The sequence below is a fragment of the Streptomyces sp. ISL-1 genome (assembly GCF_018614585.1).
In the GTDB taxonomy this organism is placed as follows: Bacteria; Actinomycetota; Actinomycetes; order Streptomycetales; family Streptomycetaceae; genus Streptomyces; species Streptomyces maoxianensis.
This window is the reverse complement of sequence record NZ_JAGGOI010000014.1, coordinates 115344-170990: the sequence shown is the minus strand read 5'-3', so window position 1 is coordinate 170990 and position 55647 is coordinate 115344. Positions and strand designations below refer to the sequence as shown.

The window sequence follows — 55647 nt, the reverse complement described above, 5'->3', positions numbered from 1 at the left end:
ACCAGTCAGGCGCTGCCCTCGTGATCGACTCGCTTCTCCAACTCGGCCACCCGGGCGGCAAGTCTTCGGATCTCGGAGTGGATTGCGTTGATCTCGTCCCGCTCAACAGGGCCCGCCGCCCCCGCCGCGTTAGCAGGCGGCATCTGCACGAAGTACCCACGCGTCGGTACGGAAGTGACCAGCCCCTCGTCCATGAGGATCTGGAGCGCATTGCCGATCGTGACCGTCGTGACCTCGAACCTTTCGGCGAGATCTCGAAGCGATGCAAGGCGATGCCCTGAAGGCAGTGGGGCGGTCGTGATCTCCGTTCGCAAGGCGTCGGCGATCTGCACCTTCTTGGGCCTCGGATCGTGGGCAGCAACGGTCATGGATCGAGGGTATCGAGCGGTCCGAACTAGCGCACTGTATTGCGCACTACCCCTTGTGCTCTAGCTTGCTATAGAGCAGCATAGCTCATGGCATTCCAGTCGTGAGAAGCCGAGAGGGCGACGCCCAACCGCCAAGTAGTTCGCCGCCCTCCCAATCCCCTGAAAGGGAGTTCCATCATGCGCAAGATCCCCGTGAAAACCGAAGCCATGACGGTGATGCTCATCCAGGCCCCCGAGCCCAAGGTCAAGAACAGGGAGACCGGAGAGATCGCGAAGGACAAGCAGTCGGGCAAGGTTCTGTACAACGTGAACGTGGCCGTGATCGTGGACGGCCGCCCCGACGCGGAGACCGTCGTGGTCGCCGAGGACGGCATCCAGCCGGACCTGTTCCCCGGTTCCCCGGTGGCTCTGCCCGGCCTGGTGGCCACCCCGTGGGAGAACGAATACGGGCACGGCATCAGCTACCGCGCCACTGCCGTGATGGCCGCAGAGGTTCCGGCCGCCGCCAACGGCCAGGGCTGACCGCCATGTCCGGTGGAACGCTCTTAGTCCTGGTGGTGATAGTCACCGCCCTGCTCCTGGTGGCCCGCGTCAAAGCCCCGGCCGTGTACTGGACGCTGGTCGGTCTTCCGGCCGCGCTGTACCGGGTCCTGTCCTCCTACCGCCGGTCGATGGAAGCCTGCGAGCTGACCGTCGCCCCGCCCTGGTGGCGAGTGTTCGCCCACAAGCTCTCCGCCGGCGACACGATGGCCCGCCCCGGCATTCCGAAGGTTCGCGGGATACGCCCCACCGCCACAGGGCTCCGCCTCCGCCTGCGGCTGGCTGCGGGCCTGGCACCGGACGATGTGGTCAAGTCGGCCGAACGGCTGCGGCACGCCTGGGGCATCTACTCGGTCCACGTCGCCGAGATCAAACCCGGCGTGGTCGATCTGCGGCTGACGGGATTCGACATCCTCGCCCGGGTACGGATGCCGCGCCGGCTGCCCTCCGGTCCTCTGTCCGTCACTGTCGCCCTGCGGGAAGACGGCCTGCCCTACGTGCGGAACTACCAGGACATCCCGCACTCCCTCACGCTGGGTGCCAACCAGTCCGGCAAGTCGATGCACCAGCGCTGCCTGATCAAAGGGCTGGCGCCGCTGGATGTCGCCCTGGTCGGGATCGACTGCAAGCGCGGCGTGGAACAGGCCCCGTTCGCCCCGCGCCTGACCGCACTCGCCATCACCCCCGATCAGGCCGAGGGGCTGCTGGATGCGCTGGTCGCGGAGATGGAAGAGCGCTTCGACCTGCTGTGCCTGCACCAGGGCATTTCCCCAGGGACCCAGCTGGAGGACATCACCTCGGACATCTGGGGCCTGCCCAGGAAGCTGCGCCCGGTTCCCATCGTGGTGCTGATCGATGAGATCGCCGAACTGTTCCTGAGCACGTCCAGGGAGGACGGTGTCCGCAGGGATCGCATGGTGACCCAGCTGGTCCGCCTCGCGCAGCTGGCCCGTGCGGTGGGGATCTATCTGGAGGTGTGCGGGCAGCGCTTCGGCTCCGAACTCGGCAAGGGCGCAACGGCCTTGCGTGCTCAGCTCACCGGCCGTGTGGTGCATCGCTGCAACGACAAGCAGACCGCCGAAATGGGCCTGGGCGACATCAACGAACTCGCTGTCGTGGCCGCTACCGCCATCGCCGCCGAGCGTGCCGGTACCGCCATCGCGGGTGATTCCTCGGGCGGCTGGTCCCGCATCCGCACGCCGAAGACGACGTTGGGTGAAGTCGCCGCTGTGTGCCGCGAGTTCGCGCACCTAACCCCGCACATCCCGGCCCTGGACCCATTCCGCCCACAGCCTGCGATTCCTGCACCGGCGGCCGTGCCGATGGCTGCCCCGAGCGGCCCGTAGCACTTGGCTCCACCCCGGTCGGCGTGACCGCCTCGCGCCACGCCCCTACCTCTCCCATGCCCGAACACAGAAAGGAATGATTGCCTTGACCGCCTCGATGGCCTTCTACGCTGACGGCTCCACCACGATCCGGCTCGCCGACTACGGCGCCGAACGCACACCGATCCTCATGGTCGACGGCGTGGGCCACTCGCTGCACATCTCGGCCTTCAACTCCGTGCCGATCGCCGATCACCTGGCCTTCGCCCGAGAGTTGGCCACGGCCGCGACCGAGTATGTGGCGGCACTGGAGCGCTATGCCGCCAACTCCCCGACCGTGACGGCTGAGTGATCGCGATGGTCGCGCGCAAGGCACCGGCCCGTAAGACCGCGAAGCCCAAGCCGTGTCCGGACTGCCAGACCGGTCAGGTCTCCGAGTCCTTCCAGGTCGGTGGCCGGCGCAAGCGCGAAAGCAGCGACCGGCAAGAAGCCCTCTGCCTGACCTGCTTCGGCACCGGCCAAGCCCCCGACTAGATCCGCTGGGTGCCGGGCGGCCGGACCTGCGAGCCCCGCCCGGCCCCTGCCCAGCCCTAAGGAAGGAGAAGCTCGTCATGCCTGACCCGCTGACTGCCCTGGACGGCCTCGCTCCGGACGACTTCCTACGTCAGCTTGCTGCCTTGCGAGAGCAGCGTGACCAGATCGACCGACACATTCGCGCCTGCCTGGCATACGCGCGGGAGTTCACCAGCCCCCGGCCCTACACCTTGGCCTCGCTCGCGCAGGCGGCCGGACTGTCGATCTCTGGGGTACGTACCGCCTACACCCCGGCCGACTGTGCCGCCGTGGGCCGCGCCCTGGGCCGTGTCCCTCGGAGCCAGTCATGAAGACATCCACAGGGCGTCTGCGCCCGGATGCCGTGCTGGTGCAAGCCGTGATCGCCGGGGCCCTGTCCTTCGCCCACCTGCACGACATCGCCGCCGCAGCTGGCCAGGACGGCTGGAAAGCCTGGGCCTACCCCATCAGCGTCGACCTGCTCCTGGTCGCAGCGTGGCGACGCCTGCGCATCCTGCGCGCCGATGGCGGCCCGACCCGCGCCGCGTGGACCTGGTTCGCCGTCGCTCTCGCCGCGTCCCTCGGTGCGAACGTCGCGACCGCGGGCCTGCTCGACCTGACCAACGTGCCCGCCTGGCTGCGGATCCTGGTGGCCGGCTGGCCTGCGCTGGCCTTCCTCGGCGGCACCCTCCTCGTCCACACCCCCGAGCGTCCCCGCCCCGAGACGGTCCCGGCTGTCGAACCGGCACCGGACATCGACGTCACCCGCGACGAACCCACCCCGGTCCCGGCACCCGAGACCCCTTCGGCTCCGGCCCTGCCGCCCGCCATCCCGGTGCCCGCTGCGCTCCTGGAACACGCACGCAAGACCGCCGACACGCACCGAACCGTGACAGGGGCCCCGATCGACCCCGACACCTTGCGCGCTCGCCTCGGTGTCCCCCCGCAGCTTGCCGACGCCATCGCCGCCCAACTCGCTGGAAAGGACTGACCAGTCGTGAATGTCGAACTGCCGCTGATCGTCGTGGTCGCCCTCGTCGGCTACTTCGGGATCAAGCTCACCCGCCCGCCGACCTGGATGGTCGTCGTGCTCCTTCTCGGCGGCTTCCTCCTCGCCGACACCTACCTCGCCCCGGCCATCGAGTCCGGCACCAAGACCGGTGTCGACGTCGTCAACGGCACCACTAAGTAACCAGCCCCGGAAGGAGAAGCACTCGTGATACGTCCCGACGCACAGCTCCGCAGTGGCCACATCCCGGCTGACCTGATCCCCCCGGGTACCGACCCCCGCCAGGTGGTCATCGTCCACACGCAACCGCGTTCCTGGGCCGGACCGGTGCTCCTGGTCCTGGTCGCCACGGTCGGGCTGTGCGGCCTGGTCTACATCACCACCGTGGCCGTGCTGTCCCTGATCAAGGTGGCCGCAACTACCGCTGTCGCGGTCAAGACAGCAGTTCCGACCCTTGTCGGCGGGGGCGGGCTCATCACTCTCGCCCTCAAGACGCCCAAAGCAGGGCGCACGCGCACCAAACGCTGACCGGCCCCCGGGCGGCTCCGATACCGCCAAGCATCCGCCGCCCGGACGGCCCAGCCCCTACCCGACTTCATCAACCGGAAGGAATCTCCATGATGCCCGACCTCGCGGTTCGTGCTGCGCGGATCTGCCCCGACTGCGACGGCTTCCCCGTCGTCGCTATCACCACCGGCACTCGCAACCAGGACGGCACCCGCACCACCCTGCGTGTTGTGTGCCCGGCCTGCCACGGCACCGGCCACGCCCCCCGCTGGCTCGTCACCACCCGCCGCCCCGCTGTCTCGTCCGGGCAGGAGGCACGCCGGTGATGCGCCGCTTCGCCACTTCCCGGCCGACTTCGATCCATCTGTTCTGCGGCGCTGGTGGGGACTCCGACGGGTTCCGCCGGGCCGGCTTCGACGTGGTGCTCGGGGCCAACCACTGGGCACGCGCTGTGGAGACGCATGCGGCCAACTTCCCCGAGGCGGAACACCTCTGCGTGGATCTGGACCACTACGACATGCGGCGACTGCCCAAGGCCCGGGTCCTGGTCGGTTCCCCGATCTGCACAGAGGGCAGCCCTGCCGACGGCATCAGCCGACCCAAGCCGCCGCCCACCCCCGGCCAACTCGATCTCCTGGAGGAAGGACCCATCCAGGACGCCGCATGGGAGCGGACCCGGGCCACCGCCTACGACATCCTGCGCGCCGCCGAAGTCCACAACTTCGACGCCGTCGTCTGCGAGAACGTATCCCGCTTCGCCACCGCCTGGCCGCTGTTCTCCTGGTGGCTGCACGCCTGGGAAATCCTCGGCTTCCGCCACCAGATCGTCTCCGTCACCGCCGCCCACATCGGCGCGGACGACAACCCGCACGCCCCGCAATGGCGCGACCGCATCTTCATCGTCTTCACCCGCCTCGAACTGCGGGCGCCCAACCTCGATGTCCGCCCGCCCGCGTGGTGCACGGTCTGCGAGCAAGACGTGCTGGCCGTCCAGTCCTGGCGCAACGGCCGGAAGATCGGCAAGTACCGTCAGCAGTACGACTTCCGCTGCCCCAACACCGCCTGCCGCCATCAGATCATCGAGCCCTACGTACGGCCCGCCGCCAGCGCGATCAACTGGGCCGACCCCGGCATCCGGATCGGCGACCGGCCCACCCGGGGCATGAAACCGCTGGCAGCCTCCACCCTCCGCAAGATCCGGCTCGGGCTGGACAAGCACCGGGTGCCGTCCGTGGTCACCGTCAACCACGCCGACCAGGGCGACGGCCGCGCGTTCCCCGCATTGGCCGCTCCGCTGCCCACCCGCACGGTCCGGATCGGCGACGGAATCGCCATCCCGCCCTTGCTCGTCCCGGTCGGAGGCAGCTGGAACACCGACGCCGCCGCTGTCACCGGGCCCATGCGGACCCGCACCACCCGCGAAAGCGAAGCCCTGCTGCAGCCCGCCCCGTTCATCACCGAGCACCGCGGCGGCGGCTCCACCACCCGGGGAGTCAACGATCCGCTGGCCGCGATCACCGCTGGCGGCAACCACCACGGCTTGGTCATCCCCTACCGCAGGGGCGGACCGACCACGACCAGGACGCCGCTGCACACCATCGCCACCCGCGAGTCAGCCGGCTTAGTCCTTGGTGCAGACAGCGCCCCCGAACAGATCGATCCGCAGGACTGCTACTTCCGGATGCTGTCCGCCCGCGAGCACCTGCGCGCCCAGCGCTTCACCGACGACTACACCGTCCTGGGCCACGGGGGAGAGCAGACCAAGCAGGCCGGAAACGCGGTGCCCGCCAACGTCGCCCAGTGGATCGCCTCCGCCCTCCTGGAGGTGCTCTGATGCCCGCACCCGAACTCGACGCCGCCCCTGTGCTGGCGCTGACCGTGTGGCAGCCCTGGGCGAGCGCGATCGCCTACGGCACGAAGCGGATTGAGAACCGCACTTGGCCGACTGATCACCGTGGCCTGGTCCTGATCCATGCCGGACGCACTACCGACCCGAACGCTCATGACGCGCCGCTGGCCCGGCCGTTCCTGCGCCGTCCCTTCCCGCGGGGCGCGATCGTCGCCGTGGCCCGCCTGGAGAGCTGCCACACGGATGACGGCTGGTGCACGCTCTGGTCCGCACGCGGCCGCTACCACTGGCGACTGACCGACGTGACCCCGCTCGCCGCGCCGCTGTTCTGGCCCGGTGACCGTGGTCTGTGGACCCCGCCCCCTGGCCTGCTCGCCGCGCCGCTCCTCGCCGACGCGCTGGAGGCAGCCCGTGGCTGACACGCTCGATCCCACCCTGGGCGACCTGCTCAGGGTGGCTTCGGCCCCCGACTTCGACCGCTGGCAAGACCAGATCAAGAGGACCGGCGGCTGCGCCCAGCCCATCCACCTCACCGGCTGGAGCCTGACCCGCGACAAGACCACCGGCCAGGTCCTGCACACCTACTCCACTCAGGATGAGCCCGGTGGCCGGCTGCGCATCGCCTGCGGCAACCGCCGCGCCTCCCGCTGCCAGCCCTGCGCCTACCTCTACGCCGGCGATGCCTACCGCCTGGTGCGAGCGGGCCTGTCCGGCGACGAAGCCATGAACATCCCGACCGCCGTCCGTGAGCGGCCCCGCGTCTTCGCCACCCTGACCGCCCCGTCCTTCGGCCGCGTGCACAACATTCCCGACACCGGCCGCTGCCGCTGCGGCGTGCGCCACCGTGAGGACGATCCCGCGCTCGGCACTCCGCTTGACCCGGCGACGTACGACTACGCGGGCGCAGTGCTGTTCAACAACCACGCAGGAGAGCTGTGGCACCGGTTCATCAACCGACTCCGCCGCGAACTCGCCGCCGCCGCAGGACTCACACAGAAAGCCTTCAAAGAGGCTGCCCGGCTGTCATTCAACAAGGTCGCGGAGTTCCAAAAGCGCGGTGCCATCCACTTCCACGCCGTGATCCGCATCGACGGACCCGACGGCCCCGGCACCTTGCCACCGCGGTGGGCCACGCTCGACCTGCTCACCCAAGCGATCCGCGCAGCCAGGAAGCACCCCTACACCACGGTTACCGTGCCCGTTGTCGACGGGCAGCCCGCGCGCACGCTGTGCTGGGGCAAGAAGCTCGACGTCCGGCCCATCACGGCGTTCGACAGCGACGACATCACCGAGCAGAAGGTGGCCGCCTACGTCGCTAAGTACGCCACCAAAGCAGCCGAGACCACCGGCACACTCGACCGCCGCATCGGCGAACTCGCCGAACTCGACCAGCACCACGTACCCGACCACGCACGGCGGCTCATTCGCGCCTGCTGGGACCTCGATCCGCTCTACCCGGACCGCAAGCTCTGGGCCTGGGCACACATGCTCGGCTTCCGCGGCCACTTCCTGACCAAGTCCCGCCGCTACTCATCGACGTTCGGCGAACGCCGCCAGCTCCGCGCCGACTACCGCGCCGCCGAGCAACGCCAAGCCCTCGGCCTGCCCGAACCCGAGACCACGCTCGTGCTCGCCGACTGGCGCTACGCCGGCCACGGCCACACCCCCGGCGAATCCGCCCTCGCCGCATCCATCGCCGAAGACATCCGACTCAACCGAGAAACCGCACGCGAAGCCATGCAAGACCAACGCACACCGGAAGGAGCGATGACGTGAAAGACGAGCTGATGACAGTTCCACAGATCCTGGCCGAACTCGGTGACGTATCTCGACGGACCTTCTACCGGTGGCGCGAGCTCGGGCAGGGGCCGGCTGCTTTCAAGCTGCCCAACGGGGAACTTCGAGTTTGGCGGAGTGATTTTCTGACCTGGCTGCGGCAGTTGGAGGCTGCGGCGTGAAGTCTCTCGACGTGAAAGTCTGGAGCGTCCGTAAGCGAGACACCAAGACACCCTCGTACGGTGTCCGCTGGTCTGTGGCGGGCAATGTCTTCTCGGAGTCCTTTCGCACCAAGGCACTTGCCGACCATTACCGCACGAAGCTAATGCGTGCGATGCGCGACGGCGAGGAGTTCGACACAGAGTCGGGCTACCCGGCCTCGATGGAAGAGAAGAAGTCGGCCGTGTCGTGGTACGCCTTCGCTCTCAGGTACCTCGCCATGAAGTGGCCCCATGCCGCCCCCAATACGCGAGACGGCATCAACGAATCCCTCACCAGCGTGACGCTGGAACTCCTCGACGAGCGTGCCGGGCGGCCGTACGACGAGGCAATCCGCAAAGCACTGCGCAACTGGGCCTTCGTGCTACCGGGGCCTGACGATCGGGCAGTGCCGGACGACGTGCGGAACGTTCTTCACTGGGTATCCAAGGCGTCCCGACCGCTCGCCGATCTCGCTGAGCCCGCCTTGGCTCGCGCGGTCCTCGACTCACTGAAACTCAAGCTCGACGGCACGGCAGCAGCGGCAGAGACCGTGAGGCGTAAGCGCCGGACGCTCGTCAACGCCGCGAATTACGCCGTCGACCTGGGGGAGCTGCGCGAGAACCCCATCACGGCTGTCCGCTGGCAGAAGCCGAAGGTGTCCAACCAGGTTGACCTCCGGGTTGTCGCCAACCCGGAGCAGGCGCGGAATCTCCTGGCGGCCGTTTCCTACGTGGGCGGTTACCGGCGTGCCCGTGGTCGTCGCCTTGTGGGTCTGTTTGCCGCCATGTACTTCGGTGGTCTTCGGCCGGCGGAAGGGGTCGGCCTCGTCGAGACGGACCTGAACCTTCCCGAACAAGGCTGGGGCTCGGCGCTGCTCCACCGGACCCGTCCGTCGGTCGGCAAGCAGTGGACCGACTCGGGGGAGACCCACGACGACCGCGGGCTGAAGAACCGTCCGACCGAGGACGTCAGGCGGGTGCCTATCCCGCCACACCTTGTCGCCGTGCTCCGCGAGCACCTGGTCACCTTCGGCACGGCGGACGACGGGCGGCTGTTCTTCAGCGAGAAGGGCTCGGTCGTCCCGTCCTCGACCTACTACCGCGTGTGGCAGGAGGCCCGGCTCCTCGCGCTTCCGCCTGCCGTCGCGGCCTCGCCGCTTGCGGGTCGGCCGTACGACCTCCGGCACTCGGCGCTGTCGACGTGGCTGAACGCGGGCGTCGACCCTACTGAGGTCGCCGAGCGTGCCGGCAACAGCGTTGAGGTCCTGCTGACTCGCTACGCGAAGTGCCTCGACGGACGGCAGGAGATCGCCAACCGCAAGATCGAAGAGTTGTTGCGCGAATACGAGTGATCACGCACGTAGGCCGTTAGCCCCCAGCCACAGGCCGGGGGCTTCGTCTCTCGGCCGTGTGCCATCGGTTGTTTGTCCGCGGCTTCCCGTATGAGCTCACCGAGCGGGGAAGGTGAGCCGCAGAACGATCTCGCCGTCGTCGATCTCCCCGGTGGGCTCGAACCCGAACTTCTGGTAGAAGGGCCACGGTTCGCCGTCGCCGGGCTCGTAGCTGGTCAGCAGCTCGGTGGCGCCGTCCGCGCGAACCAGGGCGGCGATCTGCGTGAGCGCCTCTCGGCCGATCCCTCGCCTCTGGTACCGCTTGTCGATGAGGAGGCGCCAGAGGAAGTGCCGCCCTTTGAAAGGACCAGCCGGCGGTTTCCACGACAGCATCACGAAGCCGACTGGCTCGTCGCCACGGTACAGGGCGCGGTACCAGGGGTTGGCCTCCGGCGTCTTCGCCGCCTTCTTGAGCGACTTGGACACGGAGGCGACGAACTGCTTCTGGTCACGTCGGACGCGGAGGGCACGAACGGCATCCCGGTTGTCGTCGGTGATCTCCCGTAGGTGCACGCCTGGGGACCTCATGCCACACCCCTTCATGCATCCGGCAGCTGCGCCATCCGGGCCGACGTGAAGAGTCGCCACCGGGCCGCATTCCCTTGTGTGTACGCGTTATCCAGGACGCCAGGCTGGACGTCTTCGCAGCGTATTCGACACAGACGATCTAGAGCGGCACTGGCACGCCAGCCTGTGACCGCATCCGAGGCAGCTCCTGGTGAAGAGCAACTCGGCTTGACGTTGCTATGCTCGGCTGACCTGGGCAGATGCTCGAAGATCCCGTCCACGCCTCGTCCACGGACCCCGACATACGGCCGCTCCGAGCCGCATACAGCTGCACATACGCCAAGACCCCGTCCTCAGCGAAAGCGCTGATGGCGGGGTCTTTGGGCACCTCATACAGGGTGCCCCCGGCAGGATTCGAACCTGCGCACACGGCTCCGGAGGCCGTTGCTCTATCCCCTGAGCTACGGGGGCGTTCCGCCGCCCTGCTGTGCGGCGACGGGTAGAACCCTACCAGCTCCCACGCGGTCCCCGTGAACAGGTATTTCCGCCTCCCCGAGCACCCATCCGAGCGCCAACCGAGCCCCCACCCAAGCGCCTCCCCGAGCCCGACCGACCCCCGCCCCAAGCGCCTCCCCCACCCTCGCCCAGAGCGCCCCCAAGCCCCACCCCCGCACCCCCACCCCCAGCTCAGCTCGCCCCCACAGGGTGGAAGTGGGCAAAACCCGGACGCAGGCCTGTCCGCCGACCTACTCTCGAGTTGTGTCAGGCGCGTCCGGCCGAGTGCTCGTTGTCGACGACAACCGGGTCATCCGGCAGTTGATCAGGGTCAACCTTGAGCTGGAGGGCTTCGAGGTCGTGACCGCGGCTGATGGTGCCGAGTGCCTGGAGGTCGTGCATCGGGTCTGCCCCGATGTCGTCACCCTCGATGTCGTGATGCCCCGCCTCGACGGGCTCCGGACCGCCGCGCTGCTGCGGGACGACCCGCGGACCAGCCATCTGCCGGTCGCGATCATCAGTGCCTGTACGCAGTACGAGGTGGAGACCGGCCTCGGCGCCGGGGTGGAAGCCTTTCTCGCCAAGCCCTTCGAGCCGGCCGAGCTGGTCCGTCTCGTACGGCAGTTGATGCACCGGGAGGGCCCGCCGTCCGTCGACGGCAGGCATGGTGCCGGGCGGGCGGGTAGCGCACGGGGCTGACCGCATCGCGAAACCGGTTCGCGAAGGGCCCCCCTCCCTCCCATACGCTTATCCCGTGACCCCCGCTGAGCTCTCCCGTACCGTGCTGCACGCCGTGTGCCGCGCGGTGGAGGATGGTGCCCTGCGCGCGCCCGTGCCCGAGAGCGTCAGCGTCGAGCGGCCGCGGCCCGGTGGATGCGGGGACTACGCCACCAATGTCGCCCTGCGGCTGGCGGGGCCCGCCGGGCAGCAGCCCCGTGCCGTCGCCGAAATGCTGCGGCCCCGCATCGCCGAGGCCCCCGGGATCGCCGCGATCGAGATCACCGGGCCCGGCTTCCTCAACATCACCCTGGACGACGGCGCGCAGCAGGCGCTCGTACGGCAGGTCCTGGAGCGGGGGAGCAAGTACGGGTGGACCGAGCTCACCGGGGAGCTCGCCCAGCCCAGCTGCCGCTCCGACGTACGAGCGGCCGTCACCGCTGACGCCCTTCGCCGGATCCTTCTCTCGCAGGGCACCCTCACTCGTATCTACTGCGAAGACGCCGCCGATCCCGTCTGGGCCGATCTGGGAGTACGCATCGGGGCCGAGGGGGCCCGTCCCCATCTGCGTACCGATGTGATGCCCGTGCCCGCCGATGATGAAGCGGCCACCCTGCTGCGACGCCTCGGGGTCGATGCCGCGCGCTGGGGGCTGCTGTCCGCCGCCTCGCACGACCGGCCGCGAACCGGGGACGACCTTCTCGTACAGCAGGAGAGCAACCCGCTGTTCCGTATCCAGTACGCGTACTCCCGCACCCGCGCCCTTGCCCGCAATGCCGAGCAGCTGGGCTTCGACAGCGCCCCCCAGAACCACGTCGACGCCCCCGCGCTGACCACAGCCATAGGCGACTATCCCGCCGTCCTCGCCTCCGCGGCCCGCCTGCGCGCGCCCGACCGGCTCGCCCGGCACCTGGAATCCACCACAGACGCCCTTCTCGCCTTCCAGCACACCGTGCTGCCCGTCGGCGGCGAGAAACCCCTGGCCACCCACCGTTCCCGGCTCGCGCTCGCCGAAGCCGCCGGGGTGGTGCTCGCCGGTGGCCTCTCCCTGCTCGGCATCACCGCCCCTGACTACCTGTGAGAGAAAAATGAGCCGCTCCGCACACCCCGCCGGGCCCCGCCACGCAGACGTCCTGACCGAGGGGCACTACACGGCCCCGCCCACCGACCTCAACGTCCTCGACGAGAAGGTCTGGGCGAAGACGGTCACGCGCAATGACGAAGGCGTCGCGACCGTCGGCGGGATCGAAGTCACAAGGCTCGCAGAGGAGTTCGGCACCCCCGCCTACTTCCTCGACGAGGCCGACTTCCGCGCCCGCTGCCGTGCCTGGGCCGACGCCTTCGGCAAGGACGCCGACGTGTTCTACGCCGGGAAGGCCTTCCTTTCGCGGGCAGTGGTGAAGTGGCTCCACGAAGAAGGACTCAACCTCGACGTCTGCTCCGGCGGCGAGCTCACCACCGCCCTCGAGGCCGGCATGCCCGCCGACCGCATCGCCTTCCACGGCAACAACAAGTCCCAGGAAGAGATCGAGAGGGCGGTCGGCGCCGGCGTGGGGCGCATCGTCCTCGACTCCTTCCAGGAGATCGTCCGCGTCGCGCACACCGCACAGCGCCTCGGCACGCGCCAGCGTGTCCAGATCCGCGTGACGGTGGGAGTGGAGGCGCACACCCACGAATTCATCGCGACCGCGCACGAGGACCAGAAGTTCGGCATCCCCCTCGCCGGCGGACAGGCCGCCGAAGCCGTACGGCGCGCCCTCAGGCTCGACGGCATCGAGCTCATCGGCATTCACTCCCACATCGGTTCGCAGATCTTCGACACCTCCGGGTTCGAGGTGGCCGCCCATCGCGTGGTCCGCCTCCTCGCCCAGATCCGGGACGAGCACGGGGTCGAGCTGCCCGAGATCGACCTCGGCGGCGGACTCGGTATCGCGTACACCTCCGACGACGATCCGCGCGAGCCGCACGACATCGCCAAGGCCCTGGGCGAGATCGTCACCCGTGAGTGCGAGGCCGCGAAGCTGCGTACGCCCCGGATCTCCGTCGAGCCCGGCCGTGCGATCGTCGGGCCCACCGCCTTCACCCTGTACGAGGTCGGCACCATCAAGCCGCTCGATGGCCTGCGTACATACGTCAGCGTCGACGGCGGCATGTCGGACAACATCCGGACCGCGCTGTACGACGCCGAGTACAGCGTCGCGCTCGTGTCGAGGACGTCCGACGCCGCGCCGATGCTCGCCCGCGTCGTCGGCAAGCACTGCGAGAGCGGCGACATCGTGGTCAAGGACGCGTTCCTGCCGGCCGACCTCGCGCCCGGCGATCTGATCGCCGTGCCCGCCACCGGCGCGTACTGCCGCTCCATGGCGAGCAATTACAACCACGTCCTGCGCCCGCCCGTCGTCGCGGTCAGGGACGGCGAGGCCCGCGTGATCGTCAGGCGCGAGACGGAGGAAGATCTCCTGCGACTTGACGTCGGATAGTTGAGATAGATGTCTCGCATGCCGGACAGGGGATAGAAACTTCCGTCCGGTGAGTGAGACTGGTCCACGCCGCAGAAGTAATGAGAAGCGAGGTCGGATGATGCGTACGCGTCCGCTGAAGGTGGCGCTGCTGGGCTGTGGAGTGGTCGGCTCAGAGGTGGCGCGCATCATGACGACGCACGCCAGCGACCTCGCCGCCCGTATCGGCGCTCCCGTGGAGCTCGCCGGGGTCGCCGTCCGCCGGCCCTCCAAAGTGCGGGAGGGCATCGACCCCGCACTGATCACCACCGACGCGACCGCCCTCGTCAAACGCGGTGACATCGACGTCGTCATCGAGGTCATCGGCGGCATCGAGCCTGCCCGCACCCTCATCACCTCCGCCTTCGAGCACGGCGCGTCCGTCGTCTCCGCCAACAAGGCACTGCTCGCCGAGGACGGCGCGACCCTCTACGCCGCCGCCGAGGAGCACGGCAAGGACCTCTACTTCGAGGCAGCGGTCGCCGGCGCGATTCCGCTGATCAGGCCGCTGCGTGAGTCCCTCGCGGGTGACAAGGTCAACCGGGTGCTGGGAATCGTCAACGGCACGACGAACTTCATCCTGGACAAGATGGACAGCTCCGGCGCCGGCTACTCCGAGGCGCTCGACGAGGCCACCGCCCTCGGATACGCCGAGGCCGACCCGACCGCCGACGTCGAGGGCTTCGACGCCGCCGCCAAGGCCGCCATCCTCGCCGGGATCGCCTTCCACACCCGGGTACGCCTCGACGACGTCTACCGCGAGGGCCTGACCGACGTCAGCGCCGCCGACATCGCCTCGGCCAAGCGCATGGGCTGCACCGTCAAACTCCTCGCCATCTGCGAGCGCGCGGCCGACGGGAAGTCCGTCACCGCCCGCGTGCACCCCGCGATGATCCCGCTCAGCCACCCGCTCGCCTCCGTCCGCGAGGCGTACAACGCCGTCTTCGTCGAGGCCGAGGCCGCCGGGCAGCTGATGTTCTACGGTCCCGGCGCGGGCGGCTCGCCCACCGCCTCCGCGGTCCTCGGCGACCTCGTCGCCGTCTGCCGCAACAGGCTCGCCGAGTCAACGGGGCCCGGTGAATCCGCGTACACTCAGCTGCCCGTGAGCCCCATGGGCGACGTGGTGACGCGGTACCACATCAGCCTCGACGTGGCCGACAAGCCGGGCGTACTCGCCCAGGTCGCGACGGTCTTCGCCGAGCACGGCGTATCGATCGACACGGTCCGTCAGCAAGGTCGACAGGACGGAAACGGCGAGGCCTCCCTCGTCGTCGTCACCCACCGCGCGCCCGACGCCGCCCTCTCCGGGACCGTCGAGGCGCTGCGCAAGCTCGACACCGTGCGCGGTGTCGCCAGCATCATGCGTGTTGAAGGGGAGTAAGGGACCCATGACGACCAACGGCACCCACCAGTGGCGCGGCATCATCGAGGAGTACCGGGACCGCCTCCCGGTGACGGACACGACGCCCGTCGTCACGCTCGGCGAGGGTGGTACGCCGCTCGTCCCGGCGAATGTTCTCTCCGAGCGCACGGGCTGCGAGGTGCACCTCAAGGTCGAGGGCGCCAACCCCACCGGGTCCTTCAAGGACCGCGGCATGACCATGGCCATCACCAAGGCCAAGGAGGAGGGCGCGCAGGCGGTCATCTGCGCCTCCACCGGCAATACGTCCGCCTCGGCCGCCGCCTATGCCGTACGGGCCGGAATGGTCTGCGCGGTCCTCGTCCCCCAGGGCAAGATCGCGCTGGGCAAGATGGGGCAGGCGCTGGTGTACGGCTCGAGCATCCTCCAGGTCGACGGGAACTTCGACGACTGCCTGAACCTGGCGCGCAGTCTCTCGGAGAACTACCCGGTGGCACTGGTCAATTCGGTCAATCCGTTCCGCATCGAGGGGCAGAAGACCGCCGCGTTCGAAATCGTCGACGCGCTCGGCGACGCCCCCGACATCCATGTGCTGCCCGTCGGGAACGCCGGCAACATCACGGCGTACTGGAAGGGGTACAAGGAGTACGCCGCGGACAAGATGTCGACGCGGGCTCCCCGGATGTGGGGCTTCCAGGCCTCCGGCTCGGCCCCGATCGTCCGCGGTGAGGTGGTCAAGGACCCCTCCACCATCGCCACCGCGATCCGGATCGGCAACCCGGCCTCCTGGCAGTACGCGCTTGCCGCGCGCGACGAGTCGGGCGGCCTCATCGATGAGGTGACGGACCGTGAAATCCTGCGCGCGTACCGGATGTTGGCCTCGCAGGAGGGCGTCTTCGTGGAGCCCGCGTCGGCCGCGTCCGTCGCGGGACTGCTGAAGGCCGCCGAACTCGGCAAGGTCGACCCGGGCCAGCGGATCGTCTGCACGGTCACCGGCAACGGACTCAAGGACCCGGACTGGGCGGTCGCCGGAGCGCCGCAGCCGGTCACCGTGCCGGTGGACGCCGCCGCGGCCGCCGAGCACCTCGGTCTGGCATAAACCCGCCATTGCCGCTTTCCCCGGGTGCCCCGGGGAAAGCAATGCAAGCCGGACAACGGCGTACGTAGGGGCACAGGTGGCTTGCGACACGCATCGTGCGCCTCCTGTGCGCCCTATGTCGCCAGTGAACCTTCCTTCGATAAGCTGTACCGAACCCGCCCCGCCGCATATGCCGCGGTGTCGTCGCCGTTACGGCCTACGGGTGTTTCGTACCTCTCGAAAAAAATCTCGCAGTCAGAACCAAGGAGAGTCATCGAGCGATGGCCGGTCCAGCGTTCCGCGCCGCCGCCGTCCGGGTGCGCGTCCCCGCCAGCAGCGCCAATCTCGGCCCGGGCTTCGACGCCCTCGGGCTGTCCCTGGGGCTGTACGACGACGTCGTCGTCCGGGTCGCGGACTCCGGTCTGCACATCGACATCGCGGGCGAGGGCGCAACGACGCTGCCCCGAGATGAGAACCATCTGCTCGTACGTTCCCTCCGTACGGCATTCGACCTGCTCGGCGGGCAGCCGCGCGGCCTCGAAGTCGTCTGCGCCAACCGCATCCCGCACGGGCGCGGCCTCGGATCGTCGTCCGCGGCCATCTGCGCCGGCATCGTCGCCGCGCGCGCCGTGACCATAGGGGGCGACGCCAAGCTCGACGACGCGGCGCTGCTCGAACTCGCCACCGAGATCGAGGGGCACCCCGACAATGTCGCCGCCTGTCTGCTCGGCGGCTTCACGCTCGCCTGGACCGACGGGGGAGCGGCACGCGCCATCAGGATGGATCCCGCCGATTCCGTCGTTCCGGTGGTCTTCGTCCCCGGCAGGCCGGTGCTCACCGAGACGGCGCGCGGCCTGCTTCCGCGCACCGTCCCCCATGTGGATGCCGCGGCCAACGCGGGCCGGGCCGCCCTGCTCGTAGAGGCGCTGACCAGGCGTCCCGAGCTGCTGCTGCCGGCCACCGAGGACCGGCTCCACCAGGAGTACCGCTCTCCGGCGATGCCGGAGAGCGTGGCCCTGGTCAACCGACTGCGCGCCGACGGCGTCCCCGCAGTCATCTCCGGCGCGGGCCCCACGGTGCTCGCGCTGACCGAGGACGGTGTGGCCGACAAGGTCGCACGACTGGCGGGCGAGGGGTGGGCGGCCAACCGGCTCACCTTCGACGCCGGGGGAGCGAGCGTTCTCCCGCTCGCTCCGCAGTGACACGAGATTGCCGGTGACGGAGAGGGGGAATGTTTGTTGGAGCCGGTAGTGTTAACCTCAAGTCTGCAGCCGACGTCTTTGTGGCGCAGTGCTTTGTGTCCCCATTCGGGACCAACATTCTTCCGGGAGCCTCCCCAACTGCCTGAGCAGCCTGCCTGAGCAGTTTCGAGCACGCTCCGGAACCGGCACGATACCTCTCGCTTTCCAGGAGTGGGCCGAGCAGGGGGACCTCGGGCCGGAACCTTGCATTTTTATTTCTCCGCCGTTAATTCCCGGCGGGACCACCGCCCCGGCACGGTTCGCAACCAGGACCGACGTCGGACAGCACAACCGGTCGCCGAGCCAGAAGGCCGACGTCCGCTCCAGGGAAGGACCCTTCGTGAGCGACACCACCGATCTGATGGGCGTGACTGCCGACAGCAGTGTCGACACCTCCGCGCCCGCCGCAGGTGCTGCCTCTGGCACCACCTCACGGCGCCGCCGCTCCGGCACCGGCCTCGAGGGCATGGTCCTGGCCGAGCTGCAGCAGGTCGCGTCCGGCCTCGGGATCAGGGGCACCGCGCGGATGCGCAAGAGCCAGCTGATCGAGGTCATCAAGGAGGCGCAGGCTGGGGGTACCTCCCAGAGCGCAGGCTCTGGGGGAGGCTCCTCCGCCCCGGCGAAGAGCGCCGATGCGGGCACGGGCGACGCCGAGACCAAGCCGAAGCGACGCGCCACTTCCAAGGCGCGTACGGGCGACGACGCCGCCGTCGCGGAGAAGGCCGACAAGGCCGACAAGGCCGCGGCCCAGCAGCAGATCGACATTCCCGGGCAGCCGGCCAGTGACGACCAGCCGGCCGGAGAGCGCCGCCGTCGTCGGGCCACCGCGCAGGCGGGCAGCCCGGACGCCAAGACCGATGCCAAGGCCGAGGGGGCCGTGGACGTGAAGACGGAGGCGCAGCCGGAGGCCGAGGCCGCCACCGCCGTGTCCCAGGACTCCGAGGGTCGTCGCGACCGCCAGGAGCGGGGCCAGCGCGGTGAGCGCGGCGGCGACCGCGGCGAGCGCCGTGACCGCCAGCGCGACCGCCGCGGCGGCAAGGGCGACGAGCAGCAGGGCGGCGGCCAGCGCCAGCAGCGCCAGGGCGGCCAGCAGGGCCAGGGCGGCCAGCAGGGCCCGCCGAGCGCCGGACCGCAGGACGACTTCGACGACGAGGGCGGCCGTCGTGGCCGTCGTGGCCGTTACCGCGACCGCCGTGGCCGTCGCGGCCGCGACGACTTCGCCACCGGCGAGCCGCAGGTCTCCGAGGACGACGTCCTGATCCCCGTCGCGGGCATCCTGGACATCCTCGACAACTACGCGTTCATTCGTACGTCCGGCTACCTGCCGGGTCCGAACGACGTGTACGTCTCGCTCGCCCAGGTCCGCAAGAACGGCCTGCGCAAGGGTGACCACGTCACCGGCGCGGTGCGGCAGCCGAAGGAGGGCGAGCGCCGCGAGAAGTTCAACGCGCTCGTACGCCTGGACTCGGCCAACGGCATGGCGGCCGAATCCGGCCGCGGCCGCCCGGAGTTCAACAAGCTGACCCCGCTCTACCCGCAGGACCGGCTGCGCCTCGAGACCGACCACGGCATCCTGACGACCCGGATCATCGACATGGTGTCGCCGATCGGCAAGGGCCAGCGTGGCCTGATCGTGGCCCCGCCGAAGACCGGCAAGACCATGATCCTGCAGGCGATCGCCAACGCGATCACGGTCAACAGTCCCGAGTGCCACCTGATGGTCGTCCTCGTCGACGAGCGTCCGGAAGAGGTCACCGACATGCAGCGGTCGGTGAAGGGCGAGGTCATCTCCTCGACCTTCGACCGCCCGGCCGAGGACCACACCACGGTCGCCGAGCTGGCCATCGAGCGCGCCAAGCGTCTCGTCGAGCTGGGTCACGACGTGGTCGTGCTGCTGGACTCGATCACCCGTCTGGGCCGTGCGTACAACCTCGCGGCCCCCGCCTCCGGCCGCATCCTGTCCGGTGGTGTCGACTCGACCGCGCTCTACCCGCCGAAGCGCTTCTTCGGCGCCGCGCGCAACATCGAGGACGGCGGTTCGCTGACCATCCTGGCCACCGCGCTGGTCGAGACCGGCTCGCGCATGGACGAGGTGATCTTCGAGGAGTTCAAGGGCACCGGCAACATGGAGCTCAAGCTCGACCGGAAGCTCTCGGACAAGCGCATCTTCCCGGCGGTGGACGTGGACGCGTCCAGCACCCGTAAGGAAGAGATCCTGCTCGGCAGCGACGAGTTGGCGGTCGTCTGGAAGCTGCGCCGGGTGCTGCACGCACTGGACCAGCAGCAGGCCATCGAGCTTCTGCTGGACAAGATGAAGCAGACGAAGTCGAACGCCGAGTTCCTGCTGCAGATCCAGAAGACGACTCCGTCCGCCGGAGGCAACGGAAACGACTGAGCTTCACCGAGGCCACGGCCGGGAGATCTTAGCCACAGCCGTCAGGCGTGACGCAGCTCCCGCGCCCCGACTCACCGTCCGCCGAACTCGCAGGTGAGAACGGAGAGTCAGGCCGCAAGCAGTCCATCGCGCCCACCGTGCACCGCACGGTGGGCGCGATGCTTTCTCACGGACTTCTCAGGCCGCCGTGCAACCCTCCTTGCTTCCTCACCGTCTGGACAAGTGCCGACAGACCGCGCCTGATCACCACGGCAGGGGGTAGCGGGAACAGCGAGAGCCGAGGAGACCATGGACGACCAGAGCAGTAGCGGCAGCCGAATACGCAGCCGCGGCAATCGCCGTAAGGCGTCCACCAAGAGCCGCAGAGCCATGACCGTCGCCGCCTGGTCCGTCGCAGGTCTGGTGCTGATCGGTGGATCAGGCCTCGGTTACGTCTACTTCAAGCTCAACGGCAACATCGAGGGCGTCGACATCAACGCCGCCCTCGGCGACGACCGCCCCCAGAACGTCGACAACGGCTCCATGGACATCCTGGTCCTCGGCTCCGACTCCCGCGCCGGCGCCAACTCCCAATACGGCGTGGACGAAGGCGTCGCGCGCTCCGACACCGCGATGGTCGTGCACGTCTACGAGGGCCACAAAACGGCCAGCGTCGTCTCCATCCCGCGTGACACCCTCGTCGAACGCCCCGAGTGCGCGGACGGCCAAGGCAAGACCGTCTCCGCCGAGAAGCGCGCCATGTTCAACACAGCGTACGAGGTCGGCGGCCCGCCCTGCGCGGTGAAGACCGTCGAGAAGATGTCCGGCATCCGCATGGACCACTACATCGAGGTCGACTTCAGCGGCTTCAAGAAGCTCATCGACAAGCTGGGCGGCGTGGAGATCACCACCACCAAGCCCATCAACGACAGCAAGAGCCATCTGGACCTGCCGCCCGGCACGCACACCCTCGACGGGGAGCAGTCGCTCGGTCTCGTACGCACCCGCAAGAGCGTCGGCGACGGCAGCGACCTGGGCCGAATACAGCTCCAGCAGGCCTTCATGAAGGCCTTCATCAACCAGGTCAAGAGTGTCGGTGTCTTCACCAACCCGAAGAAGCTCCTCGACATCGCCGACACCGCGACCAGGGCGATCAGGCCCGACTCAGAGCTCGACTCCGCGAACGAGCTGATGAGCTTCGCCAGGGGGCTGAGCGGTCTCGGCGCCGAGGACGTGCACATGGTCACGATGCCGGTGCGGTACGACCCGGCGGACCCCAACCGCGTGGTGCCGCTCAAGGCCGCCTCCCGGCAGGTCTGGACGGCGCTCGCGCAGGACAAACCGATCCCCGCCTCCGCCGTCAAGGACTCCGCGGGCGACAAGGGGGACGCCGGCGAGGTCGTCCGGGCCTCCAGGGCGCCGGGCCACCGTGGGGAATAGATCCGGTGGTACCCCGGTTTTGGGAGTTACGGCCGGTCCTGGCAGACTGGTACGTCGGCCCCGGTTCACGTACGAGCAATCCGCGTGTACGACCCGGTGCCCTCCCGAAACTAGGAGACACCCTTGAAGCGCGACATCCACCCCGAGTACGTCGAGACCCAGGTCAGCTGTACCTGTGGCGCGTCGTTCACCACCCGTAGCACCATCGAGTCCGGCACCGTCCGGGCCGAGGTCTGCTCCGAGTGCCACCCGTTCTACACGGGCAAGCAGAAGATCCTCGACACGGGTGGCCGTGTGGCCCGCTTCGAGGCCCGCTTCGGCAAGGCTGCCGGCTCCGCCAAGAAGTAGCGAGCCACTGCGCCGGCCCTCGGCCGCCCCTAGCCGGGGTGGCCGAGGCCGGCGCTTTGTCCGTTCTGAGCAGCCCCTTTTTTCGCGTACCAAACCCAGGAGCCCCCGATGTTCGAGGCGGTCGAGGAACTGATCGGCGAACACGCCGATCTCGAGAAGAAGCTCGCCGACCCTTCGGTCCACGCGGACCAGGCGAACGCGCGCAAGCTCGGCAAGCGCTACGCCGAGCTGACCCCGATCGTCGGCACGTACCGCTCCTGGAAGCAGACCGGGGACGACATCCAGACCGCGCGTGAATTCGCCGCCGACGACCCGGACTTCGCCGCCGAGGTCAAGGAACTGGAGAAGCTGCGCGAGGGGCTCACCGAGAAGCTGCGGCTGCTGCTCGTACCGCGCGACCCCAGCGACGACAAGGACGTCATCCTCGAAGTCAAGGCGGGCGCGGGCGGTGACGAGTCTGCTCTGTTCGCCGGTGACCTGCTGCGGATGTATCTGCGCTACGCCGAGCGCGTCGGCTGGAAGACCGAGATCATCGACGCCACCGAGTCCGAGCTGGGCGGCTACAAGGACGTCCAGGTCGCGGTGAAGACCAAGGGCGGCAACGGCGCGACCGAGCCCGGGCAGGGCGTCTGGGCGCGGCTGAAGTACGAGGGCGGAGTGCACCGCGTGCAGCGCGTGCCCGCCACCGAGTCCCAGGGCCGCATCCACACCTCGGCGGCCGGCGTGCTGGTCACACCCGAGGCGGAGGAGATCGACGTCGAGATCCACGCCAACGACCTGCGGATCGACGTCTACCGCTCGTCGGGCCCCGGCGGCCAGTCCGTCAACACCACCGACTCCGCGGTGCGCATCACGCACCTGCCGACCGGCATCGTCGCCTCCTGCCAGAACGAGAAGAGCCAGCTCCAGAACAAGGAGCAGGCGATGCGTATTCTGCGCTCCAGGCTGCTGGCCGCAGCCCAGGAGGAGGCCGAGAAGGAAGCCGCGAGCGCCCGGCGCAGCCAGGTCCGCACGGTTGACCGCTCGGAGAAGATCCGTACGTACAACTTCCCGGAAAACCGGATCTCGGACCACCGTGTCGGATTCAAGGCGTACAACTTGGACCAGGTGCTCGATGGTGATCTCGACTCGGTGATCCAGGCCTGTGTCGATGCCGACTCCGCCGCCAAGCTCGCCGACGCCCAGTAACAACCCCCTGCAGTCCCGGAGGACCAAGGTGAACCTGCTGCTTGCCGAGGTGGCCCAGGCCACCCAGCGGCTGGCCGACGCCGGCGTGCCCTCACCGCGCTTCGACGCGGAGGAGCTCGCCGCATTCGTGCACGGCGTGAAGCGGGGAGAGCTGCACAACGTCCCGAACGGTGACTTCGACGCCCGCTACTGGGAGGCGGTCGCCCGCCGCGAGGCCCGCGAACCGCTCCAGCACATCACCGGGCGTGCTTTCTTCCGGTATCTGGAGCTGCAGGTCGGGCCGGGCGTCTTCGTGCCCCGCCCCGAGACCGAGTCGGTCGTCGGCTGGGCCATAGACGCCGTACGGGCCATGGATGTCGTCGAGCCGCTCATCGTCGATCTGTGCACGGGATCCGGGGCCATCGCGCTGGCCATGGCGCAGGAGGTGCCGCGCTCACGGGTGCACGGCGTGGAGCTCTCCGAGGACGCGCTGAGGTGGACCCGTAAGAACGCCGAGGGCTCGCGCGTCTCCATCCACCAGGGCGACGCGCTGAGCGCCCTGCCGGAGCTGGACGGGCAGGTCGACCTGGTCATCTCCAATCCGCCGTACATCCCGCTCACGGAGTGGGAGTATGTCGCCCCCGAGGCTCGCGACCACGACCCGGACATGGCTCTGTTCTCCGGCGAGGACGGCCTGGACACCATCCGCGGCATCGAGCGCACCGCCCACCGGCTGCTGCGGCCCGGCGGCCTCGTGGTCGTCGAGCACGCGGACACGCAGGGCGGCCAGGTGCCGTGGATCTTCAGCGAAGAGGCGGGCTGGGCGGACGCGGCCGACCACCCCGACCTGAACAAGCGGCCGCGCTTCGCGACCGCGCGCAAGGCAACGCCATGACCAAGTTTGTGTACGAGGAGGCCCGCTGATGGCTCGGCGATACGACTGCAACGACGCGACGGATCGCACCACCGGTCTGCGTGAAGCCGCATCGGCCGTCCGCCGCGGCGAGCTGGTCGTGCTGCCCACCGACACCGTGTACGGGATCGGTGCGGACGCCTTCGGTTCCGAGGCCGTCGCCGACCTGCTCGAGGCCAAGGGGCGCGGCCGCAATATGCCCACGCCCGTCCTCATCGGCTCCCCGAACACCCTGCACGGCCTGGTCACCGACTTTTCCGAGCAGGCGTGGGAGCTCGTCGACGCCTTCTGGCCGGGTGCGCTGACCCTGGTCGCCAAGCACCAGCCGTCGCTGCAGTGGGACTTGGGCGACACCCGGGGCACCGTCGCGATCCGGATGCCGCTGCACCCGGTCGCGATCGAGCTGCTCACCGAGGTCGGCCCGATGGCGGTCTCCAGCGCGAACCTCACCGGGCACCCGGCGCCCGAGGACTGCGACGCCGCGCAGGAGATGCTCGGCGACTCGGTCTCGGTCTACCTGGACGGCGGCCCGACCCCCGGCATCGTGCCGTCCTCGATCGTCGACGTCACGGGCAAGGTCCCGGTGCTGCTGCGCGAGGGGGCGCTCTCTCCGGACGAGCTGCGCAAAGTCGTACCCGACCTCGAGGTGGCCAATTGACCGCCCCTGAGGGGCGTGGCATAGCGGAATCCTGGGGGCACCCCCGGGCGGAGTCCGGAGGAAGCACCTCCACCTTCCGCATCCTCCACGTCAGCACCGGCAACGTCTGCCGCTCGCCGATCACCGAGCGGTTGACCCGCCATGCCCTGAGCGACCGCCTCGGCGACCGGCTCACGGGCGGCGTGATCGTGGAGAGCGCGGGCACCTGGGGCCACGAGGGCGCCCCGATGGAGGCCAACGCCGAGATCGTCCTGGCCGACTTCGGCGCGGACGCGACGGGTTTCGTGGGCCGCGAGCTGCTCGACGAGCATGTGATCCGCGCGGACCTGGTCCTCACGGCGACCCGGGACCACCGGGCGCAGGTGATCTCGATGGGCCATTCGGCGGGCCTGCGCACCTTTACGCTCAAGGAGTTCACCCGGCTGGTGCGCGCCATAGACCCGGCGACGCTGCCCGACCCGGGCGACGAGGGCGTCGTCGAACGCGCCCGCGCGCTGGTGCGCGCGGCGGCGGCGCTGCGCGGCTGGCTGCTGGCGCCGAGCCCGGACGCGGATGAGGTGTACGACCCGTACGGCGCGCCGATCACGTTCTTCCGGTCGATCGGGGACGAGATCAATCAGGCGCTGGACCCTGTGGTGACGGCGCTGACGGGCATGCCGGCCCGCCACTGACAACCGGGACTCCGCCCCCCGGGCCCGGCGCCACAATCTCCTCCAGACCTCGTCCGGGGGACCCCCACGGGGCTGATTGTGGGGGCTCCGCCCCGGGCCCCGCGCCTCGAACGCCGGCGAGGCTCGATTTCCGCCGGTCCGGCGGAACTTGAAGCCTGTCCGGCGATTGAGAGCACGGCCGAAGGCCGTACTGGGGGTCCCTCCCAAGCCCGCAGGCCGTACTGGGGGTGGTCCCCCCAAAGCCCGCCGGGCGTACTGGGGGTCCCCCCCCACGCCCGCAGGGCGTAGGGGGAGGGTCTGGGGGCTTGCCCCAGTTACAGGATGGGGGTACCTCCCACGGCCGCCAGACCGTAGGGGGAGGGCGGACTGGGGGAAAGAACCCCCGACACCGGGCAGGCGGCCACACCCCGGCCTACATTGGAGAGGCCGCCAACCCCACGCGAGGCCCGGAGCCCAAGATGCCGGTCAGCACTGCACCCCCCGCCGCCCCCACGGCCTACGCGGACTTCGACGCCCTGCGCCGCCACGACCCCGAGATCGCCGAAGTGGTCCTTGGGGAATTGGGTCGGCAGAGCGACAGCCTTCAGCTCATCGCCGCCGAGAACTTCACCTCGCCCGCGGTCCTCGCCGCCCTGGGCTCCCCGCTCGCCAACAAATACGCCGAGGGCTATCCCGGCGCCCGGCACCACGGCGGCTGTGAGCTCGTCGATGCCGCCGAGCGGATGGCCGTCGAGCGCGCCACCACCCTGTTCGGCGCAGAGCACGCCAATGTGCAGTCGCACTCCGGATCCTCTGCCGTCCTCGCCGCATACGCCGCGCTGCTCAAGCCCGGTGACACGGTGCTCGCCATGGGCCTCCCGTACGGCGGTCATCTCACCCACGGCTCGCCCGCCAACTTCTCCGGCCGCTGGTTCGACTTCGTCGGATACGGCGTCGAGGCGGAGTCCGGCCTCATCGACTACGACCAGGTGTACACCCTCGCCCGGCAGCACCGGCCCAAAGCCATCGTCTGCGGCTCGATCTCCTACCCCCGCCACCCCGACTACGCCGTCTTCCGCGAGATCGCGGACGACGTCGGCGCGTATCTCATCGTGGATGCCGCCCACCCGATGGGCCTGATCGCGGGCGGCGCGGCGCCCAGTCCCGTCCCGTACGCCGATGTGGTGTGCGCCACCACGCACAAGGTGCTGCGCGGGCCGCGCGGCGGAATGATCCTTTGCGGGTCGGAGCTGGCCGAACGCATCGACCGGGCGGTCTTCCCGTTCACCCAGGGCGGCGCCCAGATGCACACGATCGCCGCCAAGGCCGTCGCTTTCGGCGAGGCGGCCGCCCCCGCGTTCGCGGCGTACGCCCACCAGGTGGTCGCCAACGCCCGGGTGCTCGCCGACGAGCTCGAGGCGGAAGGCTTCGCGGTGCTCACCGGCGGCACCGACACCCATCTGATCAGCGCGGATCCGGCCCCGCTCGGGGTGGACGGCAAGGCCGCCCGCGGTCGTCTCGCCGCGGCCGGACTGGTCCTCGACACCTGCGCCCTGCCGTACGGCGACGGCCGTGGTATTCGTCTCGGCACCGCGGCAATCACCACCCAGGGCATGGGCGAGGCCGAGATGCCACGTGTCGCCGCGCTGTTCACGGCGGCGATGCGTGAAGAGGGAGAGGGAGCGCGGAAGGTACGTGCCGAGGTACGCGCGCTGGCAGGTAGATTTCCCCCTTATCCGGGCTAGCAGCGAACTCGTGCAACCATCGCCGCCACCCGTAGTGTCCTCAAGCATGTGGCTACCAGAGCTAGGGTGTGGGGCTGAGATGGCCAGCGATATCTGTGGGGCAGCCCGTGCGTGATTACCTGCTGACGCTCTGTGTTACGGCTGCGGTGACGTATCTGCTGACCGGTCCGGTGCGGAAGTTCGCCATTGCGACCGGAGCGATGCCTGAGATCCGCGCCCGCGATGTGCACCGAGAGCCGACGCCGAGACTCGGCGGCATCGCCATGTTCTTCGGGCTGTGCGCGGGACTGCTGGTCGCAGACCATCTGCAGAATCTCAACAGCGTCTTCGAGCAGTCGAACGAACCGCGCGCGCTGCTCTCCGGCGCCGTTCTGATCTGGATCATCGGTGTCCTGGACGACAAGTTCGAGATCGACGCCCTGATCAAGCTCGGCGGCCAGATGATCGCCGCGGGTGTGATGGTGATGCAGGGTCTGACGATCCTGTGGATCCCCGTCCCCGGCGTCGGCACGGTCTCGCTGACTTCCTGGCAGGGCACCCTGCTGACTGTCGCGCTCGTCGTCGTCACCATCAACGCCGTCAACTTCGTGGACGGCCTGGACGGCCTCGCCGCCGGCATGGTGTGCATCGCCGCCGCGGCCTTCTTCCTCTACTCGTACCGGATCTGGTTCGGGTACATGATCGAGGCGGCCGCCCCCGCCACTCTCTTCACCGCGATCCTGATGGGCATGTGCCTGGGCTTCCTGCCGCACAACATGCACCCCGCCCGGATCTTCATGGGCGACTCGGGCTCGATGCTGATCGGTCTGGTGCTCGCGGCGGCGGCGATCTCGGTGACCGGCCAGGTGGACCCGGACGCCCTGAAGATCTTCGAGGGCAGCACCCGCCAGGCCACTCACGCCGCGCTGCCGGTCTTCATCCCGCTGCTGCTGCCGCTGACCATCATCGCGATCCCGGTCGCCGACCTGGTGCTCGCGATCGTCCGCCGTACCTGGAGCGGAAAGTCGCCGTTCGCCGCGGACCGTGGCCATCTGCACCACCGGCTGCTGGAGATCGGGCATTCGCACAGCCGCGCAGTCCTGATCATGTACTTCTGGTCGGCGCTGATCGCGTTCGGTGTCGTCGCGTACTCGGTGCACTCGGCGTCGATGTGGATCGTGCTGCTCATCGTGGCGCTGAGTGCGGTCGGCCTGGTGCTGCTGCTGCTGCCGCGCTTCACTCCGCGCGCCCCGCGCTGGGCGGAGGCCTTCGTGCCGCCGCGCTACCGGCGCAGCAAGATCCAGCCCGAGACGGTGCCCACGCTCTCGTACGAGCCGGAGGCGTCGGACGAGGAGCCCGAGGAGGAGCCCGAGGAGCGGACCCCGGTTCCGGCAGGCGTCAACGGAGCGACTGCCATCGGCCCCCGTTCGCGTTTCCCGGACCGGCGTAAGGCCGGAACGCGCGGATGACGATTCGCTGCATGTCGCCCATTACCAGACATCGCGACCAGTTGTCCTGCACACACGCGCGCACTCACTCTCATGTGTGACAGTCAGCACACCCTCAGGTAAAGACCTCATCAAATAGTTTGTGATACCGTTCACGAGACCCGGAGACGGAACCGAAGGGCCGTAGTGCGACGGTTCTTTGGCCCCGAGGACCCAACTCGGACCGGGCCTACGCTCGTCCATGACGACACCACTGCCCCCACCGAGCAAGCGGAGCTGCCGCCATGCCGTCCAACGACGTCCGGACTCTCCTTCGAGTCGCCGTACCCACCGCTGTCGCAGGCGCAATCGCCGTCGCGATCAGTGCGTTGGTTGCCGGCGGTAAGGGAGCTGTCGGCGCTGTCGTTGCGACGCTGATCGTGATCCTCTTCATGGGGATCGGGCTGGTGGTCCTGGAGCGGACGGCCAAGTCGCTTCCGCATCTGTTCCAGGCCATGGGGCTCATGCTCTATACGGCGCAGATTCTGCTGCTGTTCATCTTTGTCGCCGCGTTCAAGAACACCACGCTGTTCAATCCGAAGGCCTTCGCGATCACGCTGGTCGCAGCGACCCTCGTATGGATCGCCGCGCAGACCCGTGCGCACATGAAGGCCAAAATCCTTTACGTCGAACCGGACCCCTCCGAGGGCAAGAAGCCCGAGAACAAGGGGCCCTCCTCGTGAGGGGTAGGGCCGGTATAAGTGCGCGTTCGCGATCCTGCTATCGTCCGGTGCCAACTGCGGCATTGCGGGCGCGGGCAGCTGAGCTGACGCCTGCTCAATCGCGAGGCTCCCTGCCTGCCGGCCGCCCCCACATCCGTAACACCAGTCCAGTGCCGATCAGCGGCTGTGCGCCGCGCCGACACAACGAGGTTGCCGTACATATGCGCCACGCTGAAGGAGCCCGCGGTGAGTGCTGACCCGACGACGGTGCTCGCCTTCGAGACCGACTGCCACATCTTCTCCGGTTGTGGTTTCCCGGCTCCCGGCCTGCACTCGTTCCTGTTCGAGCCGATCATCGGCGACGCGGACAGCAACATCTACTTCAACAAGACGATGCTGCTGGCCCTGCTCGGCACGGTCATCATCGTCGGCTTCTTCTGGGCGGCCTTCCGTAAGCCGAAGGTCGTTCCCGGCAAGCTCCAGATGGTCGCCGAGACCGGCTACGATTTTGTCCGCCGCGGCATCGTCTACGAGATCATCGGCAAGAAGGACGGCGAGAAGTACGTCCCGCTGATGGTCTCGCTGTTCTTCTTCGTCTGGATGATGAACCTCTGGTCGATCATTCCGCTCGCCCAGTTCCCGGTGACCTCGATCATCGCGTACCCGGCAGCTCTTGCGCTCATCGTCTATGTCATCTGGATGAGCCTTACCTTCAAGACCCACGGTTTTGTCGGCGGCTTCAAGAATCTGACCGGCTACGACAAGTCGCTCGGCGCGGTTCTGCCGATGGTCATGGTCATCGAGTTCTTCTCGAACGTGCTGGTCCGCCCCTTTACGCACGCGGTCCGACTCTTCGCGAACATGTTCGCCGGACATACCCTGCTGCTGCTGTTCACGATTGCCAGCTGGTATCTGCTGAACGGAATCGGCATCGCCTACGCCGGTGTCTCGTTCGTGATGGTCCTGGTCATGACCGTCTTCGAGCTTTTCATCCAAGCGGTTCAGGCATACGTCTTCGTGCTCCTGGCCTGCAGCTTCATCCAGGGCGCGCTCGCCAAGCACCACTGACCGCCCACCCCCTGAACCCCATTGTCGTCCGGTGGCCAACCCCCACCGGTCCGTGAAAGAGAAGGAAGCACTGGCATGTCCCAGACTCTTGCTGCCGTCACCGGCTCCCTCGGCTCCATCGGTTACGGCCTCGCCGCCATCGGCCCCGGCGTCGGCGTCGGCATCATCTTCGGTAACGGCACCCAGGCTCTTGCCCGCCAGCCCGAGGCGGCCGGCCTGATCCGCCAGAACCAGATTCTCGGCTTCGCCTTCTGTGAGGCGCTCGCCCTCATCGGTCTGGTCATGCCGTTCGTCTACGGCCCGTGATCTTCGGGTCCACGAACAGCCAACTAGACGAAAGGCACTGATGTGAACCCTCTGGTTCCTCTCGCGGCCGCGGAGATGGAGAACCCTCTCTTTCCGCCGCTGCCCGAGCTCGTCATCGGCTTTCTCGCCTTTGTCATCGTCTTCGGCTTCCTCGCCAAGAAGCTCCTCCCGAACATCAACAGGGTTCTGGAAGAGCGCCGAGAGGCCATCGAGGGTGGCATCGAGAAGGCTGATGCAGCCAAGATCGAAGCCGAGAGTGTGCTCGAGCAGTACAAGGCTCAGCTCGCCGAGGCCCGCCACGAGGCCGCCCGGATGCGCCAGGAGGCGACCGAGCAGGGCGCCGCGATCATCCTGGAGATGAGGGCGGAAGGCCAGCGGCAGCGTGAGGAGATCACCGCTGCCGGCCACGTCCAGATCGAGGCCGACCGCAAGGCAGCGGCTGCGGCGCTGCGTCAGGACGTCGGCAAGCTCGCCGTCGAACTGGCCGGCAAGCTCGTCGGTGAGTCCCTGGAGGACCACGCCCGGCAGAGCCGCACCGTCGACCGCTTCCTCGAGGGACTCGAGGACAGCGCTTCGAAGGCCGAGGCCGCGCGATGAACGGAGCGAGCCGCGAGGCGCTGGCTGCCGCACGCGAGTCTCTTGACGCGCTGGCCGACAACACGTCGGTCGACGTGGCCAAGCTCGCTGAGGAGCTCGACGCCGTCACCGCGCTGCTCGACCGTGAGGTGTCGCTGCGTCGGGTCCTGACCGACCCGGCGCAGTCCGGCGAGGCCAAGGCCGAGCTGGCGCGACGCCTGCTGGGCGGCCAGGTGGGCGGCGAGACCGTCGACCTGATCTCCGGCATGGTGCGTTCCCGCTGGTCCAGGTCGCGCGACCTGGTCGACGCGGTCGAGGAGCTGGCGGCCACCGCCGACCTCACCGCGGCCCAGCGGGCCGGTGCGCTCGACGACGTCGAGGACGAGCTGTTCCGGTTCGGCCGGATCGTCGAATCCAGCACCGCGCTGCGGGCGGCGCTGACCGACAAGTCGGCTCCGGCGTCCGCCAAGGGCGGGCTGCTGCGCAGCCTGCTCGGCGGGAAGGCCAATCCGGTCACCGAGCGTCTGGTTGTCCGTCTTGTCACCCGGCCCCGGGGACGTAGCCTGGAGGCGGGACTCGAGTCCCTGTCCAAGCTCGCCGCGGCGCGCCGGAACCGGATGGTCGCCGTCGTCACCTCGGCGGTGCCGCTGACCGAGCAGCAGAGGCAGCGCCTCGGCGCCGGCCTCGCGCGGATCTACGGCCGCGAGATGCACCTCAACCTCGACGTGGACCCCGAGGTCCTCGGCGGGCTCGTGGTGCGCGTCGGCGACGAGATCATCGACGGCACGATCGTGGCCCGTCTCGACGAGGCGAACCGCCGCATCGCCGGCTGACCAGACACCAACTGAACACAGCAGTACGAGCGGCCCGGTTGGGCCGTGCAGAGATTGCAGAAGATTCCTGGGGGTCGGCCCCCAGACCCCTTAAGAACTTCGGGCCCAACAAGGAGAGCAGGGAACCCAGATGGCGGAGCTCACGATCCGGCCGGAGGAGATCCGGGACGCGCTGGAGAACTTTGTCCAGTCGTACCAGCCGGACGCGGCCTCGCGCGAGGAGGTCGGTACGGTCAGCGTTGCCGGCGACGGCATTGCGAAGGTCGAGGGTCTTCCCTCGGCCATGGCGAGCGAGCTGCTGAAGTTCGAGGACGGCACCCTCGGTCTCGCCCTCAACCTCGAGGAGCGCGAGATCGGCTGCGTCGTCCTCGGCGAGTTCAGCGGTATCGAGGAGGGCCAGCCGGTGCAGCGCACCGGTGAGGTTCTCTCTGTCGCTGTCGGCGAGGGCTACCTGGGTCGCGTCGTCGACCCGCTCGGCACCCCGATCGACGGCCTCGGCGAGATCGAGACCGACGGCCGGCGCGCCCTCGAGCTGCAGGCCCCGGGCGTCATGGCCCGTAAGTCGGTGCACGAGCCGATGCAGACCGGCTACAAGGCCGTCGACGCGATGGTGCCGATCGGCCGTGGCCAGCGTCAGCTGATCATTGGCGACCGTCAGACCGGCAAGACCGCTCTGGCCGTCGACACGATCATCAACCAGCGCGACAACTGGCGCTCGGGCGACGTGAAGAAGCAGGTTCGCTGCATCTACGTCGCCATCGGCCAGAAGGGCTCCACCATCGCGTCCGTGCGCGGTGCGCTGGAGGAGGCGGGCGCGCTCGAGTACACGACGATCGTCGCCGCCCCGGCGTCCGACCCGGCCGGCTTCAAGTACCTGGCGCCGTACACCGGCTCGGCCATCGGCCAGCACTGGATGTACCAGGGCAAGCACGTCCTGATCATCTTCGACGACCTGTCGAAGCAGGCCGACGCCTACCGCGCCGTGTCGCTGCTCCTGCGCCGTCCGCCGGGCCGCGAGGCGTACCCCGGTGACGTCTTCTACCTGCACTCTCGTCTCCTCGAGCGTTGCGCGAAGCTGTCGGACGACATGGGTGCGGGTTCGATGACGGGCCTCCCGATCGTCGAGACCAAGGCGAACGACGTGTCGGCGTTCATCCCGACCAACGTCATCTCCATCACCGACGGCCAGTGCTTCCTGGAGTCCGACCTGTTCAACGCGGGCCAGCGCCCGGCGCTGAACGTCGGTATCTCGGTCTCCCGTGTCGGTGGCTCCGCGCAGCACAAGGCCATGAAGCAGGTTTCCGGCCGTCTGCGCGTGGACCTCGCCCAGTACCGCGAGCTGGAGGCGTTCGCCGCCTTCGGTTCCGACCTGGACGCGGCTTCCAAGGCGCAGATGGAGCGCGGCAAGCGCATGGTCGAGCTGCTCAAGCAGCCTCAGTACCAGCCGATGCCCATCGAGGAGCAGGTCGTCTCCGTCTGGGCCGGTACCACCGGCAAGATGGACGACGTCCCGGTCCCGGACATCCGCCGCTTCGAGTCCGAGCTCCTCGAGTACCTGCGCCGTGAGCGCAAGGAGCTCCTGACCAGCATCACCGAGGGCGGCAAGATGTCCGACGACACCCTGCAGGCCATCGCTGACGCGATCGCCGCCTTCAAGCGTCAGTTCGAGACCTCGGACGGCAAGCTTCTGGGCGAAGACGCGCCGGTCAGCACGGCCAAGTGACGACGGAAGGGACCTGACTCATGGGAGCCCAGCTCCGGGTCTACAAGCGTCGCATCAAATCCGTCACCGCGACCAAGAAGATCACCAAGGCGATGGAGATGATCGCCGCCTCGCGCATCGTCAAGGCGCAGCGCCAGGTGGCGGCCTCCACCCCGTACGCGACCGAGCTCACCCGTGCGGTGACCGCGGTGGCGACCGGGTCGAACACCAAGCACCCCCTCACCACCGAGGTGGAGGCTCCGGTCCGCGCCGCGATCCTGCTCATCACGAGCGACCGCGGTCTGGCCGGCGGCTACTCCGCCAACGCCATCAAGGCGGCGGAGCAGCTCACGGAGCGGCTCCGCGGCGAGGGCAAGGAGGTCGACAACTACATCGTCGGCCGCAAGGGTGTCGCGTACTACGGCTTCCGTGAGCGCAAGATCGCGGAGTCGTGGACCGGCTTCACCGACAACCCGACCTACGCCGACGCCAAGAAGGTCGCAGAACCGCTGATCGCGGCTGTCCAGCAGGACACGGCCGAGGGCGGCGTGGACGAGCTCCACATCGTCTTCACCGAGTTCGTCTCGATGCTGACGCAGACGCCGGTGCAGAACCGGCTGCTGCCCCTCAGTCTCGAGGAGGCGGTCGAGGAGTCGGGCACCAAGGGCGAGATCCTGCCCCTGTTCGACTTCGAGCCGTCGGCGGAGGACGTCCTCGACGCCCTACTGCCGCGATACGTCGAGAGCCGGATCTACAACGCGCTGCTCCAGGCCGCTGCTTCCAAGCACGCTGCCACCCGCCGCGCAATGAAGTCCGCGACCGACAACGCCGGTGAGCTCATCAAGAGCCTCTCCCGGCTTGCCAACGCGGCCCGCCAGGCCGAAATCACCCAGGAAATCAGCGAGATCGTCGGTGGCGCCAGCGCCCTGGCCGACGCGACCGCGGGGAGTGACAAGTAATGACGACGACAGTTGAGACGGCCGCCGCCACGGGCCGCGTCGCCCGGGTGATCGGCCCGGTCGTCGACGTGGAGTTCCCCGTCGACGCAATGCCGGAGATCTACAACGCGCTGACCGTTCAGGTCGCCGACCCTGCCGAGGACGGCAAGCTCAAGACGCTGACGCTCGAGGTTGCCCAGCACCTCGGCGAGGGCATCGTGCGCGCCATCTCGATGCAGCCCACCGACGGTCTGGTCCGCCAGGCCGCGGTGACCGACACCGGTTCGGGCATCACGGTGCCGGTCGGCGACTTCACCAAGGGCAAGGTGTTCAACACCCTCGGTGAGGTTTTGAACGTCCCCGACGCGAACAGCGAGAGCACCGAGCGCTGGCCCATCCACCGCAAGGCCCCCAGCTTCGACCAGCTCGAGTCCAAGACCGAGATGTTCGAGACGGGCATCAAGGTCATCGACCTTCTCACCCCGTACGTCAAGGGTGGAAAGATCGGTCTGTTCGGTGGCGCCGGTGTCGGCAAGACCGTTCTGATCCAGGAGATGATCTACCGCGTCGCCAACAACCACGACGGTGTGTCGGTGTTCGCGGGCGTCGGTGAGCGTACCCGTGAGGGCAACGACCTCATCGAGGAGATGAGCGAGTCGGGCGTCATCGACAAGACGGCGCTTGTCTTCGGTCAGATGGACGAGCCGCCGGGCACCCGCCTGCGCGTCGCCCTGGCCGGTCTGACCATGGCGGAGTACTTCCGCGATATTCAGAAGCAGGACGTGCTCTTCTTCATCGACAACATCTTCCGGTACACCCAGGCCGGCTCCGAGGTGTCCACCCTGCTCGGCCGTATGCCGTCCGCGGTGGGTTACCAGCCGAACCTGGCCGACGAGATGGGTCTGCTGCAGGAGCGCATCACCTCGACGCGTGGTCACTCGATCACCTCGATGCAGGCGATCTACGTCCCCGCGGACGACCTGACCGACCCGGCCCCGGCCACCACCTTCGCCCACCTCGACGCGACGACGGTTCTCTCCCGTCCGATCTCGGAGAAGGGCATCTACCCGGCCGTGGACCCGCTGGACTCCACGTCCCGGATCCTGGACCCGCGCTACATCGCGCAGGACCACTACGACTGCGCCATGCGCGTCAAGGGAATCCTGCAGAAGTACAAGGACCTCCAGGACATCATCGCGATCCTCGGCATCGACGAGCTGGGCGAGGAGGACAAGCTTGTTGTCCACCGTGCCCGTCGCGTCGAGCGTTTCCTGTCGCAGAACACCCACGTCGCCAAGCAGTTCACCGGCGTGGACGGTTCGGACGTGCCGCTCGAGGAGTCGATCGCCGCATTCAACGCGATCTGCGACGGTGAGTACGACCACTTCCCCGAGCAGGCGTTCTTCATGTGCGGTGGCATTGAGGACCTCAAGGCCAACGCCAAGGAGCTCGGCGTCTCCTGAGTCCGCTGACTCGTGAAGGGGGGCGGGGTGCGTCCTGCCCCCCTTCGTACGCCTACTAGAATTGACCCAACACCCGGCAGCTGTGCCGGGTGGTGACCCGAGGAGCCACCCTTGGCTGCTGAGCTGCATGTCGAGCTGGTCGCCGCGGACCGTAGTGTCTGGTCCGGCGAGGCCACCCTGGTCGTCGCGCGCACCACGTCCGGCGACATCGGCGTCATGCCCGGTCACCAGCCGCTGCTCGGTGTGCTGGAATCGGGCCCTGTGACCATCCGTACGAGCGAGGGCGGGACCGTCGTCGCCGCGGTGCACGGCGGTTTCATCTCGTTCGCCGACAACAAGCTGTCCCTGCTGGCTGAGATCGCCGAGCTGGCAGACGAAATCGACGCCCAGCGCGCGGAGCGTGCGCTGGAGCGGGCCAAGTCGGACGAGGACGCCGCCGCAGAGCGGCGCGCCGATGTCCGGCTGCGTGCGGTGGCGGTGCGCTGAGTACCCCGCCGACAGTCCCTTCGGGGGTCTGGGGCCCGCTCCCCGGACAGACTCAGCCGCGGCTCGGGCTGGATTTCTCCAGACCGTGCCGCGGCTGAGGCAATGCAGCAGGTGCACGTGGGATTGCGTGTGGGACTAGGACGAACGATGCGAGGAGGTCGGTGGAGATGTTCCTCGCTCTGCTTGTGAGCGGCCTGGTTCTGGTCACCCTGGTTGCGGTCGGACTGTTCGTCTTCGGACTGCGACGGCGGCTGATCCAGCGCTCGGGCGGCACCTTCGACTGCAGTATGCGCTGGAACGTCCCGGAGGAGACCGACCTCTCCGGCAAGGGCTGGGTGTACGGCGTCGCCCGCTACAGCGGTGACCGGATCATGTGGTTCCGGGTCTTCTCGTACGCCCCCCGCCCGCGGCGTGTCCTGGAGCGCTCGGCGATCGAGGTCATCTCGCGCCGCACTCCCGAGGGCGAGGAGGAGCTGGCGCTGCTGTCCGACGCGGTGGTGCTGGGCTGTCTGCACCGGGGGACGCGGCTGGAGCTTGCGATGAGCGAGGACGCGCTGACCGGTTTCCTCGCCTGGCTCGAGGCGGCACCGCCCGGCCAACGAGTCAATGTCGCCTAAATAGGGCCTCTCGTTGGTTGGGGGTCCCCCCGGACGAAGTCTGGGGGAGAGTCAATGTCGCCTAAATAGGGCCTCTCGTTGGTTGGGGGTCCCCCCGGACGAAGTCTGGGGGAGAGTCAATGTCGCCTAATTAGGGCTGCAGTTGGTTGGGGGTCCCCCCGGACGAAGTCTGGGGGAGGGTTAACGTCGCCTGAATAGGGCTGCTCGTTGGCCGGTGGACGGGCCTGCGGCCCAGAGACATCACAAAGCCCGGGAGACCGCTCTCCCGGGCTTCGTTGTGAGCCGTGCTAGTTCAGGCCGCTGTTGATCGCGCTGACCAGCTCTCCGTTCGCCGTGTCACCGCTGAATTCCCAGAAGAACGCGCCTCCCAGGCCCTGCCCCTTCGCCCAGCTCATCTTCGAGCCGACGGTGGCCGGGGTGTCGTAGCTCCACCAGTTGGTGCCGCAGTGCGCGTAGGCCGTGCCGGCGACCGTGCCGTTCGCCGGGCAGCTGTTCTTGAGCACCTTGTAGTCCTCGATGCCCTGCTCGTACGTGCCGGGGGCCGCTCCCGTCGCGCTGCCGCCCGGAGCGCTCTGGGTCACCCCGGTCCAGCCGCGCCCGTAGAAGCCGATGCCGAGCAGCAGTTTGGCCGACGGCACGCCCTTCGCCTTGAACTTGGCTATCGCCTCGGCGGAGTTGAAGCCCGCCTGCGGGATGCCGGGGTACGAGGTGAGCGGGGAGTGCGGGGCGGTCGGGCCCTGTGCGGCCCAGGCGCCGAAGAAGTCGTACGTCATCACGTTGTACCAGTTGAGGTACTGGGCCGCGCCGCCGTAGTCGGCGGCGTCGATCTTGCCGCCGGCCGAGGCATCGGCCGTGACGGCCGCGGTGACCAGGTTGCCCGTCCCGAACTTGGCGCGCATCGCCTGCATCATGTTCTTGAACGCGGCAGGCCCGCTGGTGTCGCAGGACAGGCCGCAGGCGTTCGGGTACTCCCAGTCCAGGTCGATGCCGTCGAATACGTCCGCCCAGCGCGGGTCCTCCACCAGGTCGTAGCAGGACTGCGCGAAGGCCGCTGGATTCGCCGCGGCCTGGCCGAAGCCGCCGGACCAGGTCCAGCCGCCGAACGACCAGAGCACCTTGATGTGCGGGTACTTCGCCTTGAGCTTGCGCAGCTGGTTGAAGTTGCCGCGCAGCGGCTGGTCCCAGGTGTCGGCGACGCCGTCGACTGACTGGTCGGCGGTGTACGCCTTGTCGTAGTCGGCGTAGGCGTCACCGATGGCGCAGCGGCCGCCGGTCACATTGCCGAAGGCGTAGTTGATGTGGGTGATCTTCGACGCGGAGCCGGAGGTGTCCAGGTTCTTCACGTGGTAGTTGCGCCCGTAGACGCCCCACTCGGTGAAGTAGCCGAGCTTGACCGTGGAGCCGGGCCCGGGGCCCGGGTCGCCGCCACCGCCGGTGGTGCGAACCGCGCGTGCGCCGCTGACCGGGCCGGTCTGGTCGGCGGTGTCACGGGCCTGGACGGTGTACGAGTAGTCGGTGCCGGCGGTCAGCCCGGTGTTCGTGTACGTCGTGCCGGTCACCGTCGCGATCTTGGCGCCGTCACGCAGTACGTCGTAGTTCTTGATGCCGTTGTCGTCGGTGGCGGCGGTCCAGGTCAGCTTCACCGAGGTGTTGGTGATGTCGGACGCGCTCGGGGTGCCGGGGGCGGAGGGCGGGTTGTCGCCGGGCACGCTGCCGCCGTCACAGGAGGCGCCGTTGAGCTTGCAGCCGGAGGGCGAGCCGGAGCCGGTGCCGTTGAAGCCGAAGGAGACGGACGCGCCCGCGGCCAGTGTGCCGTTGTACGACTTGTTCCTGGCGGTCCAGTGGGTGCCGGAGCTGGTGACGTCCGCGTCCCAGGCGGAGGTGACCGCGGTGCCCGAGGGGAAGTCCCACTCGACGGTCCAGGAGGTGAGCGATGTGGTGCCGGTGTTCTTGACCGTCCACTTGCCTTCGAAGCCGGTGCCCCAGTCGGAGACCTTGGTGTAGGTGGCGGTCGCCGAGGGAGCGGCTTCGGCGGGGGAGGCGAGAGAGACCATGGCGGCCAGGGGCAGCAGCAGCGCGGTCAGTCCCGCGACGGCTCTGGATCTGAATCTGAATCTGAATCTGGGACTGTGCAGTGGGGGTTGCGTGTTCACGGGTTGCTCCTCGAGGAGGTCCGGACGATCGGGGGTGGTCCGTGTACTGCGCACCCTGCGTGGCTCACCGCAGCGTGTGTTTGCGGTGAGAGTAGGAAGGTCTGGACCAATCGTCAATAGGTCCAGACCAGCGGTGAGGGGTGAGAGCGGCGAATGGGCTAGATGCCCAACTCCTGGGCCAGAACCGCCGCTTGGACCCGGCTGCGCAACTCCAGCTTGCCCAGCAGTCGGCTCACATGGGTCTTCACCGTCGCCTCCGCCATGTCGAGGCATCCCGCGATCTCGGCGTTCGACATGCCCTTGCCGAGGCACGAGAGCACCTCGCGCTCGCGCCGGGTCAGCACATCGAGGATCGCGGGGTCGGGCGCGTCCGGGGACCGTCGGGGAGTCGGCGTAGCGAACTCCGCGATCAGCCGGCGGGTCACAGCGGGCGCGATCAGCCCCTCGCCGCGCGCCACCGTGCGCACCGCCTCCAGCAGATCCCTGGCGTCGGTGTTCTTCAGCAGAAAGCCCGCAGCGCCCGCCCGCAGCGCCCCGAAGACATACTCGTCCAGATCGAACGTGGTCAGTACGAGTACGTCGGCGAGATTTTCCGCGACGACCTGCCGGGTCGCCGACACCCCGTCGAGCCGCGGCATCTGAACATCCATCAGCACCAGGTCCGGGCGCAGTTCGCGGGCCAGCCGCACGGCTTCCTCGCCGTCCGCCGCCTCGCCGGCCACTTCGATGTCCGGCGCGCTGCCCAGAATGAGGACCAGACCGGCGCGTACGGCGCTCTGGTCCTCCGCGACCAGTACCCGGATCGTCATGCCTTCCCGCTCCCTTCCTCGACGGGCAGCCGCGCCCGAACCTGCCAGACCTTGCCGCCGTCGCCGGTGGTCACCGGCCCCGCCGCGAACTGCCCGTCCAGCAGTGCCACCCGCTCGCGCATGCCGACCAGACCGGCCCCCGAGCCGGGGGCGCGCGGCCCGGGCCGGTCGCCGTACGGGCTGGTGACCCCTACCGTCAGTGTCCGCTCGTCCTGCGCCACGGTGACCGCGACCCGGCCCGGCGACGCGTGCTTGAGGGCGTTGGTCAGCGACTCCTGGAGGATGCGGTACGCCGCGAGCTCGACCGGCGTGGGCGGTTCCAGGCCCTCCTCGCGAGTGTCTTCGAGCGTGAACTCCAGCCCGCTGGCGGCGCCGTTCGTCCGCGACTGGTCGAGGAGCGCGTCGACACCGGCGAGCGTCGGCGCGGGCGCGGGCTCCTCGTCGCCGCTGTCCCGCAGCAGCCCGATCAGCCCGCGCATCTCGGCGAGCCCCTCGACGCTGTTCTCACGGATCACGCCGAGCGCCTCGCGGGAGGTCCTCGGGTCGTCGAGGGAGAGCGCGGCCGTGGAGTGGATCGCGATCGCCGAGAGATGGCCCGCGACCAGGTCGTGCAGCTCTCGGGCCATCCGGGCGCGCTCGGCGGTCACCGCCTGGGTGCGGTCCATCTCGGCGAGCAGGGCCGTCTGCTCGGCGCGCAGCTGGGCGGCTTCGGCGGCGTCGCGATGGGTGCGTACGCTCACGCCGGTCCAGGCAGGGGCCACCGTCAGCACAGCGAAGAGGAGGCCGACCAAAATGGCCTGCGCGTCCTGGAAGACGACGAGCGCGGTGACCGTGACGGCGGCGGTGGCCACCACGGACACGGCGGGGATACGGCGTACGGCCGCGGGTTTGCCGTACAGAACGGCCGCGTAGACCACATCCGTGAACATCGCGAAGGTGGCGACACTCCCGTAGGTGAACTGGTCGGCCAGCATCGACACACAGCCGATCGCCAGCGCGGTGTTGGGCCTGGTCCGGCGCAGCAGTTCGGCCCCGCTCATCACGGCCAGCGGCACCAGCGCGAGCGAACGCGGTTCGAGGCCGTGGCCGCTACGGGTGTCCAGACCCAGCGACCACAGCAGCAGGCCGCCGAGAAGTCCGGCCACGGCGATGAGTACGTCGTCGCGGTGCGGGCGGGGGAGAGCGGTCACAGACCCATCAAACACGGCGTTCGGCGCGCGGGCCTCGGCATCCCGGGTGAAGGCCCGCCCCACCCGGCTACATCGAAGGATGCAGCGTCACTTCGTCATCGGCGACGACGATCGGCGCCATTGCGGACGGGAGGCTGGAGTCCACAAGGAAGGGAGAGTGCCGTGATCGTCACGCTCATCGTGATCTGCGAGGTCGGCTTCTGGGTGCTGCTGTCCGGCGGCCTGGCCCTGCGCTACCTGGCGAAGATGCCGCGTCTGGGGGCGGCGGTCCTGCTCTGTGAGCCGCTGCTGGAGGTCATCCTGCTGGCCGTGACGGCGATCGACCTCAAGAACGGCGCCGAGCCGGACTGGAAGCACGGTCTCGCTGCCGTCTACATCGGCTTCACCGTGGGCCTGGGACACCACACGATCAAGTGGGTCGACGCGAAGTTCGCGCACCGCTTCGCGGGCGGCCCGCCGCCCGTCAAGCCGCCGAAGTACGGCACGGCCCGCATGATCCACGAGTGGAAGACAGCCGTCCGCTGGACCACCGCCGCGGTGGTCGCCATGGGCCTGCTGCAGGCCGCGATCTGGTACGTCGGCGGCGACGGCGACATCGGTTCGCTGCGCATGTGGCAGCAGAAGATGCTCTTCGCCATCGGCATCAACGTGATCATCGCGGGGAGCTGCACGCTCTTCCCGAAGCAGGCCCCGAAGCAGGCCCCGAAGCAGGCCCCGAAGCAGGCCCCGAAGCCGGAGCGCGAGCCCGTACGCATTGAGCGTTAGCGCTCGCCGCCCGGCACCCAGAGCACGTCTCCGACCTCCTTGTTGGCCGTACGGGCCAGGATGAACAGGAGGTCGGAGAGCCGGTTGAGATACGTCGCGGTCAGCGGGTTCATGATCTCCCCGTGCGCTTCCAGCGCCACCCAGGTCGAGCGCTCCGCGCGCCGTACGACCGTGCATGCCTGATGCAGCAGCGCCGCCCCCGGCGTACCGCCGGGCAGGATGAAGCTGCGGAGCTTCTCCAGCTCCTCGTTGAAGCGGTCACAGTCCGCCTCCAGCTTGTCGATGTAGAACTGCTCGACCCGCAGCGGTGGATACTCCGGGTTCTCGACGACCGGGGTGGCGAGGTCCGCGCCCACGTCGAACAGGTCGTTCTGGACGCGGACGAGGACCTTCACGACCTCCTGCGAAAGCTGCCCGAGGGCGATGGCCGTGCCGATGACGGCATTGGCCTCGTTGGCGTCGGCGTACGCGGCGATCCGCAGATCGGTCTTGGCGGTGCGGCTCATGTCGCCGAGCGCCGTCGTGCCCCGGTCGCCGGTGCGGGTGTAGATGCGCGTCAGATTGACCATGCGACCAGCCTAGTTAGGTGCCGGCCCGCGGACGACTCGTGTGTCGGCCGTCACGGGCACCAAGCCCGGCGCGGCGGCCGGCAGCACGCCGTAGACCATCGCTGTCCCCGCGTGAGGGCCCCCTCATGGACGGCCCACGGCGGGTCCGGCCCGGGGGGATCGCGGTGGCGGGGGTCACTCTCGTATCCCAAACAGCCGTATCTGACCTCAAGTACGCGGTATGTGACGCCCGATTGGCCGCACCGGTGTGATGTCCGTCATCTGAGACGTGACGCGCATCTCTTCACCGCCACATGGCCGCCCACGGGCGCTAACCTCCGCCGGAGAGCCGAAATGTAAACGCGTGTTAAGGGGTGCCGCAGTGGCCAGGAAGCTCGCCGTCATCGGGGCCGGACTCATGGGGTCCGGTATCGCGCAGGTCTCGGCCCAGGCGGGCTGGGAAGTCGTGCTGCGCGATGTCACCGACGCGGCCCTGACCCGTGGCACGGACGGCATCAAGGCCTCGTACGACAGGTTCGTCTCCAAGGGCAAGCTCGAAGCGGCCGACGCCGAAGCGGCATTGGCGCGCATCACCACCACCACCGACCTCGGCGCCGCCGCCGACGCGGACATCGTCGTCGAGGCGGTCTTCGAGAAGCTCGAGGTCAAGCACGAGATCTTCCGTGCGCTCGACAAGCTCGTACGGGACGACGCGGTCCTCGCCTCCAACACCTCCGCCATCCCGATCACCAAGATCGCGGCTGTGACGGAGCGTCCGGACCGCGTCGTCGGCGCGCACTTCTTCTCGCCCGTCCCGATGATGCAGCTGTGCGAACTGGTACGCGGCTACAAGACGAGCGACGAAGCCCTCGCCACCACGCGGGAGTTCGCCGAATCCGTCGGCAAGACCTGCATCGTGGTCAACCGCGACGTCGCCGGTTTTGTCACCACCCGCCTCATCTCGGCACTGGTCGTCGAGGCGGCCAAGCTCTACGAATCGGGCGTCGCGTCCGCCGAGGACATCGACATCGCCTGCAAGCTGGGCTTCGGCCACGCCATGGGGCCGCTCGCCACCGCCGACCTGACGGGCATCGACATCCTGATGCACGCCACGAGCAACATCTACACCGAGTCCCAGGACGAGAAGTTCGCGCCGCCGGAGCTGATGCGCCGGATGGTGGACGCGGGTGACATCGGTCGCAAGAGCGGGCAGGGCTTCTACAAGCACTGACCCTCATCGACCGGTTTGGTATCACCCGCAGGGGTGAATTCGGTATCGGTTCGCTTACAGACGGCAACTTCCTCGCCCATGGGGCAGTCAGTTGTTGCAAGACAGAAGAACGAGACAGAAGAACCGGCGCAGAAAACCGAAACACAGACCGAAGACAGACACAGGGCACTGACGCACTCACGGGGAGCGCATATGCACATCAGGGGCGACCACGCCGAGCTGGTCGTCGGGGGCCGCCTCGACGTCCGCAGCGCGGCGGACGCCCGTACGGTCCTGCACTCGGCCGTCGACGACGGAGCCGGCGACCTCGTGCTCGACCTGACCGACCTCGACTCCTGGGATGCCACCGGGCTCGGGGTCATCATGGGCGCGCACCGGCGGGCCGGCCGGTGCGGTCGCCGGCTGGTGCTGCGCGGTGTGCCGCCACAGATGCAGAGACTGCTGGTCGCCACTCGGCTGCACCGCATTCTCGCCATCGAAGGCGGCCTCGCGGCCGAATCGCTCCCTCGGGTGTGAACCGTAGGACGCTCGCAATCCTCACGCGACTGTGACGTCACGGGCCGGGTGGCACCCCGGGCGTTCGTAGATACTGAGCGAACGTTTAGGGTTCGCTCGCCTGCCGAATTGACGGACCCGTGTGACAGGCACAGCGCATCTGGGGGGCTTGGACCATGGACAACGACAAATTCGGCGAGGGCGCGGGACAGTCGCGGCCCCCGCGCGACACCGCCACGCCCGACTTCGTACACCCCGCTCCGGCGCTCGCCCGTACCGTCAGGCTCGTCACCGGCGACTTCCTGCTCACGGTCAACCCCGTCGACGGCAGCGAGATCGAGCCCTGCCCGCCCGGTGGGGACCCCGCCCATGCCGAAGGCCATGGGGGAAAGCAGCCCGCCCGGCCGGTCCGGTACAGCTCCGAGGAGCGCGCCGAACGGCAGCGAGCGGCGCAGCCGCCCCTGCCGACGGGCCCGCCCGCCCTGCGGCTCCCGCTGCTCGAGCGCGACGACGAGCGCGAGCGGCTCGTACGGCTGCTGGGCCGCGGTCGCTCGGTGCGGCTCACCGGGCCCGCGGGCTCCGGGCGCAGCACCCTGCTCGACACCGTCGCCGACGACTGCGCGGACCTCGCCCCCGACGGAGTCGTACGGCTCAGCGGCTACCGCCGCACCCCGAGCGAACTGCTCTACGAGCTCTTCGCGGTCGTGTACAACGCGCCGCAGCAGCGGCCCGACCGGGCAGGGCTGCTGGAGCGCATACGGGACATCGGCGCGATCGTCGTCCTGGACGACCTGGAGTTCGGCGGCGCTGCCCTCGGCGAACTGCTGGACGCCGCGCCCGAGTGCGCCTTCCTGGTCGCCGCCACACCCGACATCGCGGCCCCCGCCGCCGACTCGCACCTCGAAGAGGTCTTCCTCGCGGGCCTCGGCCGCAGCAGCTCGCTGGAGCTGCTGAAGCGCACCGTGGAGCGGCCCCTCACCGAGGACGAGGCGAACTGGGCGGGCGACCTCTGGTTCGAGTCGGAGGGCCTGCCGCTGCGCTTCGTACAGGCGGGCGCGCTGCTGCGGCAGAGCGACAGCCTGCGTCCCGACCCGGAGGACCCCGACGCGATCGGAGTCTTCGACTCGGCCGACGGCGTCGAGGTCCCGCTGCCGACGCTGGGCGAGGGGGCCGCGCCCGCGGCGCTGCTCGCCTCCCGGCTCGGCGAGTCCGCCCGCCAGACCCTGCGCTTCGCCGTCGCGCTCGGCGGCGAGGTCCCGCACCAGGCGCATCTGCCGGCGCTCGTCGGTGACACCCACGCGGACGCCGCGCTCGGCGAGTTGATGAACTGCGGGCTGCTCTCCCCGGTCGGCACCCGCTACCGGCTGGCGGCCGGCGTGATCGCGCAGCTGACGGAGAAGGGCTACGCCGACGACGTGGCCGCCCACGCCCACACCGTCGCCCAGCACTACGCCTGGTGGGCCGGACACCCCTCCGTCACCCCCGATCGGGCGGTGGCCGAGGCGGACGCCGTCCTCGCCGCGCTGGCCGCGCTGGTCCCGGGGGAGGAAGCGGGACACCCCAGTGCTGCCGTACTGCTGGCCCGCAGCGCCGCACCCGCCTTCGCGGCGGGACTGCACTGGACCGCCTGGGAGCGGGCCCTGCGGATCGGCTCCGAAGCGGCCCGGATATCGGGCGAAGTGGCTGAAGAGGCGTATTTCCACCATGAGTTGGGCGTACTCGCGCTCTGCACCGGCAGCCTGGAGCGGGCGCGCGCCGAGCTGGAGGCCTCGATCGCCATGCGCGGGGCGCTCGCCGACAAGCGCGGCACCGTCGCGGGACGCAGGGCGCTGGCGCTCGTCGCGGACCGCGCGGGCGGCCTCGTACCCGGCGGACGCACCCCGGCGGGCGAGGAAGTGCCCGCCGCGCGCCACGAGGAGTCGGCGTCGCCGCCCGGAGGCGTATCGGCGGCCGTGCTGCCGCTGGGGGCCTCGGGGAGGTCGAAGTCGTCACAGGAGCCCGCCACATTGGTGGCGCGGCGGGAGTCTCCCGCGGGCGGCGCGAAGCCGCGCGGCCCGCTCAACGTCTTCGGCGGAGCGCGCCGCAACCTGGTCGCCGCGGGCGCGGGCGCGCTGCTCGCCGCGGTGCTCGGCACGGTGGTGACGCTGGGGGCGGCCTCGGACCACGAGGAACCGCCCGGCGGCAACGTCAGGAACGGCCAGTCGGCGAACGAGGACGACGCCGAGAACGGCCTGGACGCGGACGAGCCGGCCGTCGGCTCGACCAGCCGCCCGGGCGGCGACCCGGACGCGACGGGGACGGCGACGCCGAGCTCCAGCCCGTCGTCGGGCGACCCGTCGAAGCCGGGGATCGAGCCGTCGCCGAGTTCGTCGAAGCCGGGTGGCAGGCCGTCGCCGTCGAGTAGGCCCACGACGCCTACGAGGCCCCCGTCGACCCCGCCGACGAAGCCCCCGACCACTCCGCCTCCGACGTCGACGCCGACGCCGACGCCGTCGACCACCCCGTCACCTTCGGCGACGACTTCGCCCGAAGGCTCGTCTTCCGCCAGCGCCCCGATCACGACCAGCAGCGCCCCCGCGTCCTCCGCGAGCTCCAGCGGCTCGCCCGTCATCTGACGGCCAGGAGAACGCAGTTCGGCCCCGGGCAGCATCGCCGCCCGGGGCCGTCCCCGTATTCACGTACTCTCGTACTCGTTTCAGTGCCGTCCTCAGAACAGCCTGAGCTTGTCGTCCGCGATGCCCCGCAGCGCGTTGTAGTCCAGCACCACGCACCCGATCCCGCGGTCCGTCGCCAGCACCCGTGCCTGCGGCTTGATCTCCTGCGCCGCGAACACGCCCTTCACCGGCGCCAGATGAGGGTCGCGGTTCAGCAGCTCCAGGTAGCGCGTGAGCTGCTCGACCCCGTCGATCTCACCGCGCCGCTTGATCTCAACGGCCACCGTCGCGCCGTCGGAGTCCCGGCACAGGATGTCCACCGGGCCGATGGCTGTGGGGTATTCGCGCCGGATCAGGCTGTATCCCTCGCCCAGCGTCTCGATGCGGTCGGCGAGCAGCTCCTGGAGGTGCGCCTCCACCCCGTCCTTGATCAGGCCGGGGTCCACGCCGAGTTCGTGCGAGGAGTCATGGAGGGTTTCCTCCATCGTAATGATCAGTTTCTCGCCCGCTTTGTTGATGACGGTCCAGACGCTGCCGTCACCCTCTTTGAGGGTGCAGGGAGGGGACATCCAGTTCAGTGGTTTGTACGCCCTGTCGTCCGCGTGGATGGAGACGCTGCCGTCTGCCTTGACCAGGATCAGACGGGGAGCGGAGGGCAGGTGGGCGGTGAGCCGGCCCGCGTAGTCCACGGAGCAGCGGGCGATGACAAGACGCATGGTCGGCAACGCTACTCGACACACGCCGATGCGCGCGATTCGCCCCCGGAAGCACCGTTCGTAATTGGCCGGTTGTGTTCCCAATCTCCTGGTGCGCTCCGGGCAGCGCACTTACCGTGGAAGCAGGAGGTCGTCGGTCGTGCACTCTGTGTCGTCATGCGTCGTTCGTGTGCCGTCGTCGTCCGCCGGACTCCTTCCCTGCCCGTAAGACCCCGTTCACCGGGGTCGCGAGAGGAGAACCCATGTCGCTCGACGTCTCACCGGCGCTGTTGGAACAGGCCGAGCGAGGCGAGGTCGACGAAGCTGCCTTCGTCGACTGCGTCCGGACCTCCCTGCCCTTCGCGTGGGAGATGATCAGTTCTCTGGTGGCTCAGCTGAAGGTGGACGGCGGGGACTTCGCCGACAACCAGACGCCTCCGCCGGACGAGCAGGCACGTGGTCAGCTGCTGCGCGCGCTCGCGAGTGACGCGATTCGCGGCGCGCTCCAGCGGCACTTCGGGGTGCGTCTGGCATTCCAGAACTGCCACCGCGTAGCGGTGTTCCCGCTGGACTCCTCGGTGGATGAGCGGCTCGCCCGCTTCACTTCCATACGGGGCCAGTTGCTCAACCAGTCGCCCGAAATGCGCGACTGCTGAAGTCTTCTGCTGCCGCTCCGCACCGCGGGAGGTGCAACTGGTGTCGGAGCGGCAGCACCACCGGTACGGGCCGGGACGCGACGAGCAGGGCTCAGCTCAGCAGTGGCAGGACTTCTGTGCCGAGGCGCCGCACATTCTCCTCGGTGGCCGCGAGGTCGCCCGAGCCCTCGGTGAGCAGGGCGAAGCGGCTGATGCCGGTACGTTCCGCGGTGGCCGCGATGCGGTCCGCGGCCAGCCGCGGCGGGCCTACCGGGTGCATCTCGCAGAGCAGTTCTGTGTACGCCACGGGGTCCCGCATCGCCCGGCGCCGCCCGTCGACCGTCACATGGGCGTCCAGGCCCTGCTTGAGCCAGCCCGGCATCGCCTTCAGCAGCGCCTCGGAGGCATCGGCCCCGTGGTCCGCGATCTGGGCCACGCCGGCCGACACATGCCCGGCGTGCTCGACCTCCTCGGGCGGGCGGCCCGCGGCGAGCGCGTCCGTACGCCACCGGGCGACCATCTCGGCCTTCTCCTCGTTGTCGCAGTGCATCCCGAGCAGCATCGGCAGCCCGCGCTCGGCGGCGAGCTTCACGCTCTTCGGGGACGTGCACGCGACGATCACCTCGGGGCCTTCGGGGCGAGTGCCGATCAGCTCGTCCGGCCTTGGCACGACCGGGACTTCACGGAAGGTGAACCGGTCCCCCCGGGCGTCGACGCGGGGTTCGCGCAGCCAGCGCAGCAGCAGGTCCAGGGACTCCGGAAAGTCCTTCTCGTAGGCGTCGAGGCCGGTGCCGAAGACCTCCAGATCGACCCAGGGGCCGCCCCGCCCCACACCGAGGGAGAACCTTCCCCCGCTGGTGAGATGCAGCAGCGCCGTCTGCTCGCCCAGCGACACGGGGTGCGCGCTCGGCAGCACGCTCACGGCTGTGCCGACCCGGATCCGCCGGGTGCGGCCGAGCAGCAGCGCGGCGAGTGTCACAGCCGACGGGCACACGCCGTACGGCACGAAATGGTGCTCGGCGAGCCAGACCGAATCCAGTCCGGACTCCTCCGCGACCTCGGCGGACCGCACCGCACGGTGCAGTGCCTCCCCCTGCCCCTGGCCCGGGAATTGGGCCGCCAGTACGAAAGTTCCCACGCGCATCGCGTATTGCCTCCTTGCGGCCGACGCGTCACTCCCCCTACCGGCAACAACGTCTGACACGTGCCAAAGGCACGGCCAATCCCGAGGTTGTTGCGATTTTCCGGTAACTGGCCCCTGTGGGTGTCACGGTCTCACTCTGTGCGGTACGTGTACCCCGGCCGGAGGCCCGTAGGCTGGACGGGAACTGTCCGGACTTGCCCCGTGAGGTGTCACGTGTCCCCGCGCCGCAACCGCCCCCGAGGCGGCGAGAAACCTACCGAGCAGGCCATCGGGCCCGGCGAGAGGTACGGCGGCTTCGGCCGGAGCGAGTCCTGGCAGGGCGAGGAGTGGTCCGTCCGCCATGTCGCCGGTGCAAGTGACGCGGGCAAGCGGTATCGGTGCCCCGGTTGCGACCAGGAGATCCCTTCGAGCGTCCCGCATGTGGTGGCCTGGCCGGAGCACGGCGGCGTGGAGGACCGGCGGCACTGGCACAAGGCGTGCTGGAACGCGAAGGACCGCCGCACCACGCGGGTGCAGCGGTCCCGTAACGCGCCGAAGTACTGAGGCTCCGGGCTCGCGTGCCCTTACACGTCGCGCGTGTTGAGCGAGGCGTACGCGCCGGCCAGTGCCACCGCCGTCACGCCCAGCATGATCCACAGCGGGTCCCAGCCGGCCGGACCCGACTCGGTCACGGCGGTGTCGTACAGCACACCGATCTGGTTGGGGATCGAGTACTCGAAGAGTGCCTGCTGCAGATCCCGCAGCGACTCCGAGAACATGAACATGGCCAGCACCAGCGGCAGCAGCACGACGCCGATCATGACGGTGATCGCGCCCGCCGAATGACGGATCAGGGTGCCGACGGCGAGCGAGAGCAGGCCGAGGGTCGCGACGTAGAGAGCGATGCCGACCGTCGCGCGGAACCAGTCCTCGCCGGTGGACGAGCCCTGGTCCACGATCAGGGTCTGCAGACCGCCCACGATCGCGGTGATCACCGTGGTGAGGGTGAAGACGAGCAGGAAGAAGACGACCGCCTTGGCGGTCAGCACGCGGGCGCGGCTGGGGCAGGCGGTCAGCGTGGTCCTGATCATCCCCGTGCCGTACTCGGAGGCGATGGTCAGCACGCCCAGCGTGATCACGCAGATGGAGCCGAGCAGTACCCCGAAGAAGCCGAGGGAGAGGACCGACTGACCCTCGAGGTCGGCGTCCGCGGCGGAGACGACGACCGCGGAGAGCACGCCGAGGCCGACCATCAGCACGATCATGACGCCGAGCGTCCACATCGTGGAACGTACGGAACGGATCTTGGTCCACTCCGAGGCGAGGGCGTCGCCGAGGTGGGCGTCGCGCACCGGGATCGGCGAGGAGTACGCGGCGGCGGGCCCGCCCTGCGGCTGGTAGGGCGCCTGCTGCTGGTAGGGGGTGGTCATCGGGCGTCCTCGGGCTTGGTCAGGTCGGCGGGGGCGGCCGTCGGCGGCATCTGCGGAGCGGCGGCGGGCGCGACAGGAGCTCCGCCGGCGTACGGGTTCTGGCCGGGCTGGGGCGGCGGCGGAGCGTACCAGCCCTGCTGCGGCACCTCGGGGATCTGCTGCTGCGGCGGGAGGTAGCCCATCGGCGGCTGCTGCATCAGGCCCGACTTCTGGTCGGCGGTCGAGCGGTAGTCGACCGCGCCCTGGGTCATCCGCATGTACGCCTCCTCCAGCGAGGCCTGGTGCGGCGAGAGTTCCCAAAGCCGCACGTCCGCGGAGTGCGCGAGATCGCTGATCTGGGGCAGCGGCAGCCCGGTGACCCGCAGCGCGCCGTCCGGCTCCGACATGACCTGACCGCCGGCCTCGGTGAGCGCGGCGGACAGCTTCTCGCGCTGCTGCGGCTCGGTCTGCGGCGTACGCACCCGGGCGAAGTCCGCGGAGTTGTGCGAGATGAAGTCCTTGACGCTCATGTCCGAGAGCAGCTGGCCACGGCCGATCACGATCAAGTGGTCGGCGGTGAGCGCCATTTCGCTCATCAGGTGCGAGGAGACGAAGACCGTACGGCCTTCGGCGGCAAGCTGCTTCATCAGATTGCGGACCCAGAGGATGCCTTCCGGGTCCAGGCCGTTGACCGGCTCGTCGAAGAGCAGCACCTGCGGGTCGCCGAGGAGCGCCGCCGCGATACCGAGCCGCTGCCCCATACCGAGCGAGAAGCCCTTGGAGCGCTTCTTGGCGACTTCCTGAAGGCCGACGACGCCGAGCACCTCGTCGACCCGGCGGGCCGGGATACCGGAGAGCTGCGCCAGCGAAAGCAGGTGACTGCGGGCGCTGCGGCCGCCGTGCACCGCCTTGGCGTCGAGCAGGGCACCGACCTGGCGGGGAGCGTTCGGCAGCTGCCGGTAGGGGCGGCCACTGATGGTCACATGGCCTTCGGTCGGCTGGTCGAGCCCGAGGATCATCCGCATCGTCGTCGACTTGCCGGCGCCGTTGGGGCCGAGGAACCCGGTGACGGCACCGGGCCGCACCTGGAAGGAAAGGTTGTACACGGCCGTCTTCGCGCCATAGCGCTTCGTCAGGCCGACTGCCTCGATCATTCTGCAGCCCCATCGACATTCGGGTCGTCGGGGCACAGGCCGTCCGGCCGTACACCCCCGTAAGAGTTAGGAGGATATCCGGGCCTTGACGGTTCCGGCCAAGCAGTAACGCTACGGTTTCGGCGACGGCGAGTCGCCGGCGCCGGCTACGCGTCCCGCTTCTTGAGCACCAGATAGCCTCCGAGCAGCGCCACCGCCGCCCAGATCACCATGATCCCGAGCCCGCCCCACGGCCCGTACGGCGCCTTGTCGCTGCCCATGGCGTCCGGGACCACCTGCATGATCTTGGATCCGGCCTGGTCGGGGAAGTAGCGTGCGACCGTCTTCGCCTTCGGTACGGACGCGAGGATCTGCGAGACCAGGAAGAAGAACGGCATCAGGATGCCGAGCGAGAGCATCGAGCTGCGCAGCATCGTCGCCACGCCCATCGAGAACAGCGCGATCAGGCCCATGTAGAGGCCGCCGCCGACCACCGCGCGCAGGACGTTGTCGGCGCCGATCGTCGTACGGTGTTCGCCCAGCAGCGCCTGGCCGAGGAAGAAGGTGAGGAAACTGGTCGCCATCCCGACCGCCAGCGCCAGCGCCGTGGCAACCGTGATCTTGCTGAAGATGAAGGTGGCGCGCTGGGGCACGGCGGCGAGCGAGGTGCGGATCATGCCCGAGCTGTACTCCGTGCCGACCACCAGCACCCCGAAGACCACCATCGCCAGCTGACCCAGGATCATCCCGGAGAAGCTGATGAAGGTCGGGTCGAAGGTGAGCTGCTCCTCGGGCGAGAGATCGTCGAAAGTCGACTTCAGCAGCGCGCTGAGCGCGGCGCCCATGGCGACGGTGACGACCAGCGCGCTCACCAGCGTCCAGGTGGTCGAGGAAACAGTACGGATCTTGGTCCACTCGGACCGGAGGACGGCGGGCACCGAGGCCATGGGTCAGGCTCCCTTGCTGCTCTGGTAGCTCTGGCCCCACTGGGGACCCGGTGGCGTCGCCGGCGGGGGAGCGGCCTCACCCGTCGAATGCGCGTGGTACTCCACCGCTCCCGCCGTCATCTGCATGAACGCCTCCTCCAGCGAGGCGCGCTGGGCGCTCAGTTCATGCAGGACGAGCTGGTGCGAGGCGGCCAGTTCACCGATCGCCTCGGTGGTGGCGCCGTCGATCTCCAGCGTGCCGTTGCCCGACTCGACCGCCGTGAAGCCCGATTCGTGCAGCACGTCGCGCAGGCGCTCCTGCTGAGGGGAGCGCAGGCGTACGTAACTCCGGGAGTTCTCGTGGATGAAATCGGCCATTGATGTATCGGCAAGAAGCCGTCCCTGTCCGATAACGATCAAGTGCTCGGCGGTGAGGGCCATTTCGCTCATCAGATGCGAGGAGACGAAGATCGTGCGTCCTTGGCATGCAAGAGTCTTCATCAGATTGCGGATCCAGTGAATTCCTTCGGGATCAAGACCGTTGACCGGCTCGTCGAACATCAAGATCTCCGGATCGCCCAGCAGAGCCGACGCGATTCCCAGCCGCTGTCCCATACCGAGCGAGAAACTCTTGGTCTTCTTCCTCGCCACCGCCGTCAGCCCAACGACGTCCAAGGCCTCCGCGACCCGCGAGGCGGGGATGCGGTTCGACTGCGCCAGGCACAGCAGGTTGTTGTAGGCGCTCCGCCCGCCGTGCATCGCCTTCGCGTCCAGCAGCGCACCGATGTACTTCAACGGCTCCTCGAGTTCGCGGTAGTGCTTGCCGTCGATCCGCACCGTTCCGCTGGTCGGGTTGTCGAGATCGAGCATCATCCGCATCGTCGTGGACTTGCCCGCGCCGTTCGGGCCGAGGAAGCCGGTCACCACACCCGGCCTGACCTGAAACGAAAGATCATCGACCGCCGTCGTGCTGCCGAAGCGCTTCGTCAGGCCCTCGAGCTCAATCATGCGGCCACGCTAAGTGCGCGCAAAGCCCCCCGCCACCGGAGTGGCTGGGGGGCTTGACGCGTTCTTGACCTACACGACGGACCCCGCGAACGGGGCCGTACTCAGCGGGACTGCTGAGCCGGGACGCCGCGGGAGATCGGCTCGTCGTCGGGGCTGCCGGCCGCGGCAACCGCCGCACCGGTCAGCGTGGCCAGCATCTCGCGGACGTTGGTCAGCTGCGCGTTGATCGAGTCGCGGCGGTTGGTGAGCGCCGCCAGCTCGCGCTCCGATTCGCTGCGGATCCGGTCGGCCTTGGCGTTCGCGTCGGCCACGATGTCCTCGGCCTGGCGCTGCGCGGTCTCCACCGTCTGACGGGCCCGGCGCTCCGCGTCCGTACGCAGCTTCTCGGCCTCCAGGCGCAGCTGCTCGGCGCGGTGCTCGATCTCCGCCAGACGCTTCTCCGCCTTCGCCTGACGCGAAGCCAGGTCCCGCTCGGACTGCTCGCGGCGCTTGGCGAGGTTCGTCTCGAAGTCCGCGGCGGCCTGGGCGGCCTTGGCGCGGGTCTCCTCGAAGAGCGCGTCGGCCTCCTCGCGCTTGGACTGCGCGTCCTTCTGCGCCTCGGTGCGCAGTGTAGAGGCTTCGTTCTGCGCCTTCTCGACGATACGGACGCCCTCGTCCTCGGCCTTCGCCTTGCGCTCGGCGGAGAAGGACTCGGCGTCGTTGCGCACCTGCTGGGCGGCGGACTCGGCGAGCTCACGGTGCTGCTCGGCGGCGCGACGGGCCTCCTCGCGCAGGTCCTTCGCCTCCTCCTCGGCGAGGCGGAGGATCTTCTCGACGCGTGCACCGAGACCGGCGTACGACGGCTCCGCGTCGTTGACCTGGGCCTGGGCGTTCTGCGTCTCGAGGTGGAGTTCCTCGATGCGCTTTTCCAGAGAGGTGATTCGGGCCAGAGCACTGTCACGGTCGGCGACGAGTTTGGTAATGCGGTCGTCCACCTGACCGCGGTCGTAACCACGCCGCACGAGCTCGAAGCCGAAGGGGGAGGAAGTGTCGCTCATGGGGTTCCTGTCGAATGAGACCGGTGAGGTGATAGGGGGAATCCTAGGGGCCGAAGCGGCGTGTCATCGAGCGGATGACCGTTTGATCTGGAGAATGTCCAGTCTTTTGAGTGGCTAGCCGTCGGACGACTTGCCACTCGAACGTGTAACCCCCGCTGTTGCGCCCGCTTTGACAGCACCTGCGGCCGAGCCGCCAGTGGATGAAGCTTTGGTGCCCCCTGATGGCGCCTCGAATGACTCCAACGCTTCAAGCACGTCCTGGACACGGGAAATTTCCGCCTGAATGTCCTCGCGCCGGCGCACCAGCACATCGAGCTCGCGCCGGCCCTCGGTGACCAGCCGCTCGGCCTCGGCCACCGCCTCCGCCTTGACCCGCTCGGCCTCGCGGACCAGCTCGGCCTTCTTCTGCTCGGCCTCCTTGAGGAGCCCCTCGGCCTTGCGCACCGCGGCGATGCGGACCTTGCTGGCCTCCGAATTGGCATCGGACAGCAGCTCCTTGGCCTTCGCCTCGGCCCCGGTCCGCTGCTCCTCGGCGGACTTCAGCAGATGGTCGACGCGTTCGCCGGCCGTCTTCATCTGTTCGGCCGTCTCCCGGCGGGCCCGCTCGTGCAGCTCCTCGATCTCGGCCTCGACACGGGCACGCAGCTCCTCGCCGCGCTCCCTTATGGCGGCAGCGTCCCGGCGCGCGCCGACCAGCAGCTCGTCCGCGTCCGTACGGGACCTCTCCACCAGGGAGTTGCCCTCCACGGTCGCCTCGGAGACCAGCCGCTCGGCCTCGTTGCGAGCCGCGCCGACCATGGTGTCGGCCTGTGCCTCGGCCTCGGTGGCGGCGCGCAGCGCCTCCTCCTGGGCTTTGTTGATGAGCTGGTCGGCCTGCTCGGCGGCGTCCGCACGACGCTTGGCCGCCGCCTCGCGGGCCTCGTCGAGCGCGCGGTCGGCATCCTCGCGGGCCTTGGCAAGCATCCGCTCGGTCTCGGCCTCGGCGTCCGCCCTGACCTTCTGGGCCTCGGA

The 55647-nt window shown here is 69.0% G+C and carries 59 protein-coding genes and 1 tRNA gene (1 of these 60 cut by a window edge); 45 read left to right on the top strand and 15 right to left on the bottom strand.

Going from position 1 to position 55647, the window contains the following annotated elements; all coding sequences use genetic code 11:
* Window positions 1–5 precede the first annotated feature (5 nt).
* Window positions 6–368: a winged helix-turn-helix domain-containing protein gene (locus J7E87_RS12050; protein ID WP_215092926.1), complete on the bottom strand. Its 363-nt coding sequence runs from the start codon at window positions 366–368 to the stop codon at window positions 6–8.
* A 177-nt stretch (window positions 369–545) separates the two neighbouring features.
* Between J7E87_RS12050 and J7E87_RS12045 the strand changes: the two genes are divergently transcribed.
* The 14 genes from J7E87_RS12045 (at window position 546) to J7E87_RS11980 (ending at window position 9478) form a co-directional block, all read left to right on the top strand.
* Entirely contained in the window at window positions 546–890 is a 345-nt protein-coding gene (locus J7E87_RS12045) for a hypothetical protein (RefSeq protein ID WP_215092924.1), read from the top strand.
* Window positions 891–895: 5 nt separating this feature from the next.
* The gene (locus J7E87_RS12040; protein ID WP_215092922.1) at window positions 896–2254 is read left to right on the top strand and encodes an FtsK/SpoIIIE domain-containing protein; all 1359 of its coding nucleotides are present in this window, start codon (window positions 896–898) and stop codon (window positions 2252–2254) included.
* Window positions 2255–2339: 85 nt separating this feature from the next.
* Window positions 2340–2585, top strand: a complete 246-nt coding sequence (locus J7E87_RS12035; RefSeq protein WP_215092920.1) for a hypothetical protein — start codon at window positions 2340–2342, stop codon at window positions 2583–2585.
* A 5-nt stretch (window positions 2586–2590) separates the two neighbouring features.
* Entirely contained in the window at window positions 2591–2767 is a 177-nt protein-coding gene (locus J7E87_RS12030; RefSeq protein ID WP_215092918.1) for a hypothetical protein, read from the top strand.
* Window positions 2768–2844: 77 nt separating this feature from the next.
* Window positions 2845–3117, top strand: a complete 273-nt coding sequence (locus J7E87_RS12025) for a hypothetical protein (RefSeq protein WP_215092916.1) — start codon at window positions 2845–2847, stop codon at window positions 3115–3117.
* A complete protein-coding gene (locus tag J7E87_RS12020; RefSeq protein WP_215092914.1) occupies window positions 3114–3776 on the top strand; it encodes a DUF2637 domain-containing protein in 663 nt (220 codons plus the stop codon). Before J7E87_RS12025 ends, J7E87_RS12020 begins: the two co-directional genes overlap by 4 nt.
* A 6-nt stretch (window positions 3777–3782) precedes the next feature.
* Window positions 3783–3977 carry a hypothetical protein gene (locus tag J7E87_RS12015; protein WP_215092912.1) on the top strand — a complete coding sequence of 65 codons (195 nt, stop codon included), beginning with the start codon at window positions 3783–3785 and terminating at the stop codon, window positions 3975–3977.
* Window positions 3978–4001: 24 nt separating this feature from the next.
* Entirely contained in the window at window positions 4002–4322 is a 321-nt protein-coding gene (locus J7E87_RS12010) for a hypothetical protein (protein ID WP_215092910.1), read from the top strand.
* Between the two features lie 89 nt (window positions 4323–4411).
* Window positions 4412–4627 (top strand): hypothetical protein, encoded by a 216-nt coding sequence (locus J7E87_RS12005; RefSeq protein WP_374195162.1) that lies wholly within the window; start codon window positions 4412–4414, stop codon window positions 4625–4627.
* Window positions 4627–6135 carry a DNA cytosine methyltransferase gene (locus J7E87_RS12000; RefSeq protein ID WP_215092908.1) on the top strand — a complete coding sequence of 503 codons (1509 nt, stop codon included), beginning with the start codon at window positions 4627–4629 and terminating at the stop codon, window positions 6133–6135. The genes J7E87_RS12005 and J7E87_RS12000 overlap by 1 nt, the downstream gene beginning before the upstream one ends.
* Complete coding sequence (locus J7E87_RS11995) at window positions 6135–6569, top strand: ASCH domain-containing protein (RefSeq protein WP_215092906.1); 435 nt, start codon at window positions 6135–6137, stop codon at window positions 6567–6569. Before J7E87_RS12000 ends, J7E87_RS11995 begins: the two co-directional genes overlap by 1 nt.
* Complete coding sequence (repSA, locus tag J7E87_RS11990) at window positions 6562–7926, top strand: replication initiator protein RepSA (RefSeq protein ID WP_215092904.1); 1365 nt, start codon at window positions 6562–6564, stop codon at window positions 7924–7926. The genes J7E87_RS11995 and repSA overlap by 8 nt, the downstream gene beginning before the upstream one ends.
* Before the next feature lie 11 nt (window positions 7927–7937).
* The gene (locus J7E87_RS11985) at window positions 7938–8108 is read left to right on the top strand and encodes an AlpA family transcriptional regulator (RefSeq protein WP_215092950.1); all 171 of its coding nucleotides are present in this window, start codon (window positions 7938–7940) and stop codon (window positions 8106–8108) included.
* Complete coding sequence (locus tag J7E87_RS11980) at window positions 8105–9478, top strand: tyrosine-type recombinase/integrase (protein ID WP_215092902.1); 1374 nt, start codon at window positions 8105–8107, stop codon at window positions 9476–9478. The genes J7E87_RS11985 and J7E87_RS11980 overlap by 4 nt, the downstream gene beginning before the upstream one ends.
* Before the next feature lie 96 nt (window positions 9479–9574).
* Here the strand turns inward: J7E87_RS11980 and J7E87_RS11975 are convergent, their stop codons facing one another.
* Both J7E87_RS11975 and J7E87_RS11970 read right to left on the bottom strand, forming a co-directional pair.
* Window positions 9575–10045 carry a GNAT family N-acetyltransferase gene (locus J7E87_RS11975; protein ID WP_251017293.1) on the bottom strand — a complete coding sequence of 157 codons (471 nt, stop codon included), beginning with the start codon at window positions 10043–10045 and terminating at the stop codon, window positions 9575–9577.
* Between the two features lie 378 nt (window positions 10046–10423).
* Window positions 10424–10495: transfer RNA gene (locus J7E87_RS11970), tRNA-Arg, on the bottom strand.
* A 240-nt stretch (window positions 10496–10735) separates the two neighbouring features.
* Between J7E87_RS11970 and J7E87_RS11965 the strand changes: the two genes are divergently transcribed.
* From J7E87_RS11965 to J7E87_RS11845, 25 genes are all read left to right on the top strand, one after another.
* Entirely contained in the window at window positions 10736–11218 is a 483-nt protein-coding gene (locus J7E87_RS11965) for a response regulator (protein WP_374195161.1), read from the top strand.
* 55 nt (window positions 11219–11273) lie between these two features.
* Window positions 11274–12317 carry an ArgS-related anticodon-binding protein NrtL gene (gene nrtL / locus J7E87_RS11960; protein ID WP_215092898.1) on the top strand — a complete coding sequence of 348 codons (1044 nt, stop codon included), beginning with the start codon at window positions 11274–11276 and terminating at the stop codon, window positions 12315–12317.
* 7 nt (window positions 12318–12324) lie between these two features.
* The gene (lysA, locus tag J7E87_RS11955) at window positions 12325–13716 is read left to right on the top strand and encodes a diaminopimelate decarboxylase (protein WP_215092896.1); all 1392 of its coding nucleotides are present in this window, start codon (window positions 12325–12327) and stop codon (window positions 13714–13716) included.
* A 97-nt stretch (window positions 13717–13813) separates the two neighbouring features.
* Complete coding sequence (locus J7E87_RS11950; protein ID WP_215092894.1) at window positions 13814–15115, top strand: homoserine dehydrogenase; 1302 nt, start codon at window positions 13814–13816, stop codon at window positions 15113–15115.
* A gap of 7 nt (window positions 15116–15122) precedes the next feature.
* Entirely contained in the window at window positions 15123–16193 is a 1071-nt protein-coding gene (gene thrC / locus J7E87_RS11945) for a threonine synthase (RefSeq protein ID WP_215092892.1), read from the top strand.
* A gap of 260 nt (window positions 16194–16453) precedes the next feature.
* The gene (thrB, locus tag J7E87_RS11940; RefSeq protein WP_215092890.1) at window positions 16454–17374 is read left to right on the top strand and encodes a homoserine kinase; all 921 of its coding nucleotides are present in this window, start codon (window positions 16454–16456) and stop codon (window positions 17372–17374) included.
* 379 nt (window positions 17375–17753) lie between these two features.
* Window positions 17754–19808 carry a transcription termination factor Rho gene (gene rho / locus J7E87_RS11935; protein WP_215092888.1) on the top strand — a complete coding sequence of 685 codons (2055 nt, stop codon included), beginning with the start codon at window positions 17754–17756 and terminating at the stop codon, window positions 19806–19808.
* A 288-nt stretch (window positions 19809–20096) separates the two neighbouring features.
* Window positions 20097–21227 (top strand): LCP family protein, encoded by a 1131-nt coding sequence (locus tag J7E87_RS11930; RefSeq protein ID WP_215092886.1) that lies wholly within the window; start codon window positions 20097–20099, stop codon window positions 21225–21227.
* Window positions 21228–21350: 123 nt separating this feature from the next.
* Window positions 21351–21575 (top strand): 50S ribosomal protein L31, encoded by a 225-nt coding sequence (rpmE, locus tag J7E87_RS11925; protein ID WP_215092884.1) that lies wholly within the window; start codon window positions 21351–21353, stop codon window positions 21573–21575.
* 108 nt (window positions 21576–21683) lie between these two features.
* A complete protein-coding gene (gene prfA / locus J7E87_RS11920) occupies window positions 21684–22763 on the top strand; it encodes a peptide chain release factor 1 (protein WP_215092882.1) in 1080 nt (359 codons plus the stop codon).
* Between the two features lie 28 nt (window positions 22764–22791).
* Entirely contained in the window at window positions 22792–23637 is an 846-nt protein-coding gene (gene prmC / locus J7E87_RS11915) for a peptide chain release factor N(5)-glutamine methyltransferase (RefSeq protein ID WP_215092880.1), read from the top strand.
* 28 nt (window positions 23638–23665) lie between these two features.
* Complete coding sequence (locus J7E87_RS11910; protein WP_215092878.1) at window positions 23666–24313, top strand: L-threonylcarbamoyladenylate synthase; 648 nt, start codon at window positions 23666–23668, stop codon at window positions 24311–24313.
* Window positions 24310–24984, top strand: coding sequence for a protein-tyrosine-phosphatase (locus J7E87_RS11905; RefSeq protein ID WP_251017291.1), 675 nt, complete (start codon window positions 24310–24312; stop codon window positions 24982–24984). The genes J7E87_RS11910 and J7E87_RS11905 overlap by 4 nt, the downstream gene beginning before the upstream one ends.
* Window positions 24985–25442: 458 nt before the next feature.
* Window positions 25443–26708 carry a serine hydroxymethyltransferase gene (glyA, locus tag J7E87_RS11900; protein WP_215092876.1) on the top strand — a complete coding sequence of 422 codons (1266 nt, stop codon included), beginning with the start codon at window positions 25443–25445 and terminating at the stop codon, window positions 26706–26708.
* Window positions 26709–26815: 107 nt separating this feature from the next.
* Window positions 26816–28156, top strand: coding sequence for an MraY family glycosyltransferase (locus tag J7E87_RS11895; RefSeq protein WP_215092874.1), 1341 nt, complete (start codon window positions 26816–26818; stop codon window positions 28154–28156).
* Window positions 28157–28419: 263 nt separating this feature from the next.
* Complete coding sequence (locus J7E87_RS11890; protein ID WP_215092873.1) at window positions 28420–28857, top strand: hypothetical protein; 438 nt, start codon at window positions 28420–28422, stop codon at window positions 28855–28857.
* Window positions 28858–29082: 225 nt separating this feature from the next.
* On the top strand, window positions 29083–29904 hold the full coding sequence (gene atpB / locus J7E87_RS11885) for a F0F1 ATP synthase subunit A (protein WP_215092872.1): 822 nt from the start codon (window positions 29083–29085) through the stop codon (window positions 29902–29904).
* Between the two features lie 75 nt (window positions 29905–29979).
* Window positions 29980–30210 carry an ATP synthase F0 subunit C gene (gene atpE, locus J7E87_RS11880; RefSeq protein WP_175257461.1) on the top strand — a complete coding sequence of 77 codons (231 nt, stop codon included), beginning with the start codon at window positions 29980–29982 and terminating at the stop codon, window positions 30208–30210.
* Window positions 30211–30252: 42 nt separating this feature from the next.
* Window positions 30253–30807: a F0F1 ATP synthase subunit B gene (locus tag J7E87_RS11875; protein WP_215092870.1), complete on the top strand. Its 555-nt coding sequence runs from the start codon at window positions 30253–30255 to the stop codon at window positions 30805–30807.
* Entirely contained in the window at window positions 30804–31619 is an 816-nt protein-coding gene (locus J7E87_RS11870; RefSeq protein ID WP_215092868.1) for a F0F1 ATP synthase subunit delta, read from the top strand. The genes J7E87_RS11875 and J7E87_RS11870 overlap by 4 nt, the downstream gene beginning before the upstream one ends.
* Window positions 31620–31749: 130 nt before the next feature.
* Entirely contained in the window at window positions 31750–33342 is a 1593-nt protein-coding gene (gene atpA / locus J7E87_RS11865) for a F0F1 ATP synthase subunit alpha (protein WP_215092866.1), read from the top strand.
* A gap of 20 nt (window positions 33343–33362) precedes the next feature.
* Window positions 33363–34280, top strand: coding sequence for a F0F1 ATP synthase subunit gamma (locus J7E87_RS11860; protein WP_215092864.1), 918 nt, complete (start codon window positions 33363–33365; stop codon window positions 34278–34280).
* The gene (gene atpD / locus J7E87_RS11855) at window positions 34280–35722 is read left to right on the top strand and encodes a F0F1 ATP synthase subunit beta (protein WP_215092862.1); all 1443 of its coding nucleotides are present in this window, start codon (window positions 34280–34282) and stop codon (window positions 35720–35722) included. Before J7E87_RS11860 ends, atpD begins: the two co-directional genes overlap by 1 nt.
* Before the next feature lie 111 nt (window positions 35723–35833).
* Complete coding sequence (locus J7E87_RS11850; protein ID WP_215092860.1) at window positions 35834–36208, top strand: F0F1 ATP synthase subunit epsilon; 375 nt, start codon at window positions 35834–35836, stop codon at window positions 36206–36208.
* Between the two features lie 167 nt (window positions 36209–36375).
* On the top strand, window positions 36376–36825 hold the full coding sequence (locus J7E87_RS11845; RefSeq protein ID WP_215092858.1) for a DUF2550 domain-containing protein: 450 nt from the start codon (window positions 36376–36378) through the stop codon (window positions 36823–36825).
* A 287-nt stretch (window positions 36826–37112) separates the two neighbouring features.
* On the opposite strand, the gene J7E87_RS11840 is transcribed toward J7E87_RS11845, so the two are convergent.
* From J7E87_RS11840 to J7E87_RS11830, 3 genes are all read right to left on the bottom strand, one after another.
* Window positions 37113–38978 (bottom strand): glycoside hydrolase family 18 chitinase, encoded by a 1866-nt coding sequence (locus J7E87_RS11840; RefSeq protein ID WP_215092856.1) that lies wholly within the window; start codon window positions 38976–38978, stop codon window positions 37113–37115.
* Window positions 38979–39136: 158 nt separating this feature from the next.
* The gene (locus J7E87_RS11835; RefSeq protein ID WP_215092853.1) at window positions 39137–39787 is read right to left on the bottom strand and encodes a response regulator transcription factor; all 651 of its coding nucleotides are present in this window, start codon (window positions 39785–39787) and stop codon (window positions 39137–39139) included.
* Window positions 39784–40977 carry a histidine kinase gene (locus tag J7E87_RS11830; protein WP_215092850.1) on the bottom strand — a complete coding sequence of 398 codons (1194 nt, stop codon included), beginning with the start codon at window positions 40975–40977 and terminating at the stop codon, window positions 39784–39786. The genes J7E87_RS11835 and J7E87_RS11830 overlap by 4 nt, the downstream gene beginning before the upstream one ends.
* 162 nt (window positions 40978–41139) lie before the next feature.
* Here J7E87_RS11830 and J7E87_RS11825 point away from each other — a divergent pair, with 162 nt between their 5' ends.
* The gene (locus tag J7E87_RS11825) at window positions 41140–41742 is read left to right on the top strand and encodes a hypothetical protein (RefSeq protein WP_308312907.1); all 603 of its coding nucleotides are present in this window, start codon (window positions 41140–41142) and stop codon (window positions 41740–41742) included.
* Here the strand turns inward: J7E87_RS11825 and J7E87_RS11820 are convergent.
* Window positions 41739–42311 (bottom strand): cob(I)yrinic acid a,c-diamide adenosyltransferase, encoded by a 573-nt coding sequence (locus J7E87_RS11820; protein WP_215092848.1) that lies wholly within the window; start codon window positions 42309–42311, stop codon window positions 41739–41741. The genes J7E87_RS11825 and J7E87_RS11820 overlap by 4 nt on opposite strands.
* 361 nt (window positions 42312–42672) lie before the next feature.
* Here J7E87_RS11820 and J7E87_RS11815 point away from each other — a divergent pair, with 361 nt between their 5' ends.
* The 3 genes from J7E87_RS11815 (at window position 42673) to J7E87_RS11805 (ending at window position 46631) form a co-directional block, all read left to right on the top strand.
* A complete protein-coding gene (locus tag J7E87_RS11815; protein ID WP_215092846.1) occupies window positions 42673–43521 on the top strand; it encodes a 3-hydroxyacyl-CoA dehydrogenase family protein in 849 nt (282 codons plus the stop codon).
* A 192-nt stretch (window positions 43522–43713) separates the two neighbouring features.
* Window positions 43714–44037, top strand: a complete 324-nt coding sequence (locus J7E87_RS11810; protein WP_215092844.1) for an STAS domain-containing protein — start codon at window positions 43714–43716, stop codon at window positions 44035–44037.
* Between the two features lie 155 nt (window positions 44038–44192).
* Window positions 44193–46631, top strand: coding sequence for an ATP-binding protein (locus tag J7E87_RS11805; protein ID WP_215092842.1), 2439 nt, complete (start codon window positions 44193–44195; stop codon window positions 46629–46631).
* 92 nt (window positions 46632–46723) lie between these two features.
* Here J7E87_RS11805 and nucS read toward each other — a convergent pair whose 3' ends face one another.
* Window positions 46724–47386, bottom strand: a complete 663-nt coding sequence (gene nucS / locus J7E87_RS11800) for an endonuclease NucS (protein ID WP_215092840.1) — start codon at window positions 47384–47386, stop codon at window positions 46724–46726.
* Window positions 47387–47628: 242 nt separating this feature from the next.
* Between nucS and J7E87_RS11795 the strand changes: the two genes are divergently transcribed.
* The gene (locus J7E87_RS11795) at window positions 47629–48021 is read left to right on the top strand and encodes an SCO5389 family protein (protein ID WP_215092838.1); all 393 of its coding nucleotides are present in this window, start codon (window positions 47629–47631) and stop codon (window positions 48019–48021) included.
* A gap of 91 nt (window positions 48022–48112) precedes the next feature.
* On the opposite strand, the gene J7E87_RS11790 is transcribed toward J7E87_RS11795, so the two are convergent.
* On the bottom strand, window positions 48113–49144 hold the full coding sequence (locus tag J7E87_RS11790; RefSeq protein ID WP_215092836.1) for an LLM class flavin-dependent oxidoreductase: 1032 nt from the start codon (window positions 49142–49144) through the stop codon (window positions 48113–48115).
* 213 nt (window positions 49145–49357) lie between these two features.
* On the opposite strand from J7E87_RS11790, the gene J7E87_RS11785 reads away from it, so the two are divergent.
* Window positions 49358–49687 (top strand): ATP/GTP-binding protein, encoded by a 330-nt coding sequence (locus tag J7E87_RS11785; RefSeq protein ID WP_215092834.1) that lies wholly within the window; start codon window positions 49358–49360, stop codon window positions 49685–49687.
* Window positions 49688–49707: 20 nt separating this feature from the next.
* Here the strand turns inward: J7E87_RS11785 and J7E87_RS11780 are convergent, their stop codons facing one another.
* The 6 genes from J7E87_RS11780 to scy all read right to left on the bottom strand — a co-directional run.
* Window positions 49708–50553 carry an ABC transporter permease subunit gene (locus tag J7E87_RS11780; RefSeq protein ID WP_215092832.1) on the bottom strand — a complete coding sequence of 282 codons (846 nt, stop codon included), beginning with the start codon at window positions 50551–50553 and terminating at the stop codon, window positions 49708–49710.
* Complete coding sequence (locus J7E87_RS11775) at window positions 50550–51686, bottom strand: ABC transporter ATP-binding protein (protein ID WP_215092830.1); 1137 nt, start codon at window positions 51684–51686, stop codon at window positions 50550–50552. Before J7E87_RS11775 ends, J7E87_RS11780 begins: the two co-directional genes overlap by 4 nt.
* 146 nt (window positions 51687–51832) lie before the next feature.
* Window positions 51833–52612 carry an ABC transporter permease gene (locus J7E87_RS11770; protein WP_215092828.1) on the bottom strand — a complete coding sequence of 260 codons (780 nt, stop codon included), beginning with the start codon at window positions 52610–52612 and terminating at the stop codon, window positions 51833–51835.
* Window positions 52613–52615: 3 nt separating this feature from the next.
* Window positions 52616–53599, bottom strand: coding sequence for an ABC transporter ATP-binding protein (locus tag J7E87_RS11765; protein WP_215092827.1), 984 nt, complete (start codon window positions 53597–53599; stop codon window positions 52616–52618).
* A 101-nt stretch (window positions 53600–53700) separates the two neighbouring features.
* Window positions 53701–54636, bottom strand: a complete 936-nt coding sequence (locus tag J7E87_RS11760; RefSeq protein WP_215092825.1) for a cellulose-binding protein — start codon at window positions 54634–54636, stop codon at window positions 53701–53703.
* 114 nt (window positions 54637–54750) lie between these two features.
* Window positions 54751–55647, bottom strand: the 3' portion of a protein-coding gene (gene scy, locus J7E87_RS11755) for a polarized growth protein Scy (RefSeq protein WP_215092823.1). 3051 nt of this gene lie beyond the right edge of the window; 897 of the gene's 3948 nt are visible here — the last part of the coding sequence; its start codon lies off the right edge, out of view — the gene reads right to left on this strand; its stop codon occupies window positions 54751–54753.

What these genes read in the sequence shown, in the direction of transcription:
- J7E87_RS12050 (WP_215092926.1), bottom strand. Translation starts at nt 368, where the DNA reads ATGACCGTTGCTGCCCACGATCCGAGGCCCAAGAAGGTGCAGATCGCC.
- J7E87_RS12045 (WP_215092924.1), top strand. Translation starts at nt 546, where the DNA reads ATGCGCAAGATCCCCGTGAAAACCGAAGCCATGACGGTGATGCTCATC.
- J7E87_RS12040 (WP_215092922.1), top strand. Translation starts at nt 896, where the DNA reads ATGTCCGGTGGAACGCTCTTAGTCCTGGTGGTGATAGTCACCGCCCTG.
- J7E87_RS12030 (WP_215092918.1), top strand. Translation starts at nt 2,591, where the DNA reads ATGGTCGCGCGCAAGGCACCGGCCCGTAAGACCGCGAAGCCCAAGCCG.
- J7E87_RS12025 (WP_215092916.1), top strand. Translation starts at nt 2,845, where the DNA reads ATGCCTGACCCGCTGACTGCCCTGGACGGCCTCGCTCCGGACGACTTC.
- J7E87_RS12020 (WP_215092914.1), top strand. Translation starts at nt 3,114, where the DNA reads ATGAAGACATCCACAGGGCGTCTGCGCCCGGATGCCGTGCTGGTGCAA.
- J7E87_RS12005 (WP_374195162.1), top strand. Translation starts at nt 4,412, where the DNA reads ATGATGCCCGACCTCGCGGTTCGTGCTGCGCGGATCTGCCCCGACTGC.
- J7E87_RS12000 (WP_215092908.1), top strand. Translation starts at nt 4,627, where the DNA reads ATGCGCCGCTTCGCCACTTCCCGGCCGACTTCGATCCATCTGTTCTGC.
- J7E87_RS11995 (WP_215092906.1), top strand. Translation starts at nt 6,135, where the DNA reads ATGCCCGCACCCGAACTCGACGCCGCCCCTGTGCTGGCGCTGACCGTG.
- J7E87_RS11985 (WP_215092950.1), top strand. Translation starts at nt 7,938, where the DNA reads ATGACAGTTCCACAGATCCTGGCCGAACTCGGTGACGTATCTCGACGG.
- J7E87_RS11975 (WP_251017293.1), bottom strand. Translation starts at nt 10,045, where the DNA reads ATGAGGTCCCCAGGCGTGCACCTACGGGAGATCACCGACGACAACCGG.
- lysA (WP_215092896.1), top strand. Translation starts at nt 12,325, where the DNA reads ATGAGCCGCTCCGCACACCCCGCCGGGCCCCGCCACGCAGACGTCCTG.
- J7E87_RS11950 (WP_215092894.1), top strand. Translation starts at nt 13,814, where the DNA reads ATGATGCGTACGCGTCCGCTGAAGGTGGCGCTGCTGGGCTGTGGAGTG.
- thrC (WP_215092892.1), top strand. Translation starts at nt 15,123, where the DNA reads ATGACGACCAACGGCACCCACCAGTGGCGCGGCATCATCGAGGAGTAC.
- thrB (WP_215092890.1), top strand. Translation starts at nt 16,454, where the DNA reads ATGGCCGGTCCAGCGTTCCGCGCCGCCGCCGTCCGGGTGCGCGTCCCC.
- J7E87_RS11930 (WP_215092886.1), top strand. Translation starts at nt 20,097, where the DNA reads ATGGACGACCAGAGCAGTAGCGGCAGCCGAATACGCAGCCGCGGCAAT.
- prfA (WP_215092882.1), top strand. Translation starts at nt 21,684, where the DNA reads ATGTTCGAGGCGGTCGAGGAACTGATCGGCGAACACGCCGATCTCGAG.
- J7E87_RS11910 (WP_215092878.1), top strand. Translation starts at nt 23,666, where the DNA reads ATGGCTCGGCGATACGACTGCAACGACGCGACGGATCGCACCACCGGT.
- glyA (WP_215092876.1), top strand. Translation starts at nt 25,443, where the DNA reads ATGCCGGTCAGCACTGCACCCCCCGCCGCCCCCACGGCCTACGCGGAC.
- J7E87_RS11890 (WP_215092873.1), top strand. Translation starts at nt 28,420, where the DNA reads ATGCCGTCCAACGACGTCCGGACTCTCCTTCGAGTCGCCGTACCCACC.
- atpE (WP_175257461.1), top strand. Translation starts at nt 29,980, where the DNA reads ATGTCCCAGACTCTTGCTGCCGTCACCGGCTCCCTCGGCTCCATCGGT.
- J7E87_RS11870 (WP_215092868.1), top strand. Translation starts at nt 30,804, where the DNA reads ATGAACGGAGCGAGCCGCGAGGCGCTGGCTGCCGCACGCGAGTCTCTT.
- atpA (WP_215092866.1), top strand. Translation starts at nt 31,750, where the DNA reads ATGGCGGAGCTCACGATCCGGCCGGAGGAGATCCGGGACGCGCTGGAG.
- J7E87_RS11860 (WP_215092864.1), top strand. Translation starts at nt 33,363, where the DNA reads ATGGGAGCCCAGCTCCGGGTCTACAAGCGTCGCATCAAATCCGTCACC.
- atpD (WP_215092862.1), top strand. Translation starts at nt 34,280, where the DNA reads ATGACGACGACAGTTGAGACGGCCGCCGCCACGGGCCGCGTCGCCCGG.
- J7E87_RS11845 (WP_215092858.1), top strand. Translation starts at nt 36,376, where the DNA reads ATGTTCCTCGCTCTGCTTGTGAGCGGCCTGGTTCTGGTCACCCTGGTT.
- J7E87_RS11835 (WP_215092853.1), bottom strand. Translation starts at nt 39,787, where the DNA reads ATGACGATCCGGGTACTGGTCGCGGAGGACCAGAGCGCCGTACGCGCC.
- J7E87_RS11820 (WP_215092848.1), bottom strand. Translation starts at nt 42,311, where the DNA reads ATGGTCAATCTGACGCGCATCTACACCCGCACCGGCGACCGGGGCACG.
- J7E87_RS11810 (WP_215092844.1), top strand. Translation starts at nt 43,714, where the DNA reads ATGCACATCAGGGGCGACCACGCCGAGCTGGTCGTCGGGGGCCGCCTC.
- J7E87_RS11805 (WP_215092842.1), top strand. Translation starts at nt 44,193, where the DNA reads ATGGACAACGACAAATTCGGCGAGGGCGCGGGACAGTCGCGGCCCCCG.
- nucS (WP_215092840.1), bottom strand. Translation starts at nt 47,386, where the DNA reads ATGCGTCTTGTCATCGCCCGCTGCTCCGTGGACTACGCGGGCCGGCTC.
- J7E87_RS11795 (WP_215092838.1), top strand. Translation starts at nt 47,629, where the DNA reads ATGTCGCTCGACGTCTCACCGGCGCTGTTGGAACAGGCCGAGCGAGGC.
- J7E87_RS11790 (WP_215092836.1), bottom strand. Translation starts at nt 49,144, where the DNA reads ATGCGCGTGGGAACTTTCGTACTGGCGGCCCAATTCCCGGGCCAGGGG.
- J7E87_RS11780 (WP_215092832.1), bottom strand. Translation starts at nt 50,553, where the DNA reads ATGACCACCCCCTACCAGCAGCAGGCGCCCTACCAGCCGCAGGGCGGG.
- J7E87_RS11775 (WP_215092830.1), bottom strand. Translation starts at nt 51,686, where the DNA reads ATGATCGAGGCAGTCGGCCTGACGAAGCGCTATGGCGCGAAGACGGCC.
- J7E87_RS11770 (WP_215092828.1), bottom strand. Translation starts at nt 52,612, where the DNA reads ATGGCCTCGGTGCCCGCCGTCCTCCGGTCCGAGTGGACCAAGATCCGT.
- J7E87_RS11765 (WP_215092827.1), bottom strand. Translation starts at nt 53,599, where the DNA reads ATGATTGAGCTCGAGGGCCTGACGAAGCGCTTCGGCAGCACGACGGCG.
- J7E87_RS11760 (WP_215092825.1), bottom strand. Translation starts at nt 54,636, where the DNA reads ATGAGCGACACTTCCTCCCCCTTCGGCTTCGAGCTCGTGCGGCGTGGT.